Here is a 44,537-nt window from a genome sequence, read left to right as displayed (position 1 = left end):
CGAACCCTCGACCTCCGGCGTGACAGGCCGGCACTCTAACCAACTGAGCCACTGGGCCATATATTAATGGTGGGCACAACAGGGCTCGAACCTGTGACCCCCTGCTTGTAAGGCAGATGCTCTCCCAGCTGAGCTATGCGCCCATTAATATAATAATAAATGGTGACCCCTAGGGGAATCGAACCCCTGTTACCACCGTGAAAGGGTGGTGTCTTGACCGCTTGACCAAGGGGCCTAGGTTTCTTTTGTTGTTCCGCTCTCGCGACCTAACAAAGAATATGATACATGAAAATCTTAAAAGTGTCAACAGTTTTTTAATTTTTTTTTATAGTATTTTTATCTTTACTATAAAATATATAGAAAAAGCCCTATATATATTTTTTATATTTATTTTTTATTATCATTTTCTATATTATCCTATCAGAAAAAACACTTTCCATTATAATTAATGCTGTATCTTCTATAGCTCTTTTGGTAACGTCTATAATTTTACATTTTAATTTTCTCATAATCTTGTCTGCAAATTCTAATTCATCTAAAACTCTTTCCGCATTAGCATATTTAAGCTCTGTAGGAATTTTCATCATATTATCTACTCTATGCCTTCTTATTTCAATTAAATGCATGGGATCTATGGTAAGCCCTATTATTTTCTTTCTATCAATTTCAAATAACTCTTCTGGCACAGGCACCTCTGGCATTAATGGTATATTTAAAGCTTTTATACCCTTGTTAGCTAAATATATACTTAGTGGTGTTTTTGATGTTCTAGATAAGCCTATTAAAACAATATCTGCATGCTTTATACCTGAATGATCTTTACTGTCATCATATCTTATAGCAAACTCCATTGCTTCTATTTTTTTGTAGTATTTTTTATCCATATCCCAAACAGCACCAGGTTTATATTCTGGTGTTTTATTTAATATAGTTGACACTAAACTTATGCAAGGACCTAATACATTAGATATATGAATGCCAGATTCTACACATCTTTGGACTAAAAACTCCCTTATGTCTACTAAAACAATAGTGGATATAATCATAGCTTCATTTGGATTTTTTATTATACTTATAAGATTATTAACATCTTCAAAAGTCTTTACATAAGGTACTCTTTCTACTTTTACAGAACTACCAAATTGGTATGCTGTAGCATTAGCTACTTGTTCTGCAGTTTCACCAATAGAATCTGACACAGCATATATCTTAAACATACTCTCTCTCCTCTACACTAATTTTGATAACTCTACTAAAGCACAACCTTCTATAGCATTAATATTATTTTCTCTACAAAAATTTATTATTTCATTACTTTCTGCTCCTGGTTGGATTAGTATTTTATTTATTCCTAGTTTTGCTGCTTCTTTTACTATATCTAAACCTTTTATTGGATTAATACATAAATCTAATACCTCTATATTATAAGGTATGTCTCTAATATTATTAAATACATCTCTTTCTTCCGCACCAGGTTTTATTCCTACTACATTATATCCTTTCTCTTTTAATCTATTAAATATTTTATATGCATATTTATCCTCACTAAGTACACTACCTGCCACAGCCCAATTTTTATAATTTAGAAAATCATAAGCTTTCAAATGTATACCTCCCTTTATTTATAATAAATATTATAATATTTATTATAAACATTAAAATTTTATAAATTCATATAAACTATTTTGTTATACTTATATATAATTATAACATTTTCACAATACTAATTATATTGATTAATTCAAAGTTTACTAAATTATCTAAAAATTAAGGAGAGATTTATTGTGTATCATGAAATAATAATTTTAGGTGGGGGTGCCTCTGGAATTGCAGCCTCCATAATATCAAAAGACATGGGATCAGATGTAGCCATATTAGAAAGTAATGATAGAATCGGGAAAAAAATTTTAACCACTGGTAATGGTAGATGTAATATAACTAATGAAAATATATATACTTGTAAATATTACAGTAATAATACTACTTTTTATAAATTTATTTTGTCACAATTTACTCTAGAGGATACAAAAAATTTTTTTAATAGCTTAGGACTTCCATTAATTACCCTTAATGAAGGTAAAATATATCCTATGTCTCTACAAGCTTCTTCTGTCTTAGACATACTAAGATTAGCTATAGAAGATAGACAAATCCCTATTTATTTTAATAATAAGGTTAAAAATATAAAAAAATCTAATAAAGGATTTGTAATTAATACTGAAAATGAAATTTTTCAATGTAAAAAATTAATACTAGCTTCTGGTGGAATGTCAGCTCCTAATACTGGCTCTGATGGCTCAGGATTTAAACTTGCGAAAAATTTAGGTCATAATATTATTGATCCAGTGCCTGGATTAGTTCAACTAAAATTAGATTTTCCTTATTTAAAAGCTTTATCTGGAATTAAATTTGATGGGAATGTAAAACTTGCACTAGATAATAAAACTTTACGAGAGGAATTTGGAGAAATACTATTTACTGATTATGGCATATCCGGTCCTCCAATTCTACAATTAAGTAGTTTAGCCTCTAGACTTTTATATAATAATAAAAAAGTTTATTTGCAAATTGACATTCTTCCTAATATGAGTAAAGAAGACCTAATAAACTTATTAGAAAATCATTGGGGAACTTTTTACTACAGAACTATTCATGATTCCTTTATTGGAATAATAAACAAAAAATTAATACCTACTCTTTTAAAATATTGTGGTATAAAAAATATTCATATGCCTTGTCAGGATATATCTTGGCAAGAAAAAGAAAAAATATTTAACACATTAAAAAATTGGACTTTTACAATAACAGGAACTAACTCCTTTAAAAATTCTCAAGTAACCTGTGGTGGTGTAGATACTTCTCAAGTTTCAAATAAAAGTTTAGAATCTTTGAAGGTTAAGGATCTTTATTTTTGCGGAGAAATCTTAGATGTAAATGGAGACTGTGGAGGTTTTAACCTACAGTGGGCTTGGTCTTCTGGGTATATAGCTGGGAAAAATGCTTCTTCAAAATAAAAAAATAAATTGCTAGAAGTGTTTCTAATTAATTTTATAAATAAAAAAACACTTTCTAGCAATTTATAAATATATTATTTATTTCTTATTATAAAAATATTTATTTAACCCAAGTACTTTTTGCTGAAGTAACTCTTTTTCCCTCTTCATTTTCTACCTTATGTACAAAAACCATTTCATTGTTATCCTTATGTACAATTTCTGAATATACATTTATATTATTCCCATATTTAACCTCTTTTTCATAAGTTATAACAAACTTCTTTAAAGTATAATTTAGTACTATATCGAATGGTATAGTTTCTATGGCCCATGATATATATTTTACATTATTTACATGTAAATTTGTATCTATATCGCTATATCTTACCTTAAACTTATTGTTATAATGGAATTCCTCAGGAAATTTTATTTTATCTATTTTAAAAGGTTCTTCTTTAGTTTCACTTAATCCGTAAGCCTTTTGCATATCTTCAGTAACTTTTATAGGTCTTCTCTTATTTATATCTATTAAAAACCATATACTATCTCCTGTTATTATTACCTTCCCTGTTTTATCTATTATTTGAAATCTTCTATAGGCATAAAATTTTCTACAAGATAATGGTATAGTTCTAACTATTATTTTTTCTCCAAACTCAGGATATCTATCAATAGTTACATCCCATTTATATAATACCCACGCCTGATCATTATCTTTTAAATATTGTAATCCTACTCCTAACTTTTCAGATTGTTCTGTAGAAGCGTCTTCAAAATAGTTCATTATAGTAGTAAATAATGCTCTTTTTCTAAAGTCTATCTCATGATAATTTATTTCAAAATTTTTATCTGTTATTACTGGCTGCATTTTATCCCCCCTATTGTGAAATATAGTTTAATAATAACAAATTTCTTAGTAAATATAAACTTAATTAAAAAAACTCTATGTTAAAACATAGAGTTTTTTTATTTTACTTATTTAATGCGTCTAATAATGCGTCTAATTCCATTCCATGAACCATTGCAGCTTCAGCTAAAGTTTCGCTTTGTGCAGATGGGCATCCTACACAACCCATTCCAAAACTCATTAATACTTCAGCAGCACCTTCATGGTTTCTTACTATTTCACCTATTGTCATATCTTTAGTTATTTTCATAACATAATACCTCTCTTTTCCTAAATTTTATTATTATTATATCAATAAATTAGTCTTCTTTAAAGATATTATATTTATTTTTTATATATATTATATTGTTTATTACTATACCATATAATATACATTAAATTTTTGATATCATCATAGTTTGATCTCTTTTTGGTCCTACTGAAACTATAGATACCTTTGTTTCTGTGAAATCTTCTATTTTCTTTAAATATTTTACAGCATTTTCAGGTAAATCTTCATAACATCTAGCATTAGCTATACTATCATCCCAACCTTCAAATTCTTCATATATTGGTTCACATTTTGCTAAATCTTCTAAACTAGCAGGAACATAATCTATGATTTCTCCATTTAGTATATATCCTGTACATACCTTTAATGTGTCTAATCCTGCTAATGTATCTATTTTTGTTACTGCAAAGCTTGTAAGACCAGATACTCTAGCTGAAGTTTTTAATATAACTAAATCTAGCCATCCACATCTTCTTGCTCTTCCTGTAGTAACTCCAAACTCGTGTCCCTTTTCTCTTATCCAGTCTCCAGTCTTATCTAAAAGCTCTGTAGGGAAAGGACCCTTTCCTACTCTTGTTGTATAAGCTTTTGCTATACCAACTGCATTAGTTATAGCTGTTGGTCCTACACCGGCTCCTATGCAAACTCCTCCAGCTATTGTACTTGAAGATGTTACATAAGGATATGTTCCATAATCTATATCAAGTAATGTTCCTTGAGCTCCTTCAAATAGTACTTCCTTGCCCTCTTTTATTTTTTTGTTAACTATAACAGATATATCTTTTACAAAAGGTCTTAATTTTTCCGCATATCCTAAATATTCATTATAAATTTCATTATAGTCTAATGCTTCTCCACCAAATACTTCTGTTATTATTTTATTTTTTATTTCTAAAGTATCTTTTAAATTTTCTTCAAAAACTTCTTTATGTATAAGATCACATACTCTTATACCACTTCTCTCCATTTTATCTGTATAGCTTGGTCCTATACCTTTTCCTGTAGTTCCTATATCTTTATTTCCTCTAGCTCTTTCTTTTATTCCATCTAATACTCTATGATATGGCATTATTACATGAGCTCTATCACTTATTATTAATCTATCTGGTGTTATATCTACTCCTAAAGATTCTAAATAGCTTATTTCTTCAAATAAAGCCTTTGGATCTAGAACTACTCCATTTCCTATTACATTTAGCTTATCATTATAAAGTATACCTGAAGGTATTAAGTGTAATTTATATTCCTTTTCTCCTACAACTACTGTATGGCCTGCATTATTACCACCTTGAAATCTTACAACTACATCTGCATTTTCAGCTAAATAATCCGTCATTTTTCCTTTACCTTCATCGCCCCATTGAGCACCTAATACTATAAAAGCTGACATATTATTTTCCTCACTTTCATTTTAAGAAAATTATTATATTTAAATATAATTTATATGCTATGTATTTTTAGTTTTAAATAACATACTTCTACAATATATAATATTAGCAAAACAATTATAAAATATCAATAAAAAAAGCGAATGCTATATATTAAAATTTAATTATCGTTCGCTTATTATTCTTAAAAATAAAATATTGCAGCCAAATTATAACTGCAATATCTTTATTCCTTTATATATTAACATTATGTTTTTTCATTAATATTCTTGCTGCATATACTCCACTGGCTGATGCTTGTGATAATGAATGAGTCACTCCTGAACTATCCCCTAAAATATATAATCCTTTTATTTGAGTTTCTAGATTAGAACTTAATTCTACATTAGAATTGTAGAATTTAACTTCTACTCCATATAAAAGAGTATCCTCATTTGCTGTACCTGGTGCTATATTATCTAAAGCATATATCATTTCTATAATACCATCTAACTGTCTTTTAGGGATTACTAAACTTAAATCTCCTGGTGTAGCTTTTAGTGTAGGTCTTGTGAAACTTTTTGCCATTCTCTTTTCATTAGTTCTTCTTCCTTTTATTAAGTCTCCAAATCTTTGTACCAATACTCCTCCACCTAACATATTGCTTAGCTTTGCTATAGATTCACCATATTCATTACTCTCTTTGAAAGGTTCAGTAAATCTGTTGGAAACTAATAAAGCAAAATTAGTATTTTCTGTATGAAGATCTGGATTTGCATAACTATGACCGTTAACTGTAACTATTCCGTTGGTATTTTCACTTACTACCTCCCCATAAGGATTCATACAGAAAGTTCTAACCAAATCCCCATATTTCTTTGTTCTATATACTATTTTACTTTCATAAACCTCATCCGTTATATGGGAAAATACTTGAGCTGGCAGTTCAACTCTAACCCCTATATCTACTCTATTGCTTTCTGTTTTTATACCAAGTTTTTTACATATGTTAGAAATCCATTTTGAACCTGACCTTCCTGTAGCTAAAATTAAATCTTCACTAGAAAATTCTCCATTTTTAGTATCTACAACAAATTGGCCTTCTATTTTATTTATATCCAAAACTTCACATTCAAATTTCATTTCTATCTTGTCTTTTAAATATTCATATATATTAGATAATATATTGATATTTCTATCTGTTCCTAAATGCCTTACCTTTGCATCTAAAAGATGTAAATCATTTTGAAGAGCTTTTCTCTTTAAATCTGAATTAGATGTTGAATATAGTTTTGCATCTTTTCCTCCCATTTCACATAAAACCTCATCAACATAATTCATTAAATCTAAAGCTTCTTCTCTACCAACATATTTATATAAATCTCCACCAAAATTATTAGTAATATTATATTTACCATCAGATAATGTGCCTGCTCCGCCATATCCATTCATTATATTACACACATTACATTGTATACATGATTTTATATTCTTGCCATCTATAGGACATTTTCTTTTTTTTAAGTCATGACCCTTTTCAATCATTAGTATATTTAGTTTATTATTGTTTTTACACATTTCATAAGCAGCAAATATGCCACTAGCTCCAGCACCAACAATAATAACATCATATTTTTTCATAAATTATCCCCTCCAGCTATATAATGATAACAAAGGTTTAAAATATTTTCAATAGATTTTACGAATATTTTTATTGTATTTATAGTTATTATTCGTATTTTTCTTTTATATCTTTAATTTATGATTATATTCTAAAAAATAGTTAGTATTTCATTGTTCTATTTTACTATTATTCTTTCCACATATCTTCAGTTAACTCATCTATTTCTTTTTTTAATCTTTCACTTTCTTTTTCATTTAAAGTTATAATATCTCCCTCTATATTTATAACATCTCCCTCTTTAGCTTTTTTAGGAATTATATTCTTATCTATATTTATTATTCTTTTATCCTCTAACTCTACTATAGCAAAATTTTCTTCAAATCTATCTATTATTCCCTTCATATTAAATCCACCCTTTAAATTAATATTTAATTATATTACATATTATGTAAAATAGCCTACCACAGACTTTGAAAACTTGTAGTAGGCTAAATGTTGTTTCTATAAAATAATCTTTTCTTTATTTTTAATTAAAAATACATCTTATAATGTTAAAATACTTTCTATTATATAAAAGTTTATTAAACTAAAATAATCTATTTTACTGAATTAAGTTTATCTAAAACTTCCTTTTCTATAGCTTTTATTTTTTCTTCCGCAGCTTTAATGCTTTCGCCTTTTGTATATACATATAATTTTATTTTAGGCTCTGTTCCTGATGGTCTCACTGCGTACCAACTTCCATCATCTAAGAAGAACCTTAATACATTTGATCTAGGTATTCTACATGGTTTTCTATCATTTTTTATAATATCGTATTCTATTCTATCCTGATAATCTATATAACTTAAAAGCTTTGCTCCTGCTATTTCTTTTGGGAAACTCTTCCTATATGACTCCATCATTCTGTCTATTCTTTTTTTACCTTCTATACCTTCTAATATTAATGATATTTGCTTTTCCCTATAATATCCATGCTTTCCATATATTTCATTAAGTACATCTATTAATGTTTTACCCTTGGTTTTATAATAAGCCGCCGCCTCACATAAAAGCATGCTTGAACTTACTCCATCTTTATCTCTAACAAATGTACCTGTAACATATCCTATACTTTCTTCATATCCAAATATGAATTCTTTACCTTCTTCTTTTAAATTTGGTATTTTACCACATATGTTTTTAAATCCAGTTAATGCTTCATAGGTTTCTACTCCATATTCTTCCCCAATAACTTTACCTAAATCCCCGGTAACTATGGACTTAACTATAGCAGCACCCTTAGGTAATTTACCCATTTCTTTCATATTTGATACTATATAATTTATAAGAATAGCTCCTGTTTGATTGCCATTAAAGGCTAAATACTCACCATTTTTATCTTTAACCTCTATAGCTAATCTATCACAATCAGGATCCGTTGCTATAAGCAATTCTGCACCTACTTCTTTTCCTAAGTTTTCTGCATATTTAAATGCTTTCGTATCCTCTGGATTTGGATATCCTACTGTTGTAAAGTCTGGATCAGGGTTTTCCTGCTCTGGAACTACTATAATATTAGTAAATCCTCTTTCCTTTAAAACACGTCTAACAGGAATATTCCCGGTTCCATTTAAAGGTGTATAAATAACTTTTATATCCTTATCTATATCTTCTCTTATACTTAAAGATTTAACCTTTTCTATATATTCAAAATCTATATCTTCTCCTAATATATTTAATAACCCACTTTTTAAACCTTCTTCCTCACTTATAGTTTTTATATCACTAAATTTACCAATGGATTTTATTTTTTCAGTAATACCATTTGCTATTTGAGATAAAACCTGAGCCCCATCTTCCCAATATACTTTATAACCATTATAATCTTTTGGATTATGACTAGCAGTTATAACTATACCTGCCGCCGTATTTAATTTTCTAACTGCAAAAGATAATTCTGGGGTTGGTCTTAAATCTTCAAATAAATAACTCTTTATTCCATTTCCAGCTAAAACTAAGGCTGCAGTTTTAGCAAATTCTTTTGAATAATATCTGCAATCAAAAGCTATAGCAACACCTCTATTTGTATACTCTTCACCTTTTTCTTTTATATAGTTCGCTAAGCCCTGAGTAACCTTAGATATATTGTATATATTCATTCTATTTGTACCTGCTCCAATTTTCCCTCTAAGACCTGCAGTTCCAAATTCTAATTCTTTATAAAATCTGTCCTCTATTTCTTTTTCATTATTTATTATTTCTTTTAATTCTTTTTTTGTATCTTCATCAATATAATCATTATCTAACCATTCTTTATATACTTTTTTGTAATCCATATATTATCTCTCCTCTTAGCTGAAAGCTTTTATTCCATTAGTTATTAATTTCAATATTTTTTATGTATTTCCTTCTTAAATAATATTATTTTATATACTATAGTTAAAAATACATTAATAAAACAATACTATAAATAAAAATCCTATTATAATTTAATATAAGTATAATTTTGATATAAATCAAGTCATAAAAAATATAAATAAAAAAACAACTGTGAAATTTTCACAATTGTTTTTTACCATCTTATATAAAATATCCTTTTTCTTACCTATACAAAAGTGTTATATATTTTATTCTTGATGTATTACATCTAAATTACCAAATTTACTGTATTGTCCAAGCCATGCCAATTTAACTGTACCTGTAGGACCATTTCTTTGCTTGGCTATAATGCATTCTGCCATGTTTTTATCTTCCGTTTCTTTATCGTAATATTCATCTCTATATAAAAACATAACTACGTCAGCATCCTGTTCTATAGATCCAGATTCTCTAAGATCTGAAAGCATTGGTCTATGATCTGATCTAGCCTCCGGAGCACGAGATAATTGAGATAAGGCTATAACTGGACAATCCATTTCTTTAGCTAAGGCTTTTATAGATCTAGATATTTCTGAAACTTCTTGTTGTCTACTTTCAGTAGACCCTTTGCCTCCACTCATAAGCTGAAGATAATCTATTAAAACCATATCTATTCCATGTTCTATTTTTAATCTCCTACATTTAGAACGCATTTCCATTACAGACATACCTGCAGTATCATCTATAAATATCTTTGCTGCTGCTAAAGGCCCTGAAACCCTAGCTATATTCTCCCAGTCTTTATCCTCTAAGTTACCGGTTCTAAGCCTCAACATATCAATATTAGCTTGGGAACAAAGCAATTTATAAGAAAGTTGCTCTTTTGACATTTCCAGGGAAAAGATTGCTACACTTTTCCCCTCTCTAAGAGCTGCATATTCTGCTATGTTTAGGGCAAATGTAGTTTTACCCATTGATGGTCTTGCTGCTATTAATATCATATCAGATTTTTGAAAACCTGATGTTTTAGCATCTAACTCTCTAAAACCAGAAGCAACTCCAGTAGTTTCTCCTTTATTTTTAAATAAGTTTTCAATTTGAATAAATCCTCTTTCCAAAACATTACTTAATGGCTCGAAATCAGTTGTAGTATTTTGGTTAGATATATGAAATATTTTTTTCTCTGCAGAATCTATTATTTCTTCTACATTATCTTGTCTGTTATAACAGTTCTCTATTATTTCAGTAGATGACTTTATAAGTCTTCTTAGTGTAGATTTATCCTTTATTATATCTATATAAGATTGAATATTAGCTGTAGAAACTATGGAGTTACAAAGCTCTGTTATATAAGTAACTCCACCTACTGCCTCTAGCTTATCTCGTGATTTAAGATTTTCTGTAAGAGTCAGCATATCTACTGCTGTATCCTTTTGATAAAGTTCTATAATTCCACTAAATATAATTTTATGGGAATCTTTATAAAAATCTTCACTTTTTAAAACTTCCACAGCCTCTGCTATGGAAGTTTTATCTATAATCATTGCCCCTAATACATTTTGTTCTGCATCTATACTCTGTGGCATACTTTTTATGGGTGCATCCATATAAACATCTCTCCTTAAGTACTCCTTAATCTAAAATACTATATTTATAAGCTCTTCTATAGTATCTATACATATTATCTCTATATCTTTTATATCTGAAGGAGCATCTTTCATATTGTCCTTAGGTATTATTACCTTTTTTATACCTTTTCTTCTTGCACCATATATTTTCTCAAATATGCCTCCAACAGGTTTTACCTTCCCTTTAAGAGATATTTCTCCTGTTATGGCTATATCCTGTTTTATGGGCTTATTTAATAAAGCACTAATAATACATATTGTTATAGCTGCTCCTGCAGATGGTCCATCTATTTTTCCACCACCTATAGCATTAACATGTACATCATAATCCTTTATATCTTCTTTTGTTATTTTTCTTATGACAGAAGCGGCATTAAATACTGAATCCTTTGCCATACTTCCTGCTGTATCATTAAATCTAACAAAACCTTTGCCTTTGTCTTTAGCATTAAATACAGTGGCTTCTATTTCTATAGTAGAACCTATATATCCACTTACACCTAATCCATATACATGTCCTACTTCTAAATTTTCTTTATTTTCTATTCTATCGTATGGAATTAATCTACTTATAGATATAACTTGTTCTAAGTCATTCATAGTTATATTAAGTTTTGTTCCTTCTTTATATTCTTTATTTTTATATAGAGCATATCCATAGACATCTGACAATATATTAACTGCTTTTCTTCCTTCTATGGTATATCTACTTATAGTTTGAGCTACTCCATCCTCTAATATTATATTTAACTTATCTGCGGCATTTATTACTATTTTTTCAATATCTTTAGATGATAATGGCTCAAAAAATACTTCCGCACATCTGGATCTTAGTGCTGGATTTATTTCTGAAGGTTCCCTAGTAGTAGCCCCTATAAGAACAAAATCAGCTGGTGCTCCATTTTCAAATAAGTGTTTTATATACTTAGGAGTATTTTCATCATCTGGATCATAATAAGAAGATGAAAATTCTACTCTTTTATCCTCTAAAACCTTCAAAAGTTTATTTTGAAGCATGTCATCTAACTCACCTATTTCATCTATAAAAAGTACTCCTCCGTGAGCTTCTGTAACTAGGCCTAGCTTAGGCTCTGGTATACCAGTTTCTGCTAAATCCCTTTTAGAACCTTGATATATAGGATCATGTACTGATCCTAAAAGAGGATTAGTAATTTCTCTTGGGTCCCATCTTAAAGTAGTTCCATCTACCTCTACAAATTTAGATTCTTGATAAAAAGGTGTATATTTTAACTTTTTTACTTCTTCTAAAGCTAATCTGGCCGCAGATGTTTTTCCTACCCCTGGTGGTCCATATAGTATAATATGTTGTGGATACGGGGATGCTATTTTAGATAAAAGAGACTTTATAGGTCTTTCCTGTCCTATAATTTCTGAAAAAGAAGCTGGTCTTAATAAATGTTGAATATTATTAGTTAACTTTTTAGACTCAAGAACCTGAATATTAGCATATTTTTTCAAGGTTTTGGCATTTTCTGGTCCTTTTTGTTTCTTTAAAATATTAAGCTTTACTTCTTCTATATATTTATCTTGTTTTTCCATTAAAACTTGTTCTACTTCTTTTTCTATATTATTTTCAACATATCTTTTAGCTAAAACTTCTACAATTAATCTATTTGTTTCTGTTAGCACTTCTATAACATTCTTATCTGTAGGTACTGTTTGTATCCCTTTGCCATCACTTATTATTTTATTTAGTGCATATAGCTTTTCATATGGGTTGTTACTATTTATATATTTTTCTAACTTATACTTTACAACTCTAGCCCTTATATTAGAATCTTTTATTATTTTTTTTACTATTTCAAATAAAACCTCGGTCTGTAACTCAATAGACATATCATTTGAAATATCTTGTTCTATTTCATTTATTATATCATCTTGTAATTCATCTAATTTATGAGAATTCACAATTTTCCTCCTATTCCTCTAAAACAGAAACTTTAACTTTAGTTGAAACTTCTGGATAAATTTTTATTTCTGCCTCATAAACTCCTGTTTGTCTTATAGTTTCTGCTACTATCTTCTTTTTATCTATATCCATATTGTATTGTTCTTTTAATTTTTCTGAAATATCTTTTGATGTTATAGAACCAAATAATCGCCCATTTTCACCAATTTTAACTTTAAATTTAATTTCTTTTCCCATTAATGATTTTGCTAATTTTTGTGCTTCTTCTAGTTCCTTTAATTTTTGTCTTCTTTCTGCTTCTTTTTTATTATTTAAAATGTGTACATTATTTTCTGTTGCTTGTTCAGCTAATTTCTTTGGGATTAAATAATTTCTTGCATACCCATCAGATGCATTAACTAGATCCCCCTTTTTACCTAATGATTTAACGTCTTTTAATAATATAACTTTCATTATTTTTCACCTTCCCTTAAATATTTATCTATGGCTAATTCTAATTTTTCTACTGCCTCTTTTAAATTAATTTTTTCTAATTTAGCTCCAGCCATAGTCATATGTCCTCCACCACCTAACATTTCAAGTATTAATTGAACGTTAATATCTCCAAGGGATCTTCCACTTATATATATTTCATTATCTATTGTAACAAATACAAAGGAAGCTTGAATACCTGAAATATTTAGTAGTTCGTCCGCTGCCTGGGCAGCTAATACATTATCTTCTATATTTTCTGGACATATTGCTATAGCAATATGATTTCTTACATGAACTGACTTTATTATTTCTAATTTTTTGATATAAGTATCTAAATCACTAGCAAAAAACTTCTTAACATCAATAGTATCTGCTCCAAATTTTTTTAAAAAAGATGCGGCTTCAAAGGTTCTAATACCTGTTTTAAAGTAAAAATTTTTTGTATCCACATATATTCCTGCTAAAAGAGCTTCTGCTATGATTGGTGAAATATTAGGTTTTTCCACCATGTATTGAATCATTTCTGTTACTAATTCTGCTGTAGAAGATGCGTAAGGCTCTATATAACTTAATATAGATCTTTCTATATAATCCGTTGCTCTTCTATGATGATCTATTATAACTATTTTATTAAATTTATCAACTAAGCTAATATTTTGAACATAGCCTCTACTATGAGAATCTACTATTATTAATAAGCTCTCTTCATTCATAATATCTAAGGCTTCCTTACTATTTATAAATGTATTCTCATATCCCTTTTCTTTTTTTATCTTATCTAATAAAAATTCACTACTTTTATTATAATTTTCTAGAATTATATAACTTTTTTTGCCCAATTGATTTATTATACTGTGAAGTCCTATAGCTGAACCCAGACAATCTATATCTGCATTTATATGCCCCATTATAATTATATTACTACTTTCATTTATTAAATTAACTAATGCATGACCTATAACTCTCGCCCTAACCTTTGTTCGTTTTTCCACCTCTTTAGTTTTTCCACCATAAAATGAAAGCTTATCTTTATTTTTTACTACAGATTGGTCGCCCCCTCTACCTAATGCTAATTCTTTAGCCGCAAGAGCATAACTATAATTTTCTAAAGGAGTTTCTGCTCCCTTTCCTACTCCTATGCTTAAAGTAGGATTCATTTTATTTCCTGTATCTATATCCCTTATTATATCTAGTATATCAAATTTTTTCTCCATTTGTTTTTCTATATAAGAATTTTGAACGGATAATATATATTTATTTTGTTCATATTTTTTTATCATAGCTTTCATGTTTTCAGAAAAACTATTTATATGTCTTTCTATTTCTGCTATTATTAACGGTTTTTTATCTATATCTATACTTTTTAATACCTCATCTAAGTTATCCACTTCTAAAAGTATTATTCCTTCTTTATTTTTCTCCATATTTATCAATATATTAAACATATCTGTAACATCATAAAAATAAAGAAGTAATATTTTTTCTCTCATTTCCTCATCAAAAAATGTGTTAGTATATATATTATAATAATTATCTTTAAAATTAATATTTTTGAAGGAATTCTTTTTTCCCTCTAAAGCATATTTAAAATTAAAATTTTTTAATATACGATTTATGTTTTCTCCTAATATCCCATCTTTTTTTAACAATAGTGAGAAATTTTGATTATACCATAAAACCTCTCCCTTGTTAGATAAAACCATCATAGGAAAAGGTAAATTCATTAGAGAACTTTTAAATGCGCTATCCATTTTTGTAGAAAAATCCTCTATAAATTTTTTTAGCTCTTTCTTCTTAATTCTTGTGTTTTTAAAATTATAAAGTAATAAGAAAAAATATATAAGTGTTAATACTATACCTACTTGTGAATGTTTATATGAAAAGATAATAATTATTAATACGGCTATAATAAACATATATACTTTATTATTTGTAATAAAATTATCGTACCTATTATCGTTCATTTATAATTCCCCACTTTTATTATTCTCATATTTTCTAAAGGGATCTAATTTCCTAAAATCAAGCATTATATCCATTAACCCTAAATAAATATAAATAATATTTAGAGAACCCAAAACAGTAATAAAAAGAATAAAAATCAAAATTCCCTTGGAAATATTAAATTTATTTTTCATATAATATATGAAAACAGACACTCCATCAATTAAAAGCATTGTAAATAATAAATTACTAGAAGTCATAAAGAAATAATCTCCTACTTCTATTCCTTTTCTTTTTAATATAACTCCTATAAGCAATCCTATTGCTACTATAGTTACTATTCTTACATTAACATATATTTTAGATATATGTGGTAATGGTTTTACATTTTTATATCCTAACTTTATAAGTACTGTTCTTGTTATTGCATAGTTTAAAAAAGCTAACACGAAAGAAATTGTTATTAAAGCTCCAGGTATCATTTTTAATATTAAATCCGGTTGTAGTAAATTAAGTTTTTGTTCCATTTGTTGTAGTTGTTCTTTAGGGACTCCAGCTTGAGAATAAAAATCCTTAGCTGATTCCATAGTATCTTTTATCATACTTATATTCTTATTTATAAAATTCATTATTCCATCTTTATTTACAAATAAAATTTGTATTAATATAATCATAATATTTGATAATAAAAAGCCAGCTGCTAATATCATAATAGTCATAAAAATTGATTTTTGTTTTTTTATACAATAGCCTAATAAAAATCCTATTGTGCCAAATGAAATAGTAATTATTACTGCTGTAATAGGATTGTTTATCATAGCTGTTATTACACCTGTTACAAGTATAGCCCAGAGAGTAATTTTATAATCTTGTCTTAAGTATAAAACGGCTATAGGTATAGGTAATAAAAAAGTAATAAAAATACTAAATATAGGGAAATACAAATTAAGCATTATAAGTACTATCATTAATGAGACTATAAGACCTGCTTCAACCAAAGAATTAGTTTTATTTTGTCTATTATACATATGTTCCTCCATTACTCTTTTTCTTTAAGATGATTATATAGTTTACTTAAATTTCTTCCATCCTTTTCTATGTCATCTTCTTCAATTATGCCCACTTTTAACTTTTTCTTCACATTTTCATCAACTGCTATAAAAGAATATCCTAATTTTTCCCCTAATAAATATAAAATTATAATAGCACCTGATATACAATCTAATATAGCTTCCTGTGCCACATTACTTCCTTTAGTTAAAAGTTTAAAAAGATCCCCTATTATACATAAAAGTTCTGCTTTTAAATCCTCTATTATTTTTACACTATACATTATATTAAAATCATCTTTTTTCATACCGCATCCATCCCCTTTTTTAACCTATACTACTATTTTAGTTGTATTTCACTTTTTATGCAATAATACCTTATATTACTTATAAAATCAATGATATACAAAAAAACTGACTACCAATTTCGTAGTCAGTTTTATGTAAACTTAAATATTATTCTGTAGTAAATGGTAATAAAGCAATGTTTCTTGCTCTTTTTATAGCTCTAGTTAATTCTCTTTGATGTTTAGCACAGTTTCCGGAAATTCTTCTTGGAAGAATTTTTCCTCTTTCTGTAACGAATTTTCTAAGCTTATTGATATCTTTGTAATCTATTGCTTCAGATTTTTCCATACAAAAAGTACAAACTTTTCTCTTGGCTCTTCTTTGTCTTCTTCCGCCTTCTCTTCCTGCCATAACTATCCCTCCTTCTCTTTAAAATGGGATGTCTCCATCATCCACTGGAATTATATCGTCGTCAAAACTGTTTCCATTTCCAAAGCCTTGGCCTGATTGGTAACTTGGTTCTGACCCATTATTATATGTTGAATCCGTTGTAGGCTTATTGCCCCACTCAAGAAATTTAACTTCTTCAGCTATGACTTCTGTTACATATCTTCTTGTACCATCTTTAGCTTCATAGCTTCTTGTTTGAATTCTACCACTAACACCCATAAGTTTTCCTTTACTCATATAATTAGCTGTAGATTCTGCTTGTTTTCCCCATACTACTATAGGGATGAAATCTGCTTCTCTCTGGCCATCTTTTGAAAATCTTCTATCTACAGCCAAAGTAAAGGTGGCAACTGCTGTCCCATTTCCTGGAGTAAATTTTAACTCAGGATCTTTGGTTAATCTACCTATTAAAACAACTTTATTCAAAAAAACACCACCCTATTATTCTTGAGTTATTATCATGTGTCTTATAACAGAATCTGTTATTCTGAACACTCTATCTAACTCTTTTGGTAATTCTGTATCAGCTGTGAAGTTCATTAAAGTATAGTAACCTTCGCTAACTTTTTTAACTTCGTAAGCTAATTTTCTTTTACCCCATAGGTCAACATTGTCTACTGTTCCACCTGCATTTTCGATTACACCTTTAAACTTTTCAACATTAGCTTTATAACCTTCTTCATCTAATGCTGGGTTTAGTATAAATACAGTTTCGTACTTTCTCATTATATTCACCTCCTCCCCACGGACTAACGGCTGTACTTTGTACAGCAGGGATCTTATCGTACATCAAATAATTTTATCATATAAACTATTATAAATCAATATTTTTTATAACATTTCTATAAATGCTGCTATTCTTGTTTTTAATTGCCCTATATCAGTTTGAGAATAATCTGTTTCTATACTCATATATGGTACATTTTTTTCATTATTTACGAATTCTTTTACAGATTGAGTTTCCACATTATAGGTATGACAGGCTTGTAATATTACATCCACAACCCCATCAACCTTATAATCATCTATTAATTCTGATAATAAATTTAGTCTATTAGTATTAGGACTCATGCAGGAACAACCTATAGCTAAATATTTTTCTGTTATTGCATCTATAGGATCTTTTTCTTCATCTACTAATTTCTCTATTTCTTTAACACCACTACAATTTTCAAATACTACAACATTTCCACCATTTTCTTCAATTAATCTTATTATTTTCTCTGTTCCCTCCCCCATAGGACATCCTGTTATAAGTATCCTTTTTGCATCTTTACATACTTTTCTTTCACCTTTTTCATATTTATCTTTTGCATCCTTTATCATAGATTTTAAAAATTCTATTTCTTCTTCTTTATCCCATTTAAAACTAGCTCCATTTAAAACCTTCATTATTTCAAGTCCTGTTACTGGTGGTGGACACATTTTTCCTAATTCATAAAATTCTCTAAGAGCTTGTCTTTCTTTATTTCTAAGTTTTATCATTTCTCTTATATTTTCTTCAGTTATTTTTACATTAAACTCTTTTTCTAATCTTTCTTTTAATCTTACTATCTCATTTCTCCATAGATTATAAGCATCTTCTCCTGTGCTTATTTGAGGCAATTGCATAACATGAACTGGTCTTATATCATTTAAATATTCATACATTTTTTTCTTTCCATCACAAGTGGTTTCCCCAACTATTAAATCTGAAAAATAAGTATATGGACATTTTTCAGTTATAGCAAACCCATAAGAAGCCTTTATAAGAGGACATAAATTTCTTGGTAATACTTTTTCTGCATCTGGTATAGCTTCATCATTTTTACCACATAAAGCCACCACAGTTGCTCCTGATGCAGATATTATTTCCCATGGAGTATATGTACAAAATACACCTACAACTTTTTTCCCTTCATCCTTTAGATTTTTTACAGTTATAAATCCATTTCTTCTTGCTTCACTAAACTCATCAAATTTTGCTGGTAAATTATTCATTATAAATTCCCCCTAATTGATTTTTTATTTTTAACTTTATAATATTTCTATAAAAGCAGCTAATCTAGTTTTTAACTGTCCTATATCTTTTTGTGAGTAATCTGTTTCTATACTAATATAAGGTATGTTTTTTTCTTTAGTAACAAATTCTTTTATTGTAGTAGTTTCTATATTATAAGTATGGCATGCTTGTAATATAACATCTACTACTCCATCTATCTTATAATCATTTATAATTTCTGATATTAAATCTATTCTTTTCTTATTAGGACTCATACAAGAACAAGCTATATTTAAATATTTTTCAGTTAAAGCATCTATAGGTTCTTTACTTTCGTCCACTAAATAATTTAAATTTTTAGCTCCACCACAATTTTCATAGGCTACCACTACGCCTCCATTTTCTTCTATAGTATTTATTATTTTATCTGTAGCTTCTCCTAATGGGCATCCTGTTACTAATATCCTTTTTGAATCTTTAGTAACATTAGTTTTTCCCATTTCATATTGCTTTTTTACTTCTTCTACGATATTGTCTATACTTCTTACTTGATCTTCTTTATCCCACGTAAATTCTGCTCCTCTTAATACTTTTAAAATTTCCATACCTGTTAAAGGTGGAGGACTTAACCTTCCTAATTCATAAAAATTTCTTAGAGATTGTCTTTCTTTATTTTTGATTTTTATCATTTTTCTTATTTTTTCTTCAGTTATTTCTACATTAAATTCTTTTTCTAAAAATTTTTTTAATTTTATAACTTCATTTCTCCATAATTTAAATGCATCTTCTGTATTTTGTGTTTGTGGTAACTGCATTATATGTACTCTTTTCATTTTACTTAATAACTCATACATTTTTTTCTTTCCATCACAAGTAGTTTCCCCTATAACCACATCAGAAAAATACATATAAGGACATTTTTCAGTTAATGCAAAACCATAAGAAGACTTTATAAGTGGGCATAAATTTCTTGGTAAATGTTTTTCTGCATCTTCTATAGGTTCTTCACTAGTTCCACAAAGACCTACAGGTATAGCGCCTGATGCCGCTATTATTTCCCAAGGGGTATATGCACAAAATTCACCTGCGATTTTATATCCACTATCCTTTAATTCTTTTATTTTTACAAACCCTTTTCTCCTCGCTTCACCAAATTTATTTATATTTTTAGGCAACTGATTCATAATATCACTGCTCCTAATTTTAATTTTATAAAAGCTCCAAGGAAAATTATTCTTGGAGCTTTTATATTTACATTTTTATTAAAGACTTACTCCATCATAATATAATTATAAATAGAATATCTAAAACCAAAATAATAATATTTCCTAATTAATTTATTCTTAGCACCATTTTTATGATAACATATATATTTTTCTACAGTTATTTATAATATTTATAGACAAAAAAATATATATAAATAAAAATTATAGATTCCTATTTATACATAAAAAAAACTATTGATATTACTCTATCAATAGCTAATTAAAAAAATAATATTAAATTAATCTTTTGGTTTATGTTCTAATACATTTTTTAATCTTTTTTCGAAGGTGCTTCTTGGTATCATTATTATTCTACTACAGCCTAAACATTTTATTTTTATATCTGCACCCATTCTTATTATTTCCCACCTATTACTACCACAAGGATGAGATTTCTTCATTTCCACTATGTCTCCTAAATCAAAGGTCTTAGTCATAATTAATCTCTCCTTCTATTTTATAATTTGAAATTTATTATAAGGTATTTCTATATTTTCATTTTTTAATTCTATTAATATTCTTTTTCTCAATTCAATTTCTGCAGTCCATTGATTCATTGGAGTTGTTCTTCCATATACAACTATACTTATTCCATTGTTGCCCAATGAAGTTATTCCATATACTCCTGGTTGTTCTACTACTATGTCTTTTCTTTCTTTTGCATACTCTAAACATACCTTATTAATTATATTTATTGCTTCCTCTATATCTACTTCATAAGCTACATTAATTTCTATCTTAAATCTTATATTATTTTTAGCATGATTAGTTACTTTATTTATTAAACCATTAGGTATTATATGAAGATCTCCATTAAAATCTTTTAATTTAGTTACTCTAAGTTCTATGGTATCAACTATCCCAGATTTATCTTCTACAGTTATATAATCGCCTACTGAAAATTGATCTTCAAATAATATAAAAAATCCACTTATTACATCCTTTATAAGATCTTTGGCTCCTAAACCTATAGCTGCACCACCAAGTCCTGCAAATATGGAACCTATTCTTCCAAATAAAATTTCTATTATAGCGAAGATCCCTACAAAATAAACTGTATACCTTAATATACTATTTAATATAGTTCCTACAGTTGTAGCTTTTTTATCATCTAATGAAAATTTTAAATTTCTTTGTTTTTTAACAAATCTATTTATTATTTTATTACCTATCTTTATAGATAAGTACATTATTACACATATAATTGCTATTTTAATAACTACTGATATAAAATTATATATAGAATCTGCCTCTATAAGTAAGTTTCCTATTTTTATTCCGCCTTTTGATAAATCAAAATCAAAGTTAAATGATGATTTCATAAAATATTACATGACTAACTGGTAGTCCTTACCCTCCTTTAAATATACATTTTTAATATTTATTTCTTTGCTTTCTATTACTTTTTTTACATTTTCATAATCTTGTTCATCGATTCTTATGCTTATACCACAACTTTTAGTTATATATGTTGGCGTAGGAATTATAATAAGCTTTATTCCTTTTTCTTTTAAAACACTTTCCCCATCCATTGCTGTGTGAGTATTTTCAAATGTTATTACATAATTTTTCATAAATTTATCACCTATCCATTTATTCTTATTCATTTTACAATATAATTATAAAACTTTATTGCAACATATACAATTATATAACTTTAGTTTATAATTATATATAAATATTTTCATAATTAATGTAATTTTAAATATTATTAACAAATATTTAATATTTATTTGGATATATTATTCAATAGGAGGTTTTTAAATGAAAATTTATTTAGATAATGCCGCTACTACTTATCCAAAACCAGAGAAAGTTTATTCTTCTATATTAAACTATATGAAAAATGTTGGTGCCAGTCCTGGTAGGGGTGGATATGAAAATGCTCTTACAGGAGATAGAATGGTTTACAAATGTAGACAGTCTTTAATAAATCTATTTAATTTTAATAAAATAGAAAATGTAGTATTTACATCTAATATTACAGTATCATTAAATATATTAATAAAATCTATTGTAGAGGATGGCTGGCATGTAATAACTTCTGCAATGGATCATAACTCTGTAATTAGACCTTTAGTTTCATTAGAAAAATCAAATAAAATTAAACTAGATATATTAAATTGTTCAGAAGAAGGTTTAATAAATATTGAAGATTTTAAAAATGCAATAAAAGATAACACAAAATTAGTTGTACTATCTCATGCATCAAACATTGTTGGAACAATACAACCTCTAGAAACTATAGGTAAGATATGTAAAGAAAAAGGAATTTATTTTATCATAGATTCTGCTCAAACTGCTGGTGTTCTACCTCTAGATTTTCAAGATTTAAACTGTAACGCATTAGCTTTTACGGGACACAAAGCTTTACTTGGGCCTCAAGGCATAGGCGGCTTCATAATTGATGATAAATTAAATAATATTGCTACTAACTTTATAGAAGGTGGTACAGGTAGTTTATCTGAAAGTACATTGCAACCAGATTTTCTTCCTGATAAATTTGAAAGTGGTACTATGAATACTCCTGGAATTGCTGGACTTTTAGCTGGTATTGAATACATAAATGAAGAGGGGTTAAATACTATAAAAGAAAGAGAAGAATATCTCTCTAGAGAATTTATAAATGGCTTATTAAATATAAACTCTATTAAAGTTTATGGTCCTTTAGATGCCTCCTTAAGAACTGCAACAATATCTATTAATTCATCAAAAATTGATAATTCTGAACTAGGATTTTTATTAGATAGCGAGTTTGGCATAATGGTAAGAACAGGTCTTCATTGTGCACCTTTAGCACATAAAACTATAGGCTCATTCCCTCAAGGTACACTAAGATTCAGCTTTGGTGCATTTAATGATATTAAAGATATTAATTACGCTCTATACGCTTTAAATAGTATACTTAGTAGGATGTGATTTGTAAAATAAAATGAATAAATTTGTAGAAAAATTAGATAACCTAATATTATTTTTTATAATATATACTATTTCTTTTTTAATATTTTTTAAAACCTTGCCCTATACTCTACCTTTTGTTTTAGCTTTTTTATTTGCATTAGCCTTAAAAAAACCCGCTAATTATTTAATAAAAAAACTAAAAATAAAAAACTCGTTAGCTTCTTTTATAGTTACATTAATATTTTTTTCTATAATAATAACTTTATTATTCTGGGGAATAAATTCATTAGTTCATGAAGTTATAGACTTTGGTAAAAATACTCAAACTTATTTATATTCTCATGAGGACCAAATAAGTAATTATGTTGATAATATATATAGGTATTATTTGAATTTACCACCATCTATAATTGATTCAATAGAAAAAACTATTGGGAATTCATTTTCAAAAATTTCTAACATAATTGTATTTATTACAAGTAGAATAGTTTCTTCTTTTATTGGATTATTAACTTCAATCCCTTATATATTAATGCTGATATTATTTACTTTATTATCAACTTATTTTTTTACTAAAGATATTACTAAACATGATAATAAAATTTCTAAAATTATATTTAATGAACATTCATCTAAGTTTCCTCAGATATATCTAGAAAGTAAAAAAATGCTAAGTGGCTATATTTTATCCTACTTAACACTGATTGGAATAACATTTTTTGAAACTTTAATAGTTTTCTTTATTTTTAATATTAAATATTCAATTATGTTTAGTATTATAGCAGCTATAGCAGATTTTCTACCAATACTAGGTATAGGAAGCATTTATGTGCCATTAGCTCTAATACACATCCTAGTTTATAAAAATTATGTTGTTGGAATTGGCTTATTAATATCCTATGTGGCTGTATCCATAATAAGACAAATTCTAGAACCAAAACTTTTATCTTCTTCATTAGGTTTACATCCTGTTTCTGTTTTAGCCGCAATATTTATAGGTTTAAAAGCAAATGGCATATCTGGTATGTTCTTTTGTTTATTCTTCGTAATATTTTATAATATATTGCGAAAAGTTGAATTATTATAATAACAAAATGTATAAAACCTCCTTTAGTGGATATAATCCCTAACAGGAGGTTTTTTTATGATAAGTAAAACTATTATAGACACTTCTATACCCGATGATATTTCTACTTTAAGAGATATTTTATGTACTGAATTATACTACGCATTTAAAGCAAATAGAGAAATAGTTATAGTATGCATTGGAACTGATAGGTCTACTGGGGACTCTTTAGGCCCTCTAGTTGGAGAAAAACTTAAATTTTTAATTAGAGGTAGAGTTAGTTTATTTGGTAATTTAGAAAATCCAGTACATGCTAAAAATTTAAAGGAAACTATTTCTATTATAAATTCTAAGTACAAAAATCCGTACATAATAGCTATAGATGCCTGTTTAGGAAGTATAGAAAATATAGGTAAAATAATAGTAGATAGTAAACCCCTTTATCCTGGATCAGCAGTTAATAAAGACCTGCCTGCTATTGGAGATCTAAGTATTAACGGAGTGGTAAATATTTCTGGAGCTATGGAATTTATGGTATTACAAAACACTAGACTATACACTGTTATGAATTTAGCTAATTACATTTCAAAAGGTATATATCATTCTATTATAAAAACTTTAGGGAGCAAAAAAAATAGCTTTAATATAGAAAATATTTAATTTAAATTATACAATCATTTATTCTAATGTTTAATATATTTTCTATTTCCTCTATAGTTTTACCAGCACTATCTATAATTAATATATCTGTATTTCTTTTATTATTATTTAAATATTTATCTATTAACATATCCCCTTTTAAATCACATATAATTACATCATAGTTATTATTATTATAAGTACTATAGCCTCTCTCTTCTAGGTCATTCTTTAAATTTTGTAATGTATCTGACACAAAAATATTCATTATAAAAACCTCCCTCTATGAAATATTATTTTTCATAAAGGGAGGTTTTATTCTAATTTTCAGTAACATTATTTATACAATTTTCTAATACTTGTTTTTCTTCATCTGATAAGTCATATCTTGATATACCTTTATCTATAGGTTTAGCATAAGTAGTACTTTCATTTCGTCCAAATATACTTGTTAGTATAACTCCACTATTATCATTATCTAAAAATGCTATTGAATAACTTAAATCACTTCCTACATCATCAAAGGCTCTATATCTAACTATAGCCACCTTTTGTATACATGCTTTAACTCTCTTATCTATAGTACTATATATTTCTTTTACATATTCAGTTTCTTCTTTTGCTTTATCTACCTTATCTAAATAATCATTTATTAATTCTTCAACATTTCTATTATTACTACCCCTCATGAATTTTTTATATTTTTCCTTTAGTTTTTTTAAAGAAATCATAGTAATTATAAGAATTATAAATAATAAAATCATTATTGCTGTTAATCCCATAATTATAAAAGCAGAATTTACATTTATAAATTCTATTACATTTGTCATAACTTATCTCCTCCGTCAATGTTTCACGTGAAACATTTTATAATTTTAGTATATCTAATATTCTTTGTAAATCATCTTCCGAATAATATTCTATTTCTATTTTGCCTTTGTTTTTATTATTTTGCAAATTAACTTTTGTATCAAATAAGCTTTCTAGTTTACTCTTTATATCTTTATAATAAGGTGAAATCTCATTATCTTTTATATTATTGTTATTCTTTTTTTCTTTATATATATTCTTTATTATTCGTTCTGTTTCCCTAACACTTAAATTTTCATCAATTATTGTTTGTGATAATTTATATTGTAATTCATTCTCCTTCAAAGCTAATAATGCTCTTCCATGCCCTTCTGTTATAACGCCATCAATTAAATATTGTTGAACTCTTTTATCTAATGCTAATAATCTCATACAATTAGCAATAGCTGCTCTAGATTTACCTATTCTTATACTTAAAATATCTTGAGTTATTTTAAATTCCTGAATTAAATTTTTATAAGCTTGGGCTTCTTCTATACAATTTAAATCTTGTCTTTGTATATTTTCTATTAAAGATATTTCTAGTACACTTCTATCATCTAAATCCATAACCACAGCAGGTATTCTTTTTATACCCACTAACTTAGCAGCTCTCCATCTTCTTTCTCCTGCTACTATAGTGTATAAGTTACCTTCTTTTTTTAAAACTAAAGGTTGAATAATGCCGTGCTCTTTTATGGATTGTGCTAAATATCCTATTTTTTCTTCATCAAAGTTTTTTCTCGGTTGTTCATTATTAGGCTTTATTAAATTTATAGATATAGTATTTATACTATCTTTATTTTCTTGGGATTTTTCAGGAATTAATGCACCTAATCCCTTTCCTAATGCTGATTTTTTATTCAACCTTATATCCTCCTTTTATTGTTTTTCTATAAATTCCTTACTTAAATTATTGTATGCTTCTGCCCCCTTACATTTTGAATCATATAATATTATAGGCAACCCAAAACTAGGAGCTTCTGCCAATCTTACATTTCTAGGAATTGTGGTCTTATATACTTTATCATTAAAATATTTTTTTACTTCCTCTGCAACTTCATTGCATAATCTAGTCCTGATATCATACATAGACAGTATTACACCTTCAACTTCTAAATTAGAATTAAGGGATTTTTGTACTAACTCAATAGTATTAACTAATTGCCCTACTCCTTCTAATGAATAGAATTCGCATTGTATAGGAATTAAAACACTATCAGACGCTGCAAGTGCATTAATTGTTAACAAACCTAACGAAGGTGGACAATCAATAAATACATAGTCAAAATCATTCTCTATTTCTTTTAATTTTTCCAAAAGAATTCTTTCTCTATCCAATTTATTTATCAATTCTATTTCAGCACCAGCTAAAGACATAGTTGATGGTAAAATATAAAAATTGCTTATAAGTTCACTTTGTTTTATGACTTCCCTTATTGATATTTCATCAGATGTTAAAACATCATACACTGAGAGTTCTAAGCTATTTTTATCTAATCCCATTCCGCTAGTGGTATTTCCTTGAGGATCTATGTCTATGTTTAATATTTTATATCCATTCATGGCTAGACATGAACATAAATTTATACTGGTTGTAGTCTTTCCTACACCACCCTTTTGATTAAAAATAGATATTACTTTCAATTCCTCACCACCTAATTAATATTCTACATTTAATTATATAATTTAAAGTAAAATAATGAAAGTCTTTTACATATACTTTATTAAAATTTAATAAAAAGTAGATGTTTCACGTGAAACATCTACTATTTCTTAGGTATGGTTATTGTTATTTGTATTTTATCCTCCAAATCCTTAGATCTATAGTTTGCCTTAACACCATATTTATCAAAAACTTGCTTTACTGTATTAACATAAACTACTGGAGAAAAAATTCCTTTTATTCTTTTTTTACCATCAGAAGCTAAATCTTTATTACTTTCTTGACATAATTCTTTTTCTATTAGTTCTTCTGTTTTTTTAACATTTAATTTTTTTTCTATAACAATGGATAATATTTTTAGTTGTTTATCTTTATCCATAATTTTTAACAGAGCTCTACCATGCCTTTCTGTTAAATTATTTTCTAATATTTTTTCTCTAACTTCCTTAGATAATTTTAATAATCTCATTTTATTTGCTATAGTAGATTGCTTTTTCCCAATTATTTCTGATAATTTATCTTGAGTATAAAAATGTTCTTGTATTAAATTATGATAAGCTTCTGCTTCTTCAAAACAATTTAAATCTTCTCTTTGCAAATTTTCTAACAAGGCTATTGCTGCAGAGTCCTTATCTGTAACATCTATAATAACCGCTGGGACTTCATTTAACCCCAACTTTTTAGCTGCTCTTAATCTTCTCTCTCCAGCAACCAATTCATATTCACCATCTTTTATCTTTCTCACAGATAAAGGCTGAATTATACCATACACTTTTATTGACTGTGCTAGTTCTTCTATACTTTCCTCATTAAAATATTTTCTAGGTTGATATAAATTGGGAATAATTTTATCAGTGGAAATATAATTAATATTTTTTTGCATACTACCATCCCTCTTATTCTCTTCCTATTATTTACATTTCTTCTTTAAATGTAATTTTCCTCTTTTTTTTATTATTTTTTTAGTTGCAAATTATTACATTTATTTTAGAGGATTTTTTTTAATAATACTAGGCTTTCTAGGATACTTTTTTGCAGTTTCTTTTACTTTTTTTATAATTACTAAATTATGTTTTAGATCTGTATCTTCAATATCTATTTTTATTATATCCTCTATCTTTCCACCTAAAATTTCTATGGATTTTGTAGCTGATGTTATTTCTTCTTCTACAGAAGGACCCTTCATGGCTACAAAATATCCACCTTTTCTTACAAAAGGAATACAAAATTCACTTAAAACTGCTAAATTTGCTACTGCTCGGGAAACTGCTATATCATATCTTTGTCTATGTTGAATTTCCTGTGCATAATCTTCTGCTCTTCCATGTAAACATTGTATATTTTTTAATTGTAGCTCTCCTATTACAATATTTAAAAAATTTATTCTCTTTTGTAGAGAGTCCAATAAAGTTATTTCTATATCTTCTTTTAATATTTTTATGGGGGTGCCTGGAAATCCTGCCCCTGTACCTATATCTATTAAACTTTTAGCCTCTGCCATTGGGGAAGCTTTAAATATTTTTATGCAATCTATAAAATGTTTTTTTATTATTTCCTCATCCTTAACAATAGCTGTTAAATTTATTTTTTTATTCCATTCCTGTATTAAATTTTTATAACTTATAAACTGATTATATTTTTTATCATTAAAGTCTAAATTAACATCATTGCATGCTGATTGTAGTATGTTGAAAAATTCCATTTAAAAACCTCCAAAAGGATTTTTTAGTTTTCTCTGTTTTTTCTTTCCATATATATAAGTAATACTGATATATCTGCTGGGGATACACCTGAAATTCTAGAAGCCTGACCTATATTTATAGGTTTTATTTTTTCTAATTTTTGAATAGCCTCTAATCTCAACCCTTTTACATCTGGATAATTTATACTTTTAGGTATTAATCTATCTTCATACTTCTTAAATTGCTCAACTTGTTCTAACTGTTTGTTTATATATCCCTCATATTTTGCAATTATATTTATTTCTTCTTTTTCATCATCACTTAAATCTGGTCTTTTATCATCTAAAGGTTCAACTTTAAAATAGTCTAATTCTGGTCTTTTTATTAATTCATATAAACTAATAGGTTTTTTTAGTTCAGTAGACCCTTTCTCTAATAAAAACTCATTTATTTCTCTTTTTCCTGTTATTTGTACATTTTTTAATCTTTCTACTTCACTTTCTACATTCTTTTTCCTATTTAGGAATTTATCATATCTATCCTCTTTTACAAGTCCAATTTTATAGCCTAACTCTGTTAATCTTAAATCCGCATTATCCTGCCTTAAGAGTAATCTATATTCTGCTCTTGATGTCATCATTCTATAAGGCTCATTTGTACCCTTTGTTACTAAATCATCTATAAGTACACCTATATAAGCATCTGATCTTTTTAAAATTAATGGATCTTCTCCTTTTATTTTTAATACAGAATTAATTCCAGCTACAAGTCCCTGTGCTGCAGCTTCTTCATAACCTGAACTTCCATTAAATTGACCTGCCCCATATAATCCATTTATATTTTTGAATTCTAAGGTTAAATCTAGTTGTTGAGGATCAATACAATCATATTCTATAGCATAAGCAGTTCTTAGTATTTCCGCATTTTCTAAACCTGGTACACTTCTATACATTTTTATTTGAACATCTTCTGGTAATGAACTAGACATACCACCAACATATAATTCTTCTGTATTTTCACCTTCTGGCTCTATAAATATTTGATGTTTATCTTTATCTGGAAATCTAACAATCTTATCTTCAATAGATGGGCAGTATCTTGGTCCTACCCCTTCTATTGATCCATTATATAATGGAGATCTATGTATATTTTCATGTATTATTTTATGAGTTTGTTCAGAGGTATAAGTTAAATAACAAGAAATCTGATCTTTATCTAGTTTATCATGTATAAATGAAAAAGGAACTATTTTTTCATCTCCTGGTTGTTCTATCATTTTAGAAAAATCTACTGATCTTTTATTTATTCTTGCAGGAGTTCCTGTTTTAAATCTTCTAAGATTTATTCCTAAATCTAATAAACTTTGAGATAAATCGTTAGCAGGATATAAACCACTTGGTCCACTACTATATATTATATCTCCTATTATTATTTTACCCTTTAAATAAGTTCCAGTACATAATATTATAGCTTTTGTAGTAAAATATGCTCCATTTTTAGTTAAAATACCTTTAACTTTATTATCCTCTACATCTATTTGTATAACTTCTAGTTGCCTTAAAATAACATTTTTTTCTTTTTCTAGCAAATGTTTCATTCTTTCACTATATCTTTTTTTATCTGCTTGGGCTCTTAAAGAATGCACTGCTGGTCCCTTAGAAGTGTTAAGCATTCTAGATTGTATAAATGTATGGTCTATATTTATTCCCATTTCACCACCTAAAGCATCTATTTCTCTTACTAAATGTCCTTTTGCTGTTCCACCTATATTAGGATTGCAAGCCATAAGAGCAATACTATCTAAGTTCATAGTACATATTAATGTTTTACATCCCATTCTTGCAGAAGCTAATGCTGCTTCGCATCCCGCATGACCTGCGCCAATAACTACTACATCAAAATCTCCAGCTAAATATTTCATATAACTCCCTACTTTCCTAAACAAAATTCAGAAAATATTTTATCTATAATGTTCTCATCTAACGTATCACCAGTAATTTCTCCAAGATATTTCCATGCATTTCTAATATCTATAGATGCTAAATCTATTGATATTTCATCTGATAAAGTTTCTATAGCTTGAATACAAGATTCTTTAGATCTTATTAAGGCTTCCTGATGCCTAGCATTTGTAACTATAATTTCATCAGATTTTATTTCTCCACTAAAGAACAGATCTTTTATACATTCTTTTAATTCATTCAATCCCGAATTGTTTTTAACTGATGTTCTTATTATATATTTAGAATCTAATCCTTTTATAAAATGATTTTCTTCATTTAAATCTTTATTTAAATCTGATTTATTTAATAAAACTATATACTTTTTATTTTTTATAAAATCCATTATTTCTATGTCTTCTTCATCTATTTTTCTGCTTAAATCTAACATAAATATAACTAAATCAGCTTCAGCTATCTTTTCCTTTGATTTTTCTACACCAATTTTTTCTACTACATCTTCTGTTTCTCTTATTCCTGCTGTATCTACTATTTTTATAGGTATTCCATCAATATTTATATATTCTTCTATAACATCTCTTGTAGTACCTGGTATTTCTGTAACTATAGCTTTATTTTCATTAATTAATGCATTTAACAAAGAAGATTTTCCTACATTAGGTTTTCCAACTATTACAGTATTTAACCCTTCTCTTAATATTTTACCTTCTTCTGATGCACTTATCAAATTATCTATTTTATTTATTATTTCTTTTAAATCTACTTTAATTTTTTGACCTGTTATTTCCTCTAAATCATCTTCAGGATAATCTACAGTAGCTTCTATATGTGCTATAATTTTAATCATTTTATTTCTAATAGAATTAATTTCCTTTGAAAGAGTTCCTTCAGCCTGCTTTAATGCAGATTTCATAGAAAGATCTGTTTTAGATCTTATTATATCTATAACAGCCTCTGCTTGACTTAAATCTATTCTTCCATTTAAAAAAGCCCTTTTAGTAAATTCTCCTGGCTCTGCAAGCCTTGCTCCAGATTTAATTAATTCTTTTAATATTTTTTTTGTTGGTATTACACCACCATGACAATTAATTTCTAAAGTATCTTCAGCAGTGAAACTTCTAGGTCCTTTCATATAGCTTACCAAGACTTCATCTATTATTTCTTTACTTTCTTTTTCAATTATAAAACCATATCTCATAGAATAAGGTTTTATATCATCTAATAATCTATCATTTTTACCTCTAAATATACTACTTACTATATCTAATGATTTATCTCCTGATATTCTTATAATAGATATACCACCTTCTCCTAGTGGTGTTGCTACAGCGGCTATAGTATCAAATTCTTTCATAAAATCACCTCTTTTTACAAATTACAAATAATATAAAAAGAAAGCCTTTAGGCTTTCCTTAAATTTATTACAACTTTTCTAAAAGGCTCTTCACCTTCACTATAGGTTTCAACATAGTTATTATTTTGGAGTTCTGAATGTATTATTCTTCTTTCATAAGGATTCATAGGTTCTAACTTAACTGGTCTGCCAGTTTCTCTTACTTTATGGCCTAATCTTCTTGCTAGTTTTTTTAATGTTTCTTCCCTTTTATCTCTATAGTTTTCTGTATCTAGTATAACTCTTTTATAATCGCAACTTTGATCTTTATTAATTACAAGACTAACTAGATATTGTAGAGAATCTAAAGTTTCGCCTCTATACCCTATGATTATACCCATGTCTGATCCTGATAAATCTATTTTTATTACATCTTTCTTTTCCTTTATATTTATATTAGCTTCTACATTCATACTTTTTAATATAGATTCTAAAAAATCTCTAACTTCTTTTTCATAATCTTTTTTTAACTTCATTTCTATTCTTGCAGGTCTTGTACCTATAAAATTAAGAAATCCCTTGCTTCCTTCATCAATAACTTTTATTTCTACCTTATCTTTTGAAGTATTTAACTCCTTTAATCCATGATTAATGGCTTCTTCTATGGTTTTCCCAGTCATTTCAATAACTTTCATGCCCCAAGTCACACCCCCTAGGCTTCAGCTTTACCTCTTAGCTCCATTTTTTTCATTATAACTGTTTGTATTATTTGAATTAAGTTATTTATAACCCAGTATAATACTAGGGCTGATTTTAACTTCCAACTTATTACTATCATAAAAATAGACATACCTATATTCATTGACTTCATCTGTCCAGCCTGTGAACTATCTCCAGATGCCATTAATGTTCCAGAAAAATATGTAGTTGCACCTGAAAGCACTGCTAAAACTACATCTGGCTTAGCTAAATCTTTTACCCATAAAAAACTTACACCATTTATACCAGTTAAAGTATTAAAAACATAATACAATGCTATAAATATTGGCCATTGTATTAATAAAGGTAAGCATCCTCCTAAAGGATTTACTCCTTTTTCTTTATAAAGTTCCATAGTTTTTTGATTTAATCTTTGAGGATCATTTTTATATTTTGCTTGTAATTTCTTTATTTCTGGTTGTAGTTCATTCATTCTAAGTGAAGATTTTGTTTGCTTTATGTTTAAAGGAAGTATTAATAGTCTTATTATTAATGTAACTAAAATTATAGCTATACCATAAGAAAAGTTAGGATTGCTAATTACATTTGATACAGCTGCATGTATAAATGCAAAAAACTGTACAAAAGCATTATTTAAATATTTCAAATTTTTAAACCTCCTGATTTTGCATTTATTTTAGCGGATCATAACCACCTTTATTAAAAGGATGGCATCTTATTATTCTCTTTATTGAAATTAATGTGCCTTTTAATGCACCATATTTTTCTATAGCTTCCATTGAATATTGAGAACAAGTAGGATAAAACCTACAACTAGGCCTCTTTAAAGGAGATACATATTTCCTATATATCTTAATAATACATATTAATAAATTTTTCAATTATATATGCCTGCCTTTTTTAATAAATTTATTAATGCATTTTCTATATCCTTATAATCCTTATCATTAGAACTATTTCTAGCTATAAAAACTAAATCATAACCTTTTTTCATGTTTTCATCTAAATTCAATCTATAGCTTTCTTTTATTAATCTTTTTACTCTATTTCTAATTACACTTTTCCCAACTTTTTTACTGACAGATACACCTAATCTATTTATATTACACCTATTTTTACATATGTATAATACTAAAAGCCTATTAGAATAAGACTTGCCTCTTCTATATACATGTCTAAATTCTTTATTCTTTCTTATTTTATTTTCTTTCATAGATTATATTCTCCTTTTTTCTGCATCTGCAGAAAAAGGCCACTAATGCGGCCCTTATGCTGTCAATCTTTTTCTTCCTTTTTGTCTTCTTTTTCTAAGAATATTTCTTCCTGATGAAGTCTTCATTCTTTTTCTAAAACCATGTTCTTTTTTTCTTTGTCTCTTTTTTGGTTGATATGTCATAAACATTTTCACAGCACCTCCTTTTGAGATCTTATAAATAATTAACATCCTTTTTTATATTAAAGATGTTATCCTTATTTGCATACATTATACTCCTAATTTAAAGTTTCACTATTAAATTATATATTTGTAGTCTTATAATGTCAAGAAAAGTAAAGCAATATACTTAGTTTTTATTTTTTTGTGGATAACTTCTTGAATACCTATATAGGTTTTGATATTATTATTAAAGGACTGTTGATAACTTTTAATACATATAACTTATCCACAGCTGTTGATAACTTTGTGCATAACTTGTTCACTTTGTTTTATTTTTTTATACTAATATCTATTAGTATTAGTATTTATACGAATTATGGCTTATTCATTAGTGTTAATTTTTTTTTATTTTCTTATGTTAATAATTAATTTTACTATTTTTATATAACCATAATTATAAACATGTGAATATTTTTTTCAACAATTGTCAAGTTAATATAAATAATGTATATAAAGTTGTTTATATTTTGTTTACTATATGTGAACATTCTAAGTTTCTATCAAGACTGGAGGATTAAATTATGAATACCCACCTTACAGAAACCTGGGAAAAGGCAATAAATATTATAAAAGGTGAACTTACAGAAGTAAGTTTTAATACATGGATTAAAAGTATTAACCCTATTTCTCTTGAAAATAATTCATTGAAACTAGCTGTACCAAATGATTTTACAAAAGGAATTCTTGAAAGTAGGTACAAAGATCTTATAGTTAATGCGCTAAAATTACTTACCTCAAAAAAATATAATATAGATTTTATTGTAACTACTGAAGAAAAAATAGAAGAAAATCAAAAAAATCATAATAACGAAAAATCTAATATAGTTGTAAATGATGAAATGTCTACTATGTTAAATCCTAAATATACTTTTGATTCGTTTGTAATAGGAAATAGTAATAGATTCGCTCATGCAGCATCTTTAGCAGTTGCAGAATCACCTGCTAAAGCATATAATCCTTTATTTATATATGGTGGAGTTGGTCTTGGTAAAACTCACTTAATGCATGCTATCGGTCATTATATATTGAATAACAATCCTAAATCTCAAGTAGTTTATGTATCTTCTGAGAAATTTACAAATGAATTAATTAATTCTATAAAAGATGATAAAAATGTAGAATTTAGAAATAAATATAGAAATATAGATATTTTATTAGTTGATGATATTCAATTTATTGCTGGAAAAGAAAGAACTCAAGAGGAATTTTTCCATACTTTTAATGCCCTGTATGAAGCTAACAAACAAATAATTATATCAAGTGACCGTCCCCCAAAAGAAATACCTACTTTAGAAGATAGATTAAGATCTAGATTTGAATGGGGACTTATAGCTGATATTCAAGCACCTGATTTTGAAACCAGGATGGCCATTTTAAAGAAAAAAGCTGATGTAGAAAAATTAAATATTCCTAATGAAGTAATGGTATATATAGCTACAAAAATTAAATCAAATATTCGTGAATTAGAAGGAGCTTTAATAAGAATAGTAGCCTTTTCATCACTTACTAATAAAGAAATAAGTGTAGATTTAGCTTCTGAAGCACTGAAAGATATAATCTCAAGTAAGCAAACAAGGCAAGTCACTATAGATATTATTCAAGAAGTTGTAGCAAACTATTATAATCTAAAAATAGAAGATCTAAAATCAGCTAGAAGAACAAGAAATATTGCTTTTCCGCGTCAAATAGCCATGTACCTTTCTAGAAAACTAACGGACATGTCATTACCTAAAATTGGTGAAGAATTTGGCGGACGTGATCATACTACAGTTATTCATGCCTATGAAAAGATATCTAATAACTTAAAAAAAGACGAAAGTCTTCAAAATGCAATAAAGGAATTAAATAAACGAATTAATCAAAAATAATATACAAATGTTTATAATAATATCTTATTTATTTGTTGATAATGTACTAAATATAAATTAAACATATTTCCTGTGGATAAGCACTTAATTTTAATGTTAACTTATCCACAATTATTTTGTTATGAAAAATGTTGATATTTTAAGCTTTGTAAGACTTATTAACATATCAACAAGCCCTACTACTACTACTACTATTTTATTATATTATCTATTTCTATTCTAACAATAGGAATTGTTAATAAAGGAGGCTAATTTTATGAAAATAACTTGTCAAAAAAACATTTTACTAGAAGGTATATCTATAGTTCAAAAAGCAGTAACTGGAAAATCAACTTTACCTATATTATCTGGAATACTTATTAGAGCTAATAAAAATGAATTGGTCTTAACTGGTTCTGATATGGATCTTAGTATTGAAACAAAAGTAAAAGCTAATATTTTAGAAGAGGGAACTATAGTTTTAGATGCTAGACTTTTTGGTGAAATAATAAGAAAATTACCTAATGATCTAATAGAAATAAATACATTAGAAGATAATTCTATAGAAATAATATGTCAAAATTCTAGATTTAATCTAATATATATGAATCCAGATGAATTCCCTAATCCACCTATTATCAATGAAAATATGATATTTTCCATAGGTGAAAGTAAATTAAAAAATATGATTAAAGGAACTATATTTGCTACAGCTCAAGATGAAACAAGACCTATTCTTACAGGTGTTTTATTTCAAATAAAAGACAAAATGTTAAATTTAGTAGCTTTAGATGGTTATAGGTTAGCTTTAAGAAGCGAAGTTGTTGATAATGATAATACGATAAATGCTGTTATTCCAGGGAAAACATTAAATGAAGTTTCAAAAATTTTAGAAGAAGATAATGAAAATGTTAATATTACATTTACTCCTAATCATATTTTATTTAGTATAGGAGAAACAAAAATAATTTCAAGATTATTAGAAGGAGAATTTATTAGCTATAAGTCTATAATACCTGAAGAATTTAACTTAAAAATAATAGCTAAAAGATCAGAGCTTTTAAATTCTATAGAAAGAGCCTCTCTTATGGCTAAAGAAGGAAACACTAATTTAGTTAAATTTGATTTCTCAGATGATAAAATTGTAATAACATCAAATTCTCAATTAGGAATGGTTCGAGAAGAATTAAAAGTTGTATTGCAAGGAGAAGATTTGCAAATTGCATTTAATTCAAAATATCTTTTAGATGTGTTAAAAACTATGGAAGATAATGAGGTTGTATTAGAATTTTCAAGTAGTGTAAGTCCTTGTATTATAAAAAATACAGAAATAAACAATTGCACTTACCTAGTTTTACCAGTAAGATTAAACAATAATTAATTAAAAGAGGTATTAAAAATGGTTGAAATAAAAATTAATTCAGAAATAATAAAATTAGATTCTTTTTTAAAATGGTCAGGGGCAACAACTTTAGGTTCAGAGGCTAAATTTTTTATACAAAACGGAGAAGTTAAAGTTAATGGAGAAATAGAAAAAAGAAGAGGTAGAAAACTTAAAATAGGCGACTTAATAGAGTTTAATAATGAAACATATAAAATTATTTAAAAATTTATATAAATTTTAAATAATTGTTACTAAAAAATATTATGGTATAATTAATTTAGGTGTTTAGAATGTATATAAAAAGTGTGCACTTAATAAATTTTAGAAATTATGATGATATGTATTTAGAATTAAGTCCAAATACAAATATTTTTGTAGGTAATAATGCTCAAGGGAAAACTAATATACTAGAAAGTATATATTATTCAAGTATAGGAAAGTCTCATAGAACAAATAAAGATAAAGATCTTATAAAATGGGATAAAAATAATACATACTTAAGGACATATGTATCCAGAGAAAGATTAGATAAAACTATAGATATAAATATATTTAAAAATGGCAAAAAGGCTATAACTGTAAATAAAATAAAAATAAAAAAAATATCTGAACTAATGGGGAACTTAAATGTTGTTATGTTTTCGCCAGAAGACTTAAGAATAATTAAGGATTCCCCTGGAAATAGAAGGAAATTTTTAGATATAGAATTATGTAAAATAAACAATGTTTATTATCATGATTTAGTCCAATATAATAAAATTTTATCTGAAAGAAATACAGCTTTAAAAAATTGGAATAACAAAATTAATGATATAATTGATATTTATGATGAGCAACTTTCTAAATATGGAGCTTTTATAATTAAAGAGAGAAATAAGTATTTGGATAAATTAAATATTATTGGCAAAAATATACATAAGAAGATAACCAATGATTTAGAAGACATAAACTTTAGATATTTAACTAATATAAAAGATTTTGATAATGCAGAAAAAGAATTATTAATAGTTCTTAAGAAAAATCGAAAAAAAGATCTTGAGAGAAATTCAACCTCTATTGGTCCTCACCGAGATGATTTTGAAGTAAGTATAAATAATATAGATACTAGAATTTTTGGATCACAAGGACAACAAAGAACAGCTGTATTAACTTTAAAGTTTGCATCATTGGAAATAATAAAAAACATAATAGGGGAATATCCTGTGCTTTTATTAGATGATGTACTATCTGAATTAGATTCAAATAGACAGAAGTTTGTATTGAATTCTATTGATAAAATACAAACTATAATAACTTGTACTGGTATAGAAGAAATAGACAAATACTTAGATAAGAAACAATCTCAATTATATTTAGTTAATAATGGTAAAATAAAAAGAGTTTAAAGCTGAAAGGAGATTAATTTATGTTTCTTCACTTAGGAGAAAATGTAGTAGTACCAATAAAAGATGTTATAGGAATATTCGACATGGAAACTTCTATGTATAGTTCAGATACTATACAATTTTTAAGATTAGCTGAAGAGGATGGATTTGTTGAAAGAATAACTAAAGATAAACCAAAATCTTTTGTTATAGCTGAAGTAGATAAAAAGAGTAAGATATATTTGTCTCCTATATCTTCAGCTACACTGACTAAAAGAACAAAAGTTTTGTATAATGAGCTGTAAAAGTTAGGAGGATAAACATGTCACAAGAAAATAAACAAGTTTATGATGAAAGTCAAATTCAAGTGTTGGAAGGTTTAGAAGCTGTTAGAAAAAGACCAGGAATGTATATTGGAAGCACTAGTTTAAGGGGACTTCATCATTTGGTTTATGAAATAGTTGATAATAGTATAGATGAAGCGCTAGCTGGTTTTTGTACACATATAGAAGTTTTTATACACAAAGATAATTCTATAACTGTGGTAGACGATGGACGTGGAATGCCAGTTGGTATGCATTCAAAGGTAAAAAAACCTGCTGTTGAAGTAATAATGACTATACTACATGCAGGTGGAAAATTTGGTGGTGGAGGCTACAAGGTTTCTGGTGGACTTCATGGTGTTGGAGCTTCTGTTGTTAATGCCTTATCAGAACAATGTGAAGTAGAAGTAAGAAGAGAAGGCCATATTTGGAAACAAAAATTCGAAAGAGGTATAACAAAAACTGGATTAGATATAGTTGGAGATACAAAAGATCACGGTACAAAAATATATTTTAAGCCAGATATTGAAATATTTGATGAACTAGAATTTGAATATGATACTTTAGCTCACAGACTCAGAGAATTAGCCTTTTTAAACAAAGGTATAAAAATTTCATTAACAGATGAAAGATATGATAAAAAAGAAATGTTCCACTATGAGGGCGGATTGAGATCTTTTGTACTTTATTTAAATAGAAATAAGGAAAAATTACATCAACAACCTATATATGTTGATGAAAATAAAGATGGATGTATAGTTGAGATTGCTATGCAATATAACGATGGTTATGCAGAAAATATTTTTTCCTTTGCTAACAATATAGATACCATAGAAGGTGGAACTCATTTAGCTGGATTTAAATCAGCTCTAACAAGAGTTATAAATGACTATGCTAGGAAATTTAATTACTTAAAGGATACAGATAAAAATTTATCAGGGGATGATGTTAGAGAGGGATTAACAGCAGTTATTTCAGTAAAATTAACAGATCCTCAATTTGAAGGACAGACAAAGACAAAATTAGGGAATGGTGAAGTAAGAGGAATTGTAGATACAATAGTAGGTCAGAGTATAGGTTCTTTTTTAGAGGAAAATCCTAATGTAGGTAAAATAATAATTGAAAAAGGCCTATCAGCTTCAAGAGCTAGAGAGGCTGCAAAAAGAGCAAGAGAACTTACTAGAAGAAAATCTATTTTAGAAAGCACGTCTCTTCCAGGAAAATTATCAGATTGTTCTTCAAAAGATCCATCATTATGTGAAATTTATTTAGTCGAAGGAGATTCCGCAGGTGGATCTGCAAAACAGGGAAGAAATAGAGAATTCCAAGCTATATTACCTTTAAAGGGTAAAATAATGAATGTGGAAAAGCAAAGATTGGATAAAATATTAGCTTCAGATGAAATACGTGCTATGATAACTGCATTTGGAGCAGGTATAGGAAAAGAATTTGATATTGATAAAATAAGATATAATAGAATAATTATAATGACAGATGCTGACGTAGATGGAGCCCATATAAGAACTTTACTTTTAACATTCTTTTATAGATACATGAAAGAATTAATAGAGGAAGGTCATGTTTATATAGCTCAACCACCACTTTATAGAATATATAAGGCTAAAAAAGAAATTTATGTTTATTCAGATCCAGAATTGGATGCTGCATTATTAGAATTGGGTGGAAAAGATACCAATACTAATATTCAAAGATACAAAGGTCTTGGAGAAATGAATCCAGAACAACTTTGGGAAACTACTATGGACCCAGAACATAGAACTTTATTACAGGTAACAGTAGAGGACGCTATGGAGGCAGATGAAATATTTACTATACTTATGGGAACAAAAGTAGAACCAAGAAGAGACTTTATAGAAAGTAATGCTGATAAAGTAGTTAACTTGGATATATAAGATAAGATTGTAAAGAGGTGTAATCATGCTAAACGAAGGAAAGATTTTGCCTGTAGATGTAAGTAAAGAAATGAAGAAATGTTATATAGACTATGCCATGAGTGTAATAGCCGGCCGTGCATTACCAGATGTAAGGGATGGATTAAAGCCAGTACATAGAAGAATAATATATTCAATGCAGGGATTAGGATTAGCTCCAGAAAAAGGTTATAGAAAATGTGCAAGAATTGTAGGAGATGTACTGGGTAAGTATCATCCTCATGGAGATACAGCAGTTTATGAAGCTTTAGTAAGAATGGCTCAGAATTTTTCAATAAGATATACATTAGTAGATGGTCATGGAAATTTTGGTTCTGTAGATGGTGATGGAGCAGCAGCAATGAGATATACAGAAGCTAAGATGAGTAAAATATCTATGGAACTTATAAAAGACATAAATAAAAATACAGTTGATTTTATTCCTAACTTTGATGGGGAAGAAGAAGAACCATCTGTATTACCATCAAGGTTTCCTAATCTTTTAGTTAATGGTTCTTCAGGTATAGCAGTAGGTATGGCTACTAATATTCCACCTCATAATTTAACAGAGGTTATAGATGGAATAATAATGCTAATAGAAAATGAAGATGTAAATATACTTGATTTAATGACTAAAATAAAAGGACCAGATTTCCCTACTTCTGGATTAATCGTAGGTACAAGAGGAATAAGAGAAGCTTATGAAACGGGTAGGGGAAAAGTTATAATTAGAGCTAAAGCTGAGATTGAAGAGGAAAAAGGGAAAAATAAGATAATAGTTACAGAAATACCTTATCAAGTTAATAAAGCTAGACTTATAGAAAATATGGCTAACCTTGTAAAGGATAAAAAAATAAATGGAATTTCAGATTTAAGAGATGAATCAGATAGAGATGGTATGAGAATTGTTATAGAATTAAAAAGGGATGCAAATCCTAATATAGTTTTAAACCAATTATATAAGCATACAAAACTTCAAGATACCTTTGGAATAATTATGTTAGCTTTAGTTAATAACCAACCTCAAATTTTAAATTTAAAAGAAATATTAGTTAATTATGTGGAATTCCAAAAGGAAGTAATAAGAAGAAGAACTAGATTTGACTTAGATAAAGCATTAGCAAGGGCTCATATATTAGAAGGTTTAAGAATAGCCTTAGATCATATTGATGAAGTTATAAAGCTTATAAGAGCATCTAAAAATACAGCTGAAGCTAAAGAGGGATTAATGAATAACTTTAATCTTTCAGAAAAACAAGCTCAAGCTATATTAGATATGAAGTTACAAAGGCTTACAGGTTTAGAAAGAGAAAAAATAGAAGAAGAATATAAAGAACTTATGGAAAAGATAAGTTATTTTAGAGAAATATTAGATAAAGAAGAATTAGTACTAAGTATAATAAAAGAAGAATTAATAGAGATAAAAAATAAATATGGTGATGAAAGAAAAACAGAAATAGTAAAAGGTGAACATGATATAGACATAGAGGACTTAATTGAAGATAAAAAGGTGATAGTAACTTTAACTCATGGTGGATACATAAAAAGATTAGATATGGATACATACTCTTCACAAAAAAGAGGAGGAAAGGGTATTCAAGCTACATCTACAAAACAGGATGATTTTATAGAAAATATGTTTGTAACATCTACTCATAGTACTATATTATTCTTTACTAATAGGGGTAAGGTATATAAACTTAAAGCTTATGAAATACCAGAAGCAGGAAGAACAGCTAAAGGTACAAATATAATAAATCTTATACCTATAGAAAATAATGAAAAAATACAAACAGTAATAGGTTTAAAAGACATAGATGACATGAAGCATTTTGTAATGTGTACGAGAAATGGAATAATTAAAAAGACAGAGATAAGTAAATATTCTTCCATAAGAAAAGGTGGATTAAATGCCATAAATTTAAGAGAAGATGATGAATTAATAGATGTAAAAATGACCAAAGGAAATGATGAAATAATAGTAGTAACACAAAATGGGTACTGTATAAGATTTAATGAAGAAGATGTAAGACCTATGGGAAGAGTTGCAACAGGTGTTAAGGCTATAACACTAAGAAAAACTGATAAGGCTGTATCTATGGATGTAGTAATAGAAGATGAAACACTATTATCTATAAGTGAAAATGGATTTGGTAAACGAACAGACATAGAAGAATATCCTATCCATAGAAGAGGTGGAAAAGGTGTTATAACTTATAAAATAACAGATAAAACAGGACCTATAGTTGGAGCAAGGTTTGTAAAAGAAGATGATGAACTTATGCTTGTAAATAGTGGTGATGTTGCAATAAGAATAAATGTTTCGGAAATATCTAAAACTAGTAGAAATGCTATGGGTGTAAAACTAATGAGAACTAGTGAAGAAGAAAAAATAGTAGCTATAGCTAAAATAAAGAGTGAAGACATAATAGAAGAAGAAATTTTAAATGAAGAAAATCTAAATGAAGAAAATCTAAATGAAGAAAATCTAAATGAAGAAAATCTAAATGAAGAAAATCTAAATGAAGAAAATCTAAATGAAGAAAATCTAAATGAAGAATAAATAATAAGAAAAATCAGCATAAATGCTGATTTTTCTTATTATAAATTTTAATTATAAAAAACAACTTTTCCAGACGTATCAATATAAGAAATATTAAAAAAAAAGATAAAAACAGAAGCAATATTATCATATTTTAATTAAATGAGATTTTATAGTATAAATATAATATTAAATTTTGATACAATAAATCTCGTCCTTAAGACAAGGGCTTGAAAGTAACAAAAACTTTCAAAAACAAATTTGAAAAAAGTTCTTGACAAAGAACAACAAATTTGATAAGATATAAAAGTCGCTGAGGCGATGTGGTCTTTGAAAATTAAACAGAGAATTAACAAGAAACATTCTTGTAACAGCCAGTA

General features: G+C 27.4%; 46 protein-coding genes and 2 tRNA genes. 11 read left to right on the top strand and 37 right to left on the bottom strand.

Annotated elements, in window-relative coordinates:
• Nucleotides 1-67: 67 nt before the first annotated feature.
• The 4 genes from ACYUEW_RS16765 to ACYUEW_RS16750 all read right to left on the bottom strand — a co-directional run bounded on the left by ACYUEW_RS16765 (nt 68) and on the right by ACYUEW_RS16750 (nt 1,604).
• A tRNA-Val gene (locus ACYUEW_RS16765) sits at nt 68-143 on the bottom strand.
• A gap of 17 nt (nt 144-160) precedes the next feature.
• Nucleotides 161-235 (bottom strand) — tRNA-Glu (locus ACYUEW_RS16760).
• Between the two features lie 172 nt (nt 236-407).
• Nucleotides 408-1,217: a pyruvate, water dikinase regulatory protein gene (locus ACYUEW_RS16755; protein WP_003488093.1), complete on the bottom strand. Its 810-nt coding sequence runs from the start codon at nt 1,215-1,217 to the stop codon at nt 408-410.
• Between the two features lie 12 nt (nt 1,218-1,229).
• A complete protein-coding gene (locus ACYUEW_RS16750; protein WP_030032635.1) occupies nt 1,230-1,604 on the bottom strand; it encodes a CoA-binding protein in 375 nt (124 codons plus the stop codon).
• Nucleotides 1,605-1,784: 180 nt separating this feature from the next.
• Here ACYUEW_RS16750 and ACYUEW_RS16745 point away from each other — a divergent pair, with 180 nt between their 5' ends.
• On the top strand, nt 1,785-3,014 hold the full coding sequence (locus tag ACYUEW_RS16745; protein ID WP_030032637.1) for a BaiN/RdsA family NAD(P)/FAD-dependent oxidoreductase: 1,230 nt from the start codon (nt 1,785-1,787) through the stop codon (nt 3,012-3,014).
• A gap of 100 nt (nt 3,015-3,114) precedes the next feature.
• Here the strand turns inward: ACYUEW_RS16745 and ACYUEW_RS16740 are convergent, their stop codons facing one another.
• The 20 genes from ACYUEW_RS16740 to ACYUEW_RS16645 form a co-directional block, all read right to left on the bottom strand.
• Nucleotides 3,115-3,864 carry an acyl-[acyl-carrier-protein] thioesterase gene (locus tag ACYUEW_RS16740; protein WP_460277404.1) on the bottom strand — a complete coding sequence of 250 codons (750 nt, stop codon included), beginning with the start codon at nt 3,862-3,864 and terminating at the stop codon, nt 3,115-3,117.
• 103 nt (nt 3,865-3,967) lie between these two features.
• Complete coding sequence (locus ACYUEW_RS16735) at nt 3,968-4,153, bottom strand: DUF1858 domain-containing protein (protein WP_030032640.1); 186 nt, start codon at nt 4,151-4,153, stop codon at nt 3,968-3,970.
• 124 nt (nt 4,154-4,277) lie between these two features.
• Complete coding sequence (locus ACYUEW_RS16730) at nt 4,278-5,564, bottom strand: adenylosuccinate synthase (RefSeq protein WP_460277401.1); 1,287 nt, start codon at nt 5,562-5,564, stop codon at nt 4,278-4,280.
• A gap of 232 nt (nt 5,565-5,796) precedes the next feature.
• Complete coding sequence (locus tag ACYUEW_RS16725) at nt 5,797-7,182, bottom strand: NAD(P)/FAD-dependent oxidoreductase (RefSeq protein WP_085333884.1); 1,386 nt, start codon at nt 7,180-7,182, stop codon at nt 5,797-5,799.
• A 169-nt stretch (nt 7,183-7,351) separates the two neighbouring features.
• Nucleotides 7,352-7,567 (bottom strand): DUF3006 domain-containing protein, encoded by a 216-nt coding sequence (locus tag ACYUEW_RS16720; RefSeq protein ID WP_003488087.1) that lies wholly within the window; start codon nt 7,565-7,567, stop codon nt 7,352-7,354.
• Between the two features lie 194 nt (nt 7,568-7,761).
• Entirely contained in the window at nt 7,762-9,483 is a 1,722-nt protein-coding gene (locus tag ACYUEW_RS16715; RefSeq protein WP_460277399.1) for a phospho-sugar mutase, read from the bottom strand.
• Nucleotides 9,484-9,774: 291 nt separating this feature from the next.
• Nucleotides 9,775-11,112 carry a replicative DNA helicase gene (locus tag ACYUEW_RS16710; protein WP_085333882.1) on the bottom strand — a complete coding sequence of 446 codons (1,338 nt, stop codon included), beginning with the start codon at nt 11,110-11,112 and terminating at the stop codon, nt 9,775-9,777.
• A gap of 30 nt (nt 11,113-11,142) precedes the next feature.
• The gene (lonC, locus tag ACYUEW_RS16705; RefSeq protein WP_003488085.1) at nt 11,143-13,062 is read right to left on the bottom strand and encodes a Lon family ATP-dependent protease; all 1,920 of its coding nucleotides are present in this window, start codon (nt 13,060-13,062) and stop codon (nt 11,143-11,145) included.
• Nucleotides 13,063-13,072: 10 nt separating this feature from the next.
• Entirely contained in the window at nt 13,073-13,516 is a 444-nt protein-coding gene (rplI, locus tag ACYUEW_RS16700) for a 50S ribosomal protein L9 (protein WP_003359455.1), read from the bottom strand.
• Nucleotides 13,516-15,501, bottom strand: coding sequence for a DHH family phosphoesterase (locus tag ACYUEW_RS16695; RefSeq protein WP_085333881.1), 1,986 nt, complete (start codon nt 15,499-15,501; stop codon nt 13,516-13,518). Before ACYUEW_RS16695 ends, rplI begins: the two co-directional genes overlap by 1 nt.
• Nucleotides 15,502-16,509 carry a YybS family protein gene (locus ACYUEW_RS16690; RefSeq protein WP_163244086.1) on the bottom strand — a complete coding sequence of 336 codons (1,008 nt, stop codon included), beginning with the start codon at nt 16,507-16,509 and terminating at the stop codon, nt 15,502-15,504. It lies immediately after the preceding gene.
• 11 nt (nt 16,510-16,520) lie between these two features.
• A complete protein-coding gene (locus ACYUEW_RS16685) occupies nt 16,521-16,838 on the bottom strand; it encodes a MazG-like family protein (protein WP_003488082.1) in 318 nt (105 codons plus the stop codon).
• A 148-nt stretch (nt 16,839-16,986) separates the two neighbouring features.
• Nucleotides 16,987-17,229, bottom strand: coding sequence for a 30S ribosomal protein S18 (rpsR, locus tag ACYUEW_RS16680; protein ID WP_003488080.1), 243 nt, complete (start codon nt 17,227-17,229; stop codon nt 16,987-16,989).
• 18 nt (nt 17,230-17,247) lie between these two features.
• A complete protein-coding gene (locus tag ACYUEW_RS16675; protein WP_003359348.1) occupies nt 17,248-17,694 on the bottom strand; it encodes a single-stranded DNA-binding protein in 447 nt (148 codons plus the stop codon).
• Nucleotides 17,695-17,709: 15 nt separating this feature from the next.
• The gene (gene rpsF / locus ACYUEW_RS16670; protein ID WP_003488078.1) at nt 17,710-17,994 is read right to left on the bottom strand and encodes a 30S ribosomal protein S6; all 285 of its coding nucleotides are present in this window, start codon (nt 17,992-17,994) and stop codon (nt 17,710-17,712) included.
• 105 nt (nt 17,995-18,099) lie between these two features.
• Complete coding sequence (locus tag ACYUEW_RS16665) at nt 18,100-19,248, bottom strand: double-cubane-cluster-containing anaerobic reductase (protein WP_460277395.1); 1,149 nt, start codon at nt 19,246-19,248, stop codon at nt 18,100-18,102.
• A gap of 36 nt (nt 19,249-19,284) precedes the next feature.
• Nucleotides 19,285-20,433 (bottom strand): double-cubane-cluster-containing anaerobic reductase, encoded by a 1,149-nt coding sequence (locus ACYUEW_RS16660; RefSeq protein WP_085333879.1) that lies wholly within the window; start codon nt 20,431-20,433, stop codon nt 19,285-19,287.
• Between the two features lie 320 nt (nt 20,434-20,753).
• Nucleotides 20,754-20,951: a DUF951 domain-containing protein gene (locus ACYUEW_RS16655; RefSeq protein ID WP_085333878.1), complete on the bottom strand. Its 198-nt coding sequence runs from the start codon at nt 20,949-20,951 to the stop codon at nt 20,754-20,756.
• Between the two features lie 15 nt (nt 20,952-20,966).
• Nucleotides 20,967-21,836 carry a mechanosensitive ion channel family protein gene (locus ACYUEW_RS16650; RefSeq protein ID WP_265204110.1) on the bottom strand — a complete coding sequence of 290 codons (870 nt, stop codon included), beginning with the start codon at nt 21,834-21,836 and terminating at the stop codon, nt 20,967-20,969.
• A 6-nt stretch (nt 21,837-21,842) separates the two neighbouring features.
• On the bottom strand, nt 21,843-22,088 hold the full coding sequence (locus ACYUEW_RS16645) for a DUF3343 domain-containing protein (protein WP_003495576.1): 246 nt from the start codon (nt 22,086-22,088) through the stop codon (nt 21,843-21,845).
• 190 nt (nt 22,089-22,278) lie between these two features.
• Between ACYUEW_RS16645 and ACYUEW_RS16640 the strand changes: the two genes are divergently transcribed.
• Genes ACYUEW_RS16640 through yyaC form a run of 3 tightly spaced genes read left to right on the top strand, consistent with a single transcriptional unit; the run spans nt 22,279 to nt 25,141 of the window.
• The gene (locus tag ACYUEW_RS16640; protein ID WP_460277391.1) at nt 22,279-23,433 is read left to right on the top strand and encodes an aminotransferase class V-fold PLP-dependent enzyme; all 1,155 of its coding nucleotides are present in this window, start codon (nt 22,279-22,281) and stop codon (nt 23,431-23,433) included.
• Between the two features lie 13 nt (nt 23,434-23,446).
• Entirely contained in the window at nt 23,447-24,502 is a 1,056-nt protein-coding gene (gene ytvI / locus ACYUEW_RS16635) for a sporulation integral membrane protein YtvI (RefSeq protein WP_003488069.1), read from the top strand.
• Between the two features lie 57 nt (nt 24,503-24,559).
• Nucleotides 24,560-25,141 carry a spore protease YyaC gene (yyaC, locus tag ACYUEW_RS16630; RefSeq protein WP_460277389.1) on the top strand — a complete coding sequence of 194 codons (582 nt, stop codon included), beginning with the start codon at nt 24,560-24,562 and terminating at the stop codon, nt 25,139-25,141.
• 1 nt (nt 25,142) lies between these two features.
• Here yyaC and ACYUEW_RS16625 read toward each other — a convergent pair whose 3' ends face one another.
• The 13 genes from ACYUEW_RS16625 to rpmH form a co-directional block, all read right to left on the bottom strand.
• Nucleotides 25,143-25,388, bottom strand: a complete 246-nt coding sequence (locus tag ACYUEW_RS16625; RefSeq protein WP_003488065.1) for a YkuS family protein — start codon at nt 25,386-25,388, stop codon at nt 25,143-25,145.
• A 52-nt stretch (nt 25,389-25,440) separates the two neighbouring features.
• A complete protein-coding gene (locus ACYUEW_RS16620; protein WP_003488064.1) occupies nt 25,441-25,950 on the bottom strand; it encodes a DUF4446 family protein in 510 nt (169 codons plus the stop codon).
• 37 nt (nt 25,951-25,987) lie between these two features.
• Nucleotides 25,988-26,836, bottom strand: coding sequence for a ParB/RepB/Spo0J family partition protein (locus ACYUEW_RS16615; protein ID WP_085333875.1), 849 nt, complete (start codon nt 26,834-26,836; stop codon nt 25,988-25,990).
• Between the two features lie 15 nt (nt 26,837-26,851).
• The gene (locus ACYUEW_RS16610) at nt 26,852-27,616 is read right to left on the bottom strand and encodes a ParA family protein (RefSeq protein ID WP_003488060.1); all 765 of its coding nucleotides are present in this window, start codon (nt 27,614-27,616) and stop codon (nt 26,852-26,854) included.
• 122 nt (nt 27,617-27,738) lie between these two features.
• Nucleotides 27,739-28,518, bottom strand: a complete 780-nt coding sequence (noc, locus tag ACYUEW_RS16605; protein ID WP_003488058.1) for a nucleoid occlusion protein — start codon at nt 28,516-28,518, stop codon at nt 27,739-27,741.
• Between the two features lie 99 nt (nt 28,519-28,617).
• The gene (gene rsmG, locus ACYUEW_RS16600) at nt 28,618-29,337 is read right to left on the bottom strand and encodes a 16S rRNA (guanine(527)-N(7))-methyltransferase RsmG (protein ID WP_460277385.1); all 720 of its coding nucleotides are present in this window, start codon (nt 29,335-29,337) and stop codon (nt 28,618-28,620) included.
• A 23-nt stretch (nt 29,338-29,360) separates the two neighbouring features.
• Nucleotides 29,361-31,238: a tRNA uridine-5-carboxymethylaminomethyl(34) synthesis enzyme MnmG gene (mnmG, locus tag ACYUEW_RS16595; protein ID WP_045517086.1), complete on the bottom strand. Its 1,878-nt coding sequence runs from the start codon at nt 31,236-31,238 to the stop codon at nt 29,361-29,363.
• 8 nt (nt 31,239-31,246) lie between these two features.
• Entirely contained in the window at nt 31,247-32,632 is a 1,386-nt protein-coding gene (gene mnmE / locus ACYUEW_RS16590) for a tRNA uridine-5-carboxymethylaminomethyl(34) synthesis GTPase MnmE (RefSeq protein WP_043032644.1), read from the bottom strand.
• Nucleotides 32,633-32,679: 47 nt separating this feature from the next.
• Nucleotides 32,680-33,306, bottom strand: a complete 627-nt coding sequence (gene jag, locus ACYUEW_RS16585; protein ID WP_042385997.1) for an RNA-binding cell elongation regulator Jag/EloR — start codon at nt 33,304-33,306, stop codon at nt 32,680-32,682.
• A gap of 17 nt (nt 33,307-33,323) precedes the next feature.
• Nucleotides 33,324-33,977 (bottom strand): membrane protein insertase YidC, encoded by a 654-nt coding sequence (locus tag ACYUEW_RS16580; RefSeq protein ID WP_003488047.1) that lies wholly within the window; start codon nt 33,975-33,977, stop codon nt 33,324-33,326.
• Between the two features lie 25 nt (nt 33,978-34,002).
• Nucleotides 34,003-34,212, bottom strand: coding sequence for a membrane protein insertion efficiency factor YidD (yidD, locus tag ACYUEW_RS16575; RefSeq protein WP_042385993.1), 210 nt, complete (start codon nt 34,210-34,212; stop codon nt 34,003-34,005).
• Nucleotides 34,209-34,544, bottom strand: coding sequence for a ribonuclease P protein component (rnpA, locus tag ACYUEW_RS16570; RefSeq protein ID WP_003488046.1), 336 nt, complete (start codon nt 34,542-34,544; stop codon nt 34,209-34,211). The genes yidD and rnpA overlap by 4 nt, the downstream gene beginning before the upstream one ends.
• 54 nt (nt 34,545-34,598) lie before the next feature.
• Nucleotides 34,599-34,733, bottom strand: coding sequence for a 50S ribosomal protein L34 (gene rpmH / locus ACYUEW_RS16565; protein WP_003359452.1), 135 nt, complete (start codon nt 34,731-34,733; stop codon nt 34,599-34,601).
• A gap of 554 nt (nt 34,734-35,287) precedes the next feature.
• Between rpmH and dnaA the strand changes: the two genes are divergently transcribed.
• The 7 genes from dnaA to gyrA all read left to right on the top strand — a co-directional run bounded on the left by dnaA (nt 35,288) and on the right by gyrA (nt 44,178).
• Nucleotides 35,288-36,634, top strand: a complete 1,347-nt coding sequence (gene dnaA, locus ACYUEW_RS16560) for a chromosomal replication initiator protein DnaA (protein ID WP_003488043.1) — start codon at nt 35,288-35,290, stop codon at nt 36,632-36,634.
• 256 nt (nt 36,635-36,890) lie between these two features.
• Nucleotides 36,891-37,994, top strand: a complete 1,104-nt coding sequence (gene dnaN, locus ACYUEW_RS16555; protein WP_003488041.1) for a DNA polymerase III subunit beta — start codon at nt 36,891-36,893, stop codon at nt 37,992-37,994.
• Nucleotides 37,995-38,012: 18 nt separating this feature from the next.
• Nucleotides 38,013-38,219 carry a S4 domain-containing protein YaaA gene (yaaA, locus tag ACYUEW_RS16550; protein WP_003488039.1) on the top strand — a complete coding sequence of 69 codons (207 nt, stop codon included), beginning with the start codon at nt 38,013-38,015 and terminating at the stop codon, nt 38,217-38,219.
• A 68-nt stretch (nt 38,220-38,287) separates the two neighbouring features.
• Nucleotides 38,288-39,382, top strand: coding sequence for a DNA replication/repair protein RecF (gene recF / locus ACYUEW_RS16545; RefSeq protein ID WP_460277380.1), 1,095 nt, complete (start codon nt 38,288-38,290; stop codon nt 39,380-39,382).
• A 20-nt stretch (nt 39,383-39,402) separates the two neighbouring features.
• The gene (gene remB / locus ACYUEW_RS16540; RefSeq protein WP_460277378.1) at nt 39,403-39,666 is read left to right on the top strand and encodes an extracellular matrix regulator RemB; all 264 of its coding nucleotides are present in this window, start codon (nt 39,403-39,405) and stop codon (nt 39,664-39,666) included.
• 17 nt (nt 39,667-39,683) lie between these two features.
• Complete coding sequence (gyrB, locus tag ACYUEW_RS16535) at nt 39,684-41,597, top strand: DNA topoisomerase (ATP-hydrolyzing) subunit B (RefSeq protein WP_460277376.1); 1,914 nt, start codon at nt 39,684-39,686, stop codon at nt 41,595-41,597.
• 25 nt (nt 41,598-41,622) lie between these two features.
• The gene (gene gyrA / locus ACYUEW_RS16530) at nt 41,623-44,178 is read left to right on the top strand and encodes a DNA gyrase subunit A (protein ID WP_460277374.1); all 2,556 of its coding nucleotides are present in this window, start codon (nt 41,623-41,625) and stop codon (nt 44,176-44,178) included.
• Nucleotides 44,179-44,537 lie beyond the last annotated feature (359 nt).

The organism is Clostridium sp. CTA-1, assembly GCF_054768215.1.
This window is presented reverse-complemented; position numbering and strand designations above follow the sequence as displayed.

Coding starts and splice junctions, on each gene's coding strand:
- rnpA (WP_003488046.1), bottom strand. CDS start 34,544: ATGAAAGAAAATAAAATAAGAAAGAATAAAGAATTTAGACATGTATAT.
- ACYUEW_RS16695 (WP_085333881.1), bottom strand. CDS start 15,501: ATGAACGATAATAGGTACGATAATTTTATTACAAATAATAAAGTATAT.
- ACYUEW_RS16625 (WP_003488065.1), bottom strand. CDS start 25,388: ATGAATATTTTTGTGTCAGATACATTACAAAATTTAAAGAATGACCTA.
- ACYUEW_RS16650 (WP_265204110.1), bottom strand. CDS start 21,836: ATGAAATCATCATTTAACTTTGATTTTGATTTATCAAAAGGCGGAATA.
- rpsF (WP_003488078.1), bottom strand. CDS start 17,994: ATGAGAAAGTACGAAACTGTATTTATACTAAACCCAGCATTAGATGAA.
- ytvI (WP_003488069.1), top strand. CDS start 23,447: ATGAATAAATTTGTAGAAAAATTAGATAACCTAATATTATTTTTTATA.
- ACYUEW_RS16710 (WP_085333882.1), bottom strand. CDS start 11,112: ATGGATGCACCCATAAAAAGTATGCCACAGAGTATAGATGCAGAACAA.
- dnaN (WP_003488041.1), top strand. CDS start 36,891: ATGAAAATAACTTGTCAAAAAAACATTTTACTAGAAGGTATATCTATA.
- ACYUEW_RS16655 (WP_085333878.1), bottom strand. CDS start 20,951: ATGACTAAGACCTTTGATTTAGGAGACATAGTGGAAATGAAGAAATCT.
- rsmG (WP_460277385.1), bottom strand. CDS start 29,337: ATGGAATTTTTCAACATACTACAATCAGCATGCAATGATGTTAATTTA.
- jag (WP_042385997.1), bottom strand. CDS start 33,306: ATGAAAGTTATTGAAATGACTGGGAAAACCATAGAAGAAGCCATTAAT.
- ACYUEW_RS16720 (WP_003488087.1), bottom strand. CDS start 7,567: ATGAAGGGAATAATAGATAGATTTGAAGAAAATTTTGCTATAGTAGAG.
- rpmH (WP_003359452.1), bottom strand. CDS start 34,733: ATGTTTATGACATATCAACCAAAAAAGAGACAAAGAAAAAAAGAACAT.
- ACYUEW_RS16640 (WP_460277391.1), top strand. CDS start 22,279: ATGAAAATTTATTTAGATAATGCCGCTACTACTTATCCAAAACCAGAG.
- ACYUEW_RS16715 (WP_460277399.1), bottom strand. CDS start 9,483: ATGGATTACAAAAAAGTATATAAAGAATGGTTAGATAATGATTATATT.
- rpsR (WP_003488080.1), bottom strand. CDS start 17,229: ATGGCAGGAAGAGAAGGCGGAAGAAGACAAAGAAGAGCCAAGAGAAAA.
- ACYUEW_RS16725 (WP_085333884.1), bottom strand. CDS start 7,182: ATGAAAAAATATGATGTTATTATTGTTGGTGCTGGAGCTAGTGGCATA.
- ACYUEW_RS16755 (WP_003488093.1), bottom strand. CDS start 1,217: ATGTTTAAGATATATGCTGTGTCAGATTCTATTGGTGAAACTGCAGAA.
- mnmE (WP_043032644.1), bottom strand. CDS start 32,632: ATGAAAGAATTTGATACTATAGCCGCTGTAGCAACACCACTAGGAGAA.
- ACYUEW_RS16740 (WP_460277404.1), bottom strand. CDS start 3,864: ATGCAGCCAGTAATAACAGATAAAAATTTTGAAATAAATTATCATGAG.
- gyrA (WP_460277374.1), top strand. CDS start 41,623: ATGCTAAACGAAGGAAAGATTTTGCCTGTAGATGTAAGTAAAGAAATG.
- yaaA (WP_003488039.1), top strand. CDS start 38,013: ATGGTTGAAATAAAAATTAATTCAGAAATAATAAAATTAGATTCTTTT.
- rplI (WP_003359455.1), bottom strand. CDS start 13,516: ATGAAAGTTATATTATTAAAAGACGTTAAATCATTAGGTAAAAAGGGG.
- ACYUEW_RS16660 (WP_085333879.1), bottom strand. CDS start 20,433: ATGAATCAGTTGCCTAAAAATATAAATAAATTTGGTGAAGCGAGGAGA.
- gyrB (WP_460277376.1), top strand. CDS start 39,684: ATGTCACAAGAAAATAAACAAGTTTATGATGAAAGTCAAATTCAAGTG.
- mnmG (WP_045517086.1), bottom strand. CDS start 31,238: ATGAAATATTTAGCTGGAGATTTTGATGTAGTAGTTATTGGCGCAGGT.
- yyaC (WP_460277389.1), top strand. CDS start 24,560: ATGATAAGTAAAACTATTATAGACACTTCTATACCCGATGATATTTCT.
- ACYUEW_RS16685 (WP_003488082.1), bottom strand. CDS start 16,838: ATGAAAAAAGATGATTTTAATATAATGTATAGTGTAAAAATAATAGAG.
- ACYUEW_RS16735 (WP_030032640.1), bottom strand. CDS start 4,153: ATGAAAATAACTAAAGATATGACAATAGGTGAAATAGTAAGAAACCAT.
- noc (WP_003488058.1), bottom strand. CDS start 28,518: ATGCAAAAAAATATTAATTATATTTCCACTGATAAAATTATTCCCAAT.
- ACYUEW_RS16645 (WP_003495576.1), bottom strand. CDS start 22,088: ATGAAAAATTATGTAATAACATTTGAAAATACTCACACAGCAATGGAT.
- recF (WP_460277380.1), top strand. CDS start 38,288: ATGTATATAAAAAGTGTGCACTTAATAAATTTTAGAAATTATGATGAT.
- remB (WP_460277378.1), top strand. CDS start 39,403: ATGTTTCTTCACTTAGGAGAAAATGTAGTAGTACCAATAAAAGATGTT.
- ACYUEW_RS16730 (WP_460277401.1), bottom strand. CDS start 5,564: ATGTCAGCTTTTATAGTATTAGGTGCTCAATGGGGCGATGAAGGTAAA.
- ACYUEW_RS16690 (WP_163244086.1), bottom strand. CDS start 16,509: ATGTATAATAGACAAAATAAAACTAATTCTTTGGTTGAAGCAGGTCTT.
- dnaA (WP_003488043.1), top strand. CDS start 35,288: ATGAATACCCACCTTACAGAAACCTGGGAAAAGGCAATAAATATTATA.
- ACYUEW_RS16665 (WP_460277395.1), bottom strand. CDS start 19,248: ATGAATAATTTACCAGCAAAATTTGATGAGTTTAGTGAAGCAAGAAGA.
- ACYUEW_RS16620 (WP_003488064.1), bottom strand. CDS start 25,950: ATGACAAATGTAATAGAATTTATAAATGTAAATTCTGCTTTTATAATT.